Genomic DNA, 56,884 nt, shown 5'->3' with positions numbered 1-56,884 from the left:
TCCATCAGCCTTTCCAGCTACGGCGCCGAGCTGGTACGTCAGCAGGGCCAGCTTAGTTTCGTCGAGGTCCTCGCCGCCGCTGGCGCCCAGTGCATCGAATGGCGCGAAGAGCTTTTGACGGACGAACAGCCCACCGAACTGGCCCAGGCAGCAGCGCAACAGGATTTGAAGTCGGTGTTCTCATCGCCTTTGGAACTGTGGGTCGCCGGCCGCGCCCAAGCGAATGCCGAACTCGCGGCCACCCTGGATCGGGCGCAGGCGTTTGGCTCACGCTGGCTGAAAGTCTCCCTCGGCTACTTCACCGACACCAACGACCTGGAAAGCCTGCACGCCCTGCTCAACCGCCACCCGGTCCGCCTGTTGGTAGAGAACGACCAGACCCTGCACGGTGGCCGCATCGAACCCATGCAGCGCTTTTTCACCGAAGTGGAACGCCTGGGCCTGCCGGTTAAGATGACCTTCGACATCGGCAACTGGCAGTGGCAAGACCAATCCGCCCTCACCGCCGCGCGCCTGCTGGGCCGCCATGTGGATTACCTGCACTGCAAGGCGGTGGCGCGGCGTGCCGACGGCAAGCTGGTCGCCCTGCCGCCTGGCGCCACCGACCTGCATCTGTGGGAACAACTGCTCAAGCACATGACTCCAGGTATTAGCCGGGCCGTGGAATTCCCGCTGCAAGGCGATGACCTGGTCGCGGTCACTGCGCAGCAGGTCGCCACCCTCACCCTGCTGGGCCAACCTCGTTCGGAGCATGCGCATGTCTGAGATCGATATCCTCTCGTTTGGTGAAACCATGGCAATGTTTGTCGCCGAACAGACCGGCGATTTGGCCCAGGTGGCTCAGTTCCATAAACGCATCGCGGGTGCCGACAGCAATGTCGCCATCGGCCTGTCGCGCCTGGGTTTCAACGTCGCCTGGCTGAGCCGAGTGGGCAATGATTCGCTCGGGCGCTTTGTGGTCGACACCTTGACCCAGGAGGGCCTGGATTGCCGGCATGTGGCGGTCGATCCGGCACACCCCACCGGTTTTCAATTCAAGTCTCGTGAAGAAGCGGGCGATGATCCCCAGGTGGAGTACTTCCGCAAGGGTTCGGCGGCCAGTCAGTTGTCTATCGCCGCCATCAGCCCTGCCCTGCTGCAAGCTCGCCATCTGCATACCACCGGCATTCCGCCCGCATTGTCCGAGGCGACGCGCGAGTTGTCCGTCGAGCTGATGACGCAGATGCGCAAGGCCGGGCGCAGCGTGTCGTTCGACCCCAACCTGCGCCCGTCGTTGTGGGCCAGCCAACAAACGATGATCCGTGAAATCAACACGCTCGCGGGACTGGCCGACTGGGTCTTGCCGGGCCTGGGCGAAGGCCGCCTGCTCACCGGTTTCGATGACCCGGCCGACATCGCCGCGTTCTACCTCGACCAGGGCGCCGAAGCCGTGGCGATCAAGCTCGGCCCGGATGGCGCCTACTACCGCACCCAGATGGACCAGGGCTTTGTCGCCGCCGTGCGGGTGGAAAAAGTCGTGGATACGGTCGGTGCCGGCGACGGTTTTGCAGTGGGCATGATCAGCGCCCTGCTGGAAAACCTCAGCTTTCCCGAGGCGGTACAGCGCGGCAACTGGATCGGCAGTCGCGCCGTGCAAAGCCGTGGCGATATGGAGGGCCTGCCCGCCCGTTCAGAGTTACCAATCCGATCCGTTGCCTAACCCACTACCTGTTGCCACAACTACAACAAGCTCAGGAGCAACCCCATGGAAACCGTGAAACTCGCCACCCGCCGTTGGTGGTACATCATGCCCATCGTTTTTATTACCTACAGCCTGGCCTACCTGGACCGCGCCAACTATGGCTTTGCCGCCGCCTCCGGGATGGCCGAGGACCTGATGATCACGCCCGGCATGTCGTCATTGCTGGGCGCGCTGTTTTTCCTTGGCTACTTTTTCTTCCAGGTGCCGGGAGCGATCTACGCGCAGAAACGCAGCGTCAAGAAGCTGATCTTCGTCAGCCTGATCCTGTGGGGCGGCCTGGCCACCCTCACCGGCGTGGTGTCCAACGCCTACATGCTGATCGTGATTCGCTTCATGCTCGGCGTGGTCGAAGCCGCCGTGATGCCGGCGATGCTGGTGTACCTGTGCCACTGGTTTACCCGTGCAGAACGCTCGCGCGCCAATACCTTCCTGATCCTAGGCAACCCGGTGACCATGCTGTGGATGTCGGTGGTGTCGGGCTATCTGGTGCAGCATTTCAGCTGGCGCTGGATGTTTATCATCGAAGGCCTGCCGGCCGTGCTGTGGGCGTTTATCTGGTGGAAGCTGGCCGATGAGCGTCCAAAGGATGCCAAGTGGCTGAGCGACTCTGAGAAACAGGACCTGGAAACCGCGCTGGCCGCCGAGCAAGTCGGGATCAAGGCGGTGAAGAACTACGCTGAGGCGTTCCGTTCGCCCAAAGTGATCATCCTGGCCCTGCAATTTTTCTGCTGGAGCATTGGCGTGTACGGCTTTGTGCTGTGGCTGCCGTCGATCCTCAAGCAAGGTTTGCAGATGGACATGGTCGAGGCCGGCTGGTTGTCGGCGCTGCCTTATTTGGCGGCGGTAATTGGCATGCTGGTGGTGTCGTGGGGCTCGGACAAGCTGCAAAAGCGCAAGCGTTTCGTATGGCCGCCGCTGCTGATTGCCTCGATTGCTTTCTACGCGTCCTACGTGCTCGGCGCCGAACACTTCTGGTGGTCCTACACCTTGCTGGTGATTGCCGGGGCCTGCATGTACGCGCCGTACGGCCCGTTTTTCGCGATTGTCCCGGAGATCCTGCCGGCCAATGTCGCCGGGGGCGCCATGGCGCTGATCAACAGCATGGGGGCCCTGGGTTCATTCGGCGGCTCGTACCTGGTGGGCTATCTCAATAGCAGCACCGGTTCGCCCGGCGCTTCGTACCTGCTGATGAGCGGCGCGTTATTGCTGTCGGTGGTACTGACGATTTTTCTCAAGCCCGGCGCGAGTGACCGCACGCCGGCGCCCAATCTGGAATTGAAGGTAAAGACCGCATGAAAAAGTCTGTCGTGTTGTACAAGAAACTCTCCGCGCCACTGATGGCCCGCCTGCATGAACAGGCCGAGGTGACGCTGATCGAAGCGCTGGATGACACCGGCCTGGCCAAGCTGCGCGACGCCCTGCCCGGCGCCCACGGTCTGCTGGGCGCCAGCCTGCGTCTGGATGCCAAGCTGCTTGATCTGGCGCCGCAGCTGGAGGCCGTGGCCAGCGTTTCGGTCGGCGTCGACAACTACGACATCGACTACCTGACTGGGCGCGGCATCCTGCTCAGCAACACCCCCGACGTGCTCACCGAAACCACCGCCGACACCGGTTTTGCGCTGATCCTCGCTACCGCCCGGCGTGTGGTCGAGCTGGCCGACATGGTGCGCGCCGGTCAATGGAACAAAAACATCGGCCCGGCGCATTTCGGCAGCGATGTGCATGGCAAGACCCTGGGCATCATCGGCATGGGCCGCATCGGTGAAGCCTTGGCCCAGCGTGGGCATTTTGGTTTTGGTATGCCGGTGATCTACCACAGCCATTCGCCCAAGCCGGCGGTGGAGGCACGTTTCGGCGCGCAGTACCGCAGCTTGAATGACTTGCTGCAACAGGCCGACTTTGTTTGCCTGACCTTGCCACTTACCGCCGAAACCGAGAAGTTGATTGGCGCAGAACAGTTCGCGCTGATGGGTCCGGAGACGATCTTCATCAATATTTCGCGGGGCAAGGTGGTGGATGAGGCGGCGCTGGTGGAAGCGTTGCAGCAGCGCACCATTCGGGCGGCGGGGTTGGATGTGTTTGAAAAGGAGCCGCTGGATCACAGCTCGCCGTTGTTGCGCTTGAACAATGTGGTGGCAACACCGCATATCGGCTCGGCCACCCATGAAACGCGGGAGGCCATGGCCAAATGTGCGGTGGATAATCTGTTGCAGGCGTTGGCCGGTAAGCGACCAAAAAACCTGGTGAATGCAGCAGTGTGGAAAAACTGATTTTACTGTGGTGAGCGAGCTTGCCTCGCGCGGGGCAAGCCCGCTCACCACAAAAAGCAGGTTCCTGACGCATTCAGATTACAAAACGCGCCACCATCCCATTCAAATCCACCGCCAGGCGCGACAGTTCGTGGCTGGCCGCACTGGTCTGGTTGGCACCGGCCGCCGACTGGGTCGCCAGGTCACGGATGTTCACCAGGTTGCGGTCCACTTCGCGGGACACCTGAGCCTGCTCTTCCGACGCGCTGGCGATCACCAGGTTGCGTTCGTTGATCAGGCTGATGGATTGGGTGATCTGCTCCAGGGCCACACCGGCGGCGCGGGCCATTTCCAGGGTGTCCTGGGTGCGCTGGTTGCTTTGCTGCATCGATTGCACGGCTTCACCGGTGCCGTTCTGGATGCCGGCGACCATTTTCTCGATTTCCTGGGTCGACTGCGCGGTGCGATGGGCCAGCGCACGCACTTCGTCTGCCACCACGGCAAAGCCACGCCCGGCTTCACCAGCACGGGCCGCTTCAATGGCGGCGTTCAGCGCCAGCAGGTTGGTCTGCTCGGCAATCGCGCGGATCACGTCCAGCACTTTGCCGATGTCGCGGCCTTGGGTGGCCAGGCCTTCAATCATCGCAGCGGTGTTTTGTACGTCTTGGGTCATGGTCTGGATCGCGCCAACGGTTTCCACCACGCGGTCGCGCCCTTCACGGGCAGCCTGGTTGGACTGGCTGGACGCTTCGGAGGTGGACACTGCGTTGCGCGCCACTTCTTCCACCGCCGCCGTCATCTCGTTGACAGCCGTGGCCGCCTGATCGATTTCGTTGTTCTGTTGCTGCAAGCCTTTGGAGGCTTCTTCAGTGACCGCGCTCAACTCTTCCGCTGCCGAGGCAAGCTGAGTGGCCGAGCCGGCGATCTGCTGGATGGTCTGGCGCAGGTTGGCCTGCATGGCCGCCAAGGCGCCGAGCAAGCGCGCCGGTTCGTCCTTGCCGTCATCTTCGATGGCTTTACTCAGGTTGCCACCGGCGATGGTTTCGGCAACCTCCACGGCTTTGCGCAGCGGCGTGACAATGCTGCGGGTCAACAGCCACGCCAGCAGCACGGTGAGCAATGCGGCAGCCACGGAAACTGCAATGACGCCGGTGATGGCGCCGTCGTAACTCTGCCCGGCTTCAGCGTCAGCGGTCTTGGCATCGGCCGCGTTGATGGCGATGAGCTTGTTCAGTTGCTCGCCCATCTGGTCGGTGCCGTCCTTGATGCGGCTGTTGATCAGTGCGCGCATCTCATCCACTTTGCCCTGCCTGGACAGCGCGAGCATGTCGGCCTGTGCCTTGAAGTAGTTGTCCAGCGTGACCACGAAGGTTTTGTACAGCGCGGCTTCTTCCGGGCCGGCAGGTAGAGCTGCGTAGCTGGCTTGGGCCGTCTTGACCTTGTCGGCGAGCACGCCCATGCGGGTTTCAGCCTCTTGCAGGCTGGCCGGCTCGCGGTTGACCAGCACGCGGAACGACAGGATGCGCAGGCGTAGTACGTTCTCGGTGATGATGCCCAGCGAGGTCACGCTGGGCAGTTGGGTCGCGGTCATTTCCACTGAGGATTGGCGAATCTGTGCCATGCGGTTGACCGCAAACACCCCCAGTAAAACCACTAACAACGCAATGAATGCAAAACCGAGGAACGCTCGAGGGGCAATGTTCAACTGGCGCAGGGACATAGGGAGTGCTCTCAGAAGGAGTGTTTGCGAGCGTCCCTGCCGCGAAACGATCAGTCGGCGTCAACGCGCCGTTCCGACCTGTGGTCACCACTGTTGTCGTTGGTATGTGGGCCTATCCTCGATATCGGCAGGGCCTGGGGTTTCCCGCAGGTCATTCATAAATATTTTTTTACACTTCTGACGACCGGCGCTTTCTGGCATCCTGCGCCTCCATTTTCTGACCCGAGCCCGTATTTTGTCTGACGCTCAAGCCCCCCGCCCGCGCTATAAATCCGACCTGATCTACGGCCTGGAAGACCGCCCGCACTTCACTGCGGCGATTTTTGCCGCGTTGCAGCACGTGCTGGCGAGTTTCGTCGGGATCATCACCCCCACGCTGATCGTCGGTGGCGTGCTGGGCCTGGAAAGCGAAGTGCCGTACCTGGTGAGCATGGCGCTGTTCGTGTCGGGGCTCGGCACCTTTGTGCAGGCGCGCAAGTTTGGCCCGATCGGTTCCGGGCTGTTGTGCCTTCAGGGCACCAGCTTTTCCTTTATCAGCGTAATTCTCAGCGCGGGCTTCATGGTCAAGGCGCGGGGCGGCGGCACCGATGAGATTCTCTCGACGATCTTTGGCATTTGCTTTTTCGCCGCGTTTATCGAGGTGGTGCTGAGCCAGTTCATCGGCAAGCTGCGCAAACTGATCACCCCGGTGGTCACTGGCACCATCATTACCTTGATGGGTTTGTCGCTGATCAAAGTGGCGGTTACCGACATGGCCGGCGGTTTCGGCGCCAGCGACCTCGGTGCCGCCAGCAACATGGGCCTGGCGGCGCTGGTACTGCTGACCATCGTGGTGCTCAACCGCTTCAACAACCCGTTCCTGCGCCTGGGCTCCATCGTGATCGGCCTGACCCTGGGCTTTGTCGTGGCCTGGCTGATGGGGCGCGTGGACATGGCCGCATTACCCCAGGTGCCCTTGATCAGCGTGCCGGTGCCGTTCAAATACGGTTTCTCGTTCGACTGGGTGGCGTTTATCCCGGTGGCGGTGATCTTCCTGATTTCGCCCCTGGAAGCGGCCGGTGACCTGACCGCCAACTCCATGATTTCCCAGCAGCCGGTCAAGGGCCCGCTGTACATCAAGCGCATCAAGTCGGGCCTGTTGGCCGACGGCCTCAACTCGGCGATGGCAGCCACCTTCAACAGCCTGCCGATGGTGACTTTCGCCCAAAACAACGGGGTGATTCAGTTGACCGGCGTGGCCAGCCGCTATGTGGCGTACTTCATCGCCGGCCTGCTGGTGCTGCTGGGGCTGTTCCCGATGATCGGCGCGGTGTTGCAACTGATGCCCAAGCCGGTACTGGGCGGTGCGACCCTGATCATGTTCGGCACCGTGGCCGTGGCGGGCATCAAGATCCTCGCCGAAGCCGGGCTGCACCGCCGCAATGTGCTGATCGTGGCGATTTCCCTGGGCATGGGCCTGGGCGTGGCCGCCGTGCCGGAAGTATTGCGCGACCTGCCCAAGGCGCTGCACAACATCTTCGAGTCGCCGATCACCGTGGGGGCTTTCTGTGCAATCCTGCTGAACATTTTCCTGCCGGAAGAGTTCATAGAGCTGGAAGAAGATGAATTTGATCCAGAGTCCTCGACCCTCAAAGTGATGCAGGACCCGGACGTCACGAAATAGGAGCACTTTTATATGCGCAAGCTCATGGTTCTATCGCTGTTGCTGCTGACCCTGAGCGCCTGCGCGCTGTTCCCCAACCGTGACCCGGTGAACATCAACGTGGTGGGCATCGAGCCCCTGCAGAGCCAGGACCTGGAAGTGCGCTTCGCCGTGAAGCTGCGGGTGCAGAACCCCAATGAAACCGCGATCGACTACAACGGCGTGGCCCTGGACCTTGAGGTCAATGGCCGGCCGCTGGCGTCAGGGGTGAGTGATCAACGCGGCTCCATCCCACGCTTTTCCGAGACCGTGCTCATGGTGCCGGTAAGTGTTTCGGCGTTTTCGGTGTTGCGCCAAACCCTGGGCCTGAGCCAAACGCAGAGTTTGAACAACCTGCCTTATGTGCTGCGGGGCAAACTGGCGGGTGGGCTGTTTGGCACGATGCGCTTTGTTGACCGTGGCACACTGGACCTGCCGAATACGGCCACCTGGTAAACGCCATGCAACCGACTGCATTGGAACAGACGCTATCGCCGGCAAGCCGGCGCCTACAGGGGCTATCGTGTTTTAGTCGGTGATGTAGCGCACGCCTGGCTTGGCGCGCTCATCCACCACCAGTTCGAATACATCCGGCCGGGCGTAGTGGCCCACCACGTCATAGTCATACCGCGCGCGCACCAATTCATCGGTATTGATTTGCGCCGTCAACAGCCCGGCTTCTCCCAGCAACGGTCCCGCCAGAATGTCGCCCATGGGCCCGACAATCACGCTGCCCCCCGCAATCAACGGGCGTTCGGCAGGCCAATTGGCGACCTCAATCCCCAGCGCTGCCGGTGACGCCTGTACCTGGCACGCGCTCACCACAAAGCAGCGCCCTTCATGGGCCACATGGCGCATGCTCACCTGCCACATCTCGCGCTCATCTACCGTCGGCGCACACCAGACCTCAACGCCCTTGGCATACATCGCCGTACGCAGCAACGGCATCATGTTTTCCCAGCACACCGCGCCGCCCACACGCCCCACTGCCGTATCGATCACCGGCAGGGTCGAGCCGTCGCCCTTGCCCCAGATCAGCCGTTCTGTACCAGTGGGCATAAGCTTGCGATGCTTGGCCACCAGCCCACCCGCCGGCTCGAAATACAGCACGGTGCAATACAGCGTGCTACCGCTGCGCTCGATCACACCGAGAACAAGGCTAGCGCCCGTGCGCGCCGACAGTCCGGCCAGCGCCTGCGTTTCAGGGCCCGGCACATCGATAGCATTGGCAAAGTAGCGCGCGAAGGCTTCGCGCCCCTCCGGCAGGCGATACCCCAACTGCGTACCAAATGCCTCACCTTTGGGATAGCCACCCAGCAACGCCTCGGGCATTACCACCAGTTGCGCACCGCTGCGCAGGATCTCGTCTTCATAACTGAGGATCTGCGCCAGGGTTTCGCCCTTGCCATCAGGCAGGGAACCGATTTGCAGGGCCGCCACAGTAGAAACAGGCATCGTGTTCACTCCAGGTAATGGGGGTTGCCCATTCTCCCGCCAGCCTCGATCATGAATAAAGCCCACCTCAGTGCTGAATGATATGAGCCAAATCAATATCGCCCAGGTCGATCTCAACCTGCTGAAAACCTTTGAAGCCCTGCATGACGAATCCAGCGCCAGCCGCGCGGCCTTGCGCCTGGGCGTGACGCAGTCGGCCATCAGCGCGGGGTTGCGGCGCTTGCGCGAGGTGTATGGCGATCAATTGTTTGTGCGCACCGGGCGTGGCCTGGCGCCGACCCTGAGGGCCAACCAGTTGAAACCGCTGATCAGTGAAGCACTGGATCGCTGTCGGCAGAGCCTGGCCATGGTCGACCCGCACAATCAGCAGTATCAGGGGCGCTCCGTAGTGCTGGGGCTGTCGGATGATTTCGAGATTGCCTACGGCCGCAGGCTGATGTATGAGATCGCCCGGCGCGCACCGAAACTACGGGTGATTTTCCGCCAGACCCATAGCCAGATCGTCGCAGGCGCCCTGCTCGACCGCACCTTGGATCTTGCGATCACAGCCGGTGGCTTTGCCCATGGCCGGTTAAGTCGCCAAGTATTGGGAGAAGGCGATTACCGTTGCCTGGTGGATTCGGATCAGGCCAGCATCAGCCTGGACGAGTTCGTCACTCGCGAGCACGTACTGGTGTCGTCAGGCGGATTCATAGGGATTACCGATGAGGGTTTAGCGGCGCAAGGGCTGAGCCGACAAGTGTGTGCGTCCACCAGCCACTTCGCGGCGCTGCCTTTTCTGCTCAAGGGCAGCCAGGCGGTGGCGACCATTCCCGGTCACGCCGCCGAGGCCATCGGCGCGATGACCGGGTTGCGGGTGCTGGCTTGCCCACTGGCCCTGCCGCGCTACCCGGTGGAGTTGGGCTGGCGCACCCAAGCGCAGCTCGATCCGCTGCTGCTGAAAGTGCGTGAAGCGATTGTGGCGAGCTTTACTTAGCCGCCGCCATCAACTTGTTGACCTCACTGCGTACCATGTTGGAAAACTCCGGCGGCGACATGCCGTCGAGTTCGGCGCGCACCCACTCGGCCCACTTGCCCTTGCGCTTGGCGCGCTCACCGAACAAGCGGGCCGCTTCGCCCTTGGCCTTGCCCAGGTTGGTTTGCCACAGGTCATAGAGGCGGGACTTTTCATCTTCCAGCTCGGCACGTTCGGCGAGGGTCTTGTTGGCCAGATTGAAGCTCATGTTGATTTACCTGCTGCACAAATAGGCGACATCTTACACTGTAGGTCGAATTTTCCTGATCCGGATTTTGCTCGAAACGGCCGGCCGGCAAAAAAACTGCAACTTTTGCCAACGCCCGATACTCCATTGTTCACTGTCACATTCACTCGCAAGGAGTCACACAATGGCCCGCAAAACTGCTGCCCAAGCCGTCGAAGACCAAATCAAGGACCAAGCCTTCAGCGAACTCACCGCGCTGATCGAAGAATCGGACAAACTGCTCAAAAGCAGCGCCTCCCTGATCGGCGAGGAAGGTGAAACCCTGCGCGAGCAGGTCGCCATCAAACTCAAGCAAGCGTTGGACTCGGTGTCCAATGTGCGCGAGCGCAGCAAACCGGTGGTCGATGCCACCGAAACCTACATCGGTGGCCACCCATGGCAGACCGTGGCGATTTCTGCCGGTTTCGGCCTGGTCGTAGGCCTACTGCTCGGCCGTCGCAACTGAAACAATCGGGGCTGCGCAACAGGCGCAGCCCCGTTTAACCTTCCGCCAGTGCCTGCAACTGCCTAAGTTCTTTCGTGTCCATTTCAATACCTGTCTGCAGGGACTTCGCGCGCGTGCGATGACGTCGATCCCCCGGCAACCGCCGCAACCCCGCTGCATGCATCTGCCGCACCAGTTCCTGGCTGCGCTCGGCGAAGCTTTGCCCGGCGGTTTTGCTCGGGTCGATCACAATCACCAACTGGCCGGTCCAGGGCGTACGTGCCCCCGGATGCTCCGACCAATTGAACTCGAACGAAAAGTTACCGCCCGTCAACGCCGCCGCCAGCAACTCGACCATCATCGACAGCGCCGAGCCCTTGTGCCCGCCAAACGGCAATAGCGCCCCGCCTTCAAGAATGGCCTTGGGGTCCTGGGTCGGCTGACCCAGGCTGTCGACGCCCATGCCCGGTGGCAGGCGCTCGCCTTTGCGTGCGGCAATCTGCACGTCGCCGTGGGCGATGGCGCTGGTGGCGAGGTCAAACACAATGGGAGGGCCGTCCGCCCGTGGCGCAGCGAACGCAATCGGGTTGGTGCCGAACAACGGCCGGTCGGCGCCATGGGGCACCACACAGGTCATGCTATTGACCACGCTCAACGCCACCAGGCCTTCTTCGGCAAAGGGCTCGACGTCCGGCCACAACGCGGCGAAGTGATGGGAGTTATGAATCGCCAGCAGCGCAATGCCGGCACTGCGGGCCTTGTCGACCAGCAGTGAGCGGGCTGCAGCCAGCGCCGGTTGGGCAAAACCATTCGCCGCATCCACCCGAACAAAGCCACTGGCAACGTCTTCAACGATGGGCACTGCCTTGCCGTTGACCCAACCACTGTTCAACGTCGACACATAGCCAGGCACGCGAAACACCCCGTGACTATGGGCCCCGTCACGCTCGGCGCTGGCGCAGTTCTCGGCCAGTACCTGAGCCACCGATTCAGACGCGCCGTGCCGCAGAAGGATGCGCTGCAACAGTAGCGTCAATGTCTCGTAGCTCAGGTGCGTGGTTGAAACGTCGTGATCCAAAGGCGATGCAGACATCGGTAGCTCCCGTTTAATTATTGGAAGGGGCACTGCGTACGAACAATCGGCAGTGACGATTAAACAGTGTTTCGCGCGTGACTGTCGACCACGACAAGCGGCCCGGCGTGTCAGACATATCTAATGCCGCCCCCTGGGCCGACGACTCTAGGCTCACGACTTCTAGGGCGGGCTATGCGCACCGCCTCAACGCCTTTGAGGGTCCACCCAATGAGTCAGGTACAACCACCCTATTTTTTTCCTGAGGTGCTGCGTTCAGCCTGGAAGGAGCGCGATCGCGAACGACACTTCGGAATCAGCGCCAACGATAGGAAGTTTCTGCACAGTTTGCCTTTGAGCAGCGATGAGGAGCGACGCAAGCAGGTTCCCCCCATGATCGCCCAGACGCTTTGGCTGAATACAAACAGCCCCGCGGAGTTGGAACTGGTGGGCAGTTTCATAATGAGTTCAACAGGCACCTACACCAACGCCTTTCTCTACACGCCGTATGGCGGGCTGGAAAAGTTTGAAAGTCGAGCGCTATTACTCAGTGAGCTGACTGAACGCTTCAAAACGCCGGCCAAGGCCGATGAACTCTTGCAGTTCATTGCTCTGGGCACACGTTCAGGATTAAGGCTGCCACGCACCCTGCTGCTGACGCCTGTGGATATTGAGGGCGATGTATTTGACGAACAGAAAGCCGCGATCGATCACCAGCAAACGCTCAACCTGCAAGCCGCGCTCGCCGAGCTGGTGAAATTGCCCAGCCTCGACACGATGCTCCAGGCGCTGCTCACATCCGTGTTTCACTCACTCTTCCCCAAGCTTGACCCCAATCGGGCCCGAGTCAATTTCTTCAAATTGCCGCCCACGGAAGGGGAACCCCGGCAATGGGTCAGTTCGCTGTCGATCAGCGCGGCGCTCTTGATGATTTACCGTCAGCAAACCTGGCCGGTGGGGCAAACCCGCGAGTTCTTTCATCCCCAGTCCATCACCACCTCCAACGACGCAACCCGCTGGGAAGACGGCCTGAAACAGGCATCAGAACAATTATCGTCGTTCTTGCAAAATGCCCTTGAGACGTTTTGGAACACAGAATCGCCAAACGGTACCTCACGTCGCGAACTCCTGGCGCACACCATGGAGCACAAGGCCCGAGTTGATCTATTGCTCAAGCGCCAGAGTGAAATCATTACGCCTGAACAAGCCGATCAACTGGCCGCGCTCTATCGACCAAACGGCGGGCCACGCTCCCTGGACAGTGCCGGATTACGCTTTGAGACGGTGCGGTTCTGGGAGCACGCCTCTCATTTCGTCGAGCTGAGCAGTTCGGTGATGATCGCCAACGCGCATACCTGGTTTTACTCGCCGCCCAAGGGGTTGCAGGTATTGGCCGATCACGACGGCCTGATTCAGTTCTTAAAGGCAATGGTCAAGGCGCCCGCCTACGAAGACGATGCCTACAACTTCCTGTCCCTGGAGGAGCGCCTGTTATTTATCGGTTTTACCGAACCATCAGTCAGCGGCAACCTGATTGACGGAAACGTATTTGAACACCTGATGGAGGGCATCATCGACAAACAGCAGCAAAACCTGATCTACGTTCTCGGACAGTTCCGACGTGAACGGGGCGACATCAACCTGTCGGCACTGCTGGATCACGCCACGGACGTGCGCTTCATGGTCGATGACAAGCTCTTGACGCTGGACACTGCACACCGCTGGACCACCCACTCAGTGTTGGCTGACCCTCTCCGGCCCATTTCGGTCGCCGCTAAACGAGCGGAGCAGCTGCATAAACAGCTAATTGATATCCCACACGCGCTGGAGAATCTGATCAAACCATTGCCGTCCATCATGACCCCGCTGGCCGATGCCTTGGCAAGCCACGAACGACAGGCACTCGACCCGGCACGGGTGTTCATCAACCGCTACACCGAAGAGGCGGCCCCCTACCCTATCGTGGCACCACTGGAAAGCCAAAGCCTGGAGGATCACTTCGTCGAGCGTCTGGCCGAAGGGGTTGGCCCGGTGCCTGAAACCCGGCATTACGGAGTTTACAAGCCAGACCACACCGCCTATGGGCAAGAACTGTCTCACGTGGACGTCAAAACGCTCAATCGGATCGTCAATCAAGTGTTGGCTCATTACAAAGAGCATGATATCTGCGACATCCCCCGCAAACACCTCCAGGACCTGCTGCCGCAGATGGGGACCATGATGTCCAACGCGATGCGCAATCAGGCCTATCTGCGACGTCTCAACAAGACACTGAATGCCAGGGACGACGCCATCATTCAAGCCGTGTTTGACCCCTTCAACCCTGACCGTCGTCGGCGGGAGGACCTGGAAGGGTTTATCCCGGATATCTATCACATCACCGTCCAACGCGATGAAGAAACACTGCGCCACAGACTGGCCAATTGCTTGATGATCACCGAGCGCGGCGGGCTGGATCACCACCATTCGGGCCACGCGATTCTCTGGACGCCGGCCTGGGGCCTGGAAACCTTCGTGTCTCCAGCCGTGGCAGAACAGCAACTTGAGGAGCGCCTGAAAGACCCCACCGCATGCTTGGCACTGTTGGAAAATCTTGATCCGCGTCTACGCCAGCTGCATGCCAACTACTCCCTGGGGGCATTCTGGCTGATCACCGAACCGATCAGCGAAAATCGCCAGCAGTCCTGGATCGACCACTACATCGCCCAACGGGCCCATTGGCTGGCACAGAAACCAACCGGCAAAGCACTATTGAAGCTTATGGCGGTGCCGCCTACCCCTGTCCTTGGAGGGGCTGCACAGCTCGCCCATTATTTTGTCGCACAACGCTCGCTACCGGCCTGGCTGGGCATGGCAAACCCTGCTGAACAGCAGCACCATGCTGAGCTACTGGAGCAATATCGGCTCAATACCCAGGATGAAAAAGACTATCTGTATGAGTTTTTATCGCTACACCAGCAGGTTCACGACAAACTGAACGATATGCTAGTGGACTATTCCGTTGACCCGGAAGACGTCTTTATCACGCCACGTCTCGCCTTGGACGGTCAACGACAGAACCTTACCGACTACGCCCTGGCTCACATCAGCGAGCAGGCGAGTTCCTTTACCGTGGAGTCAAGCGCAACGCAACTGACCGAATCGACGGTCCGGCAACTCCTGCTCAAATTGAACATCGCCCAGGTCGCTCACGACTACCTGAAAGAGAAACTGGCACCCGACCAACCATGCGCAGTGGAGCGTGAGCTGCGTTTTATCCGGCAATTACCGTGGCAGCTGTTGCAACACGCCCATGCGCTAAAACTGCAAGAGCGGCTATCGGAGACTGGCTACAACCTGATTCGGCAGGTCGTCGACATGCCAGACGCCATCGCACGGGCCACGATCGCAGGTGCCAATGCGACCATTCGTCCCCTTGAGATGATCGCCACACCAGGCGCGAGCATCGTCAAGGCGCTTGGGCTTTACGTGATCAGCGCAGGCGCCACTGAGCCGTTGATTCTCTACGCGCCTTACTACCCAGGCCAGTGCTTCATAGAATTTGAAAACCTTGCGCAGTTTCTCAGCCATCTGAATGTACCTGGCAAACTGCAAGACTGGATCACTGCCCATCTACCGGCCGCTGACAAGGCGAAGTATAAAAATCTACTGGCCAGCACCGCAGGTACCACCTCCGAAATCACCTTGGCCAATCATCCGATCAAAGGCCACGCCTTCAAGCAGTTTTATCACGACAACCAGGTGGTGATGGGGCAAATGCTTAAAGCTCAGCAAGACCCCGAAGAACAGAGCCGCTGGAACACGATCAAAAGTCTCTTGAGCAGCGGGGTGCAGATCGCCGCGCAATTCTTGCCGGGGAAACTGCGGATACCGGTTCTGATCTGGCAGAGCTATAGACTGTTCAAAGACTCTGCCGAGGCCCTGCAACAGCATCATTGGCGGGATGCATTGCGTTCGTTCATTTTCGGTATTGCGAGGATGGCGGAGATGGGGCAACTGATGCGCGAGCCAGTGCCCAAGGCACCTCCCCCAGCCTACGAGGAAGTTAACGCGAGCGCCCCTGGCACCGCCAACACCGCCGTTGCACCGACCGTCAAGGACATCGACGTGACCGACCCCAGGCGCACACGTCTGCAAGACTTCGAGACCAGTCAGGTGGCGTTGCAAGACTTGCAAAAGCAAGCGGGATCGGGCCTCTACGCGACCGCAGACGGCAAGACGCTCTATGGTGCCGTGGAGGGCAAGGTCTACACGATCAAGAAAACCCCACAACTGCGGATAACCGACCTGCCCGCCAGCAGCGAAGGCCCGCTGCTATCCAGTACCCCTCAGCACCAACTGGTGCTTGATCCGGATCATCACCCACTGCGATACGGCCAAGTCATCACGCGGCTGGGTAACGATTTTGTGAGCCGCTTTAGCGCCGGGTTGGGCATGAATATCGAAGCCAGTGGCATGAAAGAGATTCGCCGGCTCTACCCGACCAGGGCCTGGCAAATTATCGAGGCACTGGATATCGCAAGAACTTATGCATTTCGTGCAATGCATAACATGGCCCAACTCCAAAAACGGACTAAAGGCACACGCCTAGAGGGAATCCTGAAGAGAGTGTTTGATGTCGGACATATTGACATTGGCATCCGAAAAAAAGTGTACGACGCCATCACCCCTCTGTGCAAAGCGTTGCAAGACCCCGACCTTGACGGATGGGAAATGTCACGTTTCGTGGTTGGCGCGAGAAGACAGACGTCGCAAGAGGTGGTCGCATTCGTCGTCGTTGGCGACAAAAAGGAACGGGTTTTTTTTACCGATCTGTTCTTTGATCAACGAATGCTGCAACACGAGTACGCAAATCTGTTGACCGCACCATTCAACATTGCAGGCCATGCGCGAGCGTCCGCCTTGATCCACGAGTTCTCCCACCTCTACTCGCGTACCGAAGATATCTGCTACACCGATGTCCGCCGGCCGTTCCTGGACCTGATCGATACCAGCACTAAAAGAGGGAGGGACGAATACGCTTTGTTGAAGGACTATCAGGACAACGTTCTGTCACTGCGCACACCGTTTGGTCAGCTGTTCTCGCGATGGTTCCCTAGCTCCGGTAGCTCCGGTAGTTCCAGTGATTCCGGTGGTTCCGGTGGTTCCGGTGGTTCCGGTGGTTCCGGTGGTTCCGGTAATTGGGTGAGTATGGACTCTACCAACTCGCATGACCTGGCCGCCAAGGCCATCATGGAAGCCACAGCCACCACAAGTATCAATGACGCCCGTATAGCATTTCTGAATACCGCATCAGCCGACAAACGCATTGATACAATCCTGCGCAACGCCGACTCCGTTACCCAGCTTATTTGTGAAATGGGGCGTGAGCTCGACCCTTGATAAGTCAACCCATTGGATCCAGGAGCCCTAGAGGGCTCCCGGCAGGCAGCGTCAGTCTTTCTGATCGCGCAGGATATTGCCCGATGCGCCATCAATGCGCGCTTCATAGACCGTGCCATCGGACTTGCGCCCTTTGACTTCCCAATAGCCATTGTCGTCGGCTTCGGCAGCGTAGACCTCCACGTAGCCCGCCTTGGTCTTGGCGACTTCGATGGCCTTTTCAATGGTAATCCAGCCCGCCCCCGGTTTATCAGCCAGGGCGGCGCCAGCACTGAGCAGAGCGGTGGTTGCACACAACGCGACTAAGGTTTTCTTCAGCATTTTCGTTCTCCATGGTGGGAATGTCCTGAATTTTTTAGGCGCTCTCAAACGAGAATAAGTTCCAATTGATGTGCAATCGCCATGACGGCTGTTCTCGCCGCCCGCGTGCGGAGGTTAGAATGTGGGAAATCAGGATGAGTCAATGACCGAAAAGTCCCTTTCAGAAGCCGAATACGACGCCATCACCGACGCTGCCGCGCATTGGTGCATGCGCCTGCACGCGGGTGATTGCACCACGGGTGAACGTCAGGCTTTTGCACAATGGCACGATTCCCACCCGCTGCATGCCTTTGAATACGCGGCGATGCTGGAGATCTGGGACGTTGCCGACCACCTCCCCCGCAACGAACCCACGCCGGTCGTGGTGCCGTTCAAACCCCGCAGCCGCTTGCGCACCTACGCCGTGGCGGCGGCGATCTGCCTGGCCGTCCTACCCTTGGCAGCCTTTACCGGTTGGGAAGCCGGCTGGCTGCCCAGTTCTTATGAACGCTACGATGCCGCCAATGGTCTGCGCCAGATCACCTTGGGTGACGGCAGCCAGGTGGAGCTGAACCTGGGCACCGAACTGGTCTACAGCAACTACAAGGACCAGCGCCGTATCACGCTGAAAAAAGGTGAAGCGTTCTTCAAAGTCAGCCATGACAGCGCCCACCCCTTTATCGTGCACGCTGGCGAAGGCCAGGTGCGGGTGACGGGCACTCAGTTCAACGTGTGGAAGTATGAAGACCAGGTGCGCGTGATGCTGCTCGAAGGCTCGGTGCAGATATCCAGCGACAAGGTGCATGGCAGCGTGCCGCTCACCCCCGGCATGCAGGCCAACTACCAACAAGGCGATGCCACGCCGCGCGTAAGGGCGATCACCCCGAACGACACCGCGCTGGCCTGGCGCCAGGGCAAGCTGATCCTCGACAACCTGGCCCTGGCCGACGCGTTGCCGCTGATCAACCGCTACCTGAGCAAACCGGTGATGCTGGCCGACGCCAACACCGGCACGATTCGCATCGGCGGCATCTACAACATCAACGAGGTCAACAACCTCGTGCCCTCCCTGCCCAAGGTTTTGCCGGTCTACCTGACCCAGAACCAGGACGGCAACCCCGTACTCAACGCCATCCCCCGTAAAACGCCGAAAGGCTGAGCCTCTGCCCACAGCTGTGGGCTTCGCCACGCCTGAAGTGTCCGTTTTTTTAACACCCCCCTGCCCTGAAGCGCCCATGCGTAGCGGATTCATCGTTTCGTCATCGGTGGTGTTACAGCGCTGATACAACCGAGTGAAGCGTTTGCGCAGTGGCTGGAGAGGTGCGAATGGCGGGGGGTGCTGTTTCATGCCTGAAACAGGGCTGCCATAACTTTGCCCAGCAATATCTTCAACACCTTGAATAACAACACAAAATAAAAAGCGGCACGGCTTCTGCTCTATCCCTTACAGCGCTGTTTAGGGTCAGCGCGAAGAATAAGGAATGCCGCCGTGATCACACTCACTCAAGGTTCGATGCAGGTACTGCTAATCAGCTGTGTACTCAGCGCCAGCCTCAGTGTTCCAGCCCTGGCGGGTGACGGCGTGATCGTGACAGGCCGAGACGTACAAGGCCACATGTATGGCCGAGCCTCCTTTGGCCCCGACCCTTATCCCCAGACCGCCAATGCCAATCCCAGCCGAGAAATCATTGGCGCCCTGTCGGGCGAGTTGAGTGACCGTGACTTCGGAAACATCAACAGCGGCTTGGGCATCACTCGGGCCATGCAGCCCAACGGCAACCTCACCGGCTTGAGTGCCACACAAAACAGTATGTCCACCCTGGGTGCTGGCGCAGCCGCCAGCCGCTCGGGTGGCAGCGGCAGCATGGGCGGTCAGATCAGCGACTCGATCCAGCGTGGCCTGGCGCCCCTCAACAACATCGGCAGCATGATGGGGGGCAAATAATGAACCGTTCCCTGCTCCTGCTGGCCCTGCTGGGCAGCACCGCGGTAATGGCGGACAACACCGCAGTGATCAACAACAGCGGTAAAGACTACCGCGGCAACCTGATGGTCAACCAGGCCGCGGGCAATCAGCAGCAAACCGCCAACAACCGAGCCGTCGCGCTCGGCGGCCAGGCCACCACCAGCAATATCCAAAGGATGGACGGCAAGGTCGACCCTTCCCTGAACGCCAAGGCGGCGATCGAGGGCACTTCTTTCAGCAATGGCAACGGCATGTTGGGCATCAACCAGTCCGCCGGGGCCAACAACCAATTAGTCAATGCCGTGCGGATCAGCGTCAACCCTGGCCCGCAAAGCATCGACGACAGCGTCCTGTTGCAACAGAACACGACGACGCTGGCAACCGACTCAGGGCTCACCCCCACCACTGGCAGCCGCCAGGTCGTGACAAGCGACCAGGCCTTCACCGGCAGCCGAGGAGTGATTCAGGTGAACCAGAGTGCCGGGGTGGGGAACCGAGTGGCTAACACCCTGGGCATCACTATCAAGTAAACGCTTGGTAGCACTAGTTAGACCGTACCAACACTTAACCAACTAATTAGAAGCAAGGAGAAACACCATGAAACCTCAAATGGCCCTGAAACCAATGGTTTTCGCTCTCGCCGCACTCATGGCTGCTGCTGCTCAAGCAGGTGGTTGGCACCCTGCGCCTCAACCAACCGGTGTGGTTGCCTCCGTGGTGACAGATGTGCAGAACAGCGCCGGCAACAAATTCGACGATACCAAAACCGAAAATAACAGCTCATCTGATAACTCGGTCAACAGCAACAGCGGTAACGTCGGCGTAAACATTCAATCCGGCAGTGGTAACCAGGCGGACAACTCTGGCGCCATCTCCAGCGCTAAAGGCGACTTCTTGACCGTGTTTGCCGTAGTCGATGTGAATCAAAACAGCGGTCTGAACAACTTCGTCAACAAAGGCACGCAAAACAACGCCTCCCTGGATAACTCCGTTAATCGTAACTCCGGCAACGTGGGTTATAACGGCCAGGCCGGTCAAGGCAACCAAGGCAAAAACAACTTGGCAATCACCACCGCTGATGGCAAAAACATCGCAGCGGCTGCCAACACCGAGCAAAACTCGCTCGCCAACAACTACCTCAACACCGCTGCCACCGGGTACGGCCATCATGGCGGCAAACCTCAATACGTTTCGAACAACGCCAGTGCTGACAACTCGATCAACAACAACTCCGGCAACATCGGTGTGAACCTGCAATCTGGTGCAGGCAACCAAGCCAGCAACAGCCTCTCGGTAGGCCAAGGTTGCAGCGTCTGCAGCAGCGGCGTGCGCTTCTGATCCAACGGGGCCTTGGCAACAAGGCCCTTTTTATTTCAGTGTCCATCAGGTCAGACGATCATGCGCCTCGCGACCCTCACCCTCTTGATGCTGCTCGCCGGCCCGACCTGGGCAGGCACCATGGCGATCTCCGCCATGCCTGGCGGTGCAGTCATCTTCAAGAAGGTCGAGAGTATCCGTGAACGCCGGTTCGCCAACCTGGTGGAACAGAAAACCGATTTCAGCTGCGGTGCTGCGGCACTCGCCACCATTCTGCGCCAGGGCTACTGGCTGGACGTCGACGAAGACCACGTCATCAAAGGCATGCTGGTCAATGCAGACCAGGACCTGGTACGTACCCAGGGTTTCTCCATGCTGGACATGAAGCGCTACCTCGAAAGCATCGGCATGCGTGCCCGGGGCTACAAGATCGGGCCAGACACGCTGGCTACCGTGAAGATCCCTGTGGTGGTGTTGCTGGAGATTCGTGGCTACAAGCATTTCGTGGTACTTCAGCGCGCGGACAAGGATTGGGTCTATATCGGCGACCCAGTACTGGGCCACAAGCGCTACTCACATGACGACTTCATCAAAGGTTGGAATGGCATCGTCTTCGCCGTGCTGGGTGAAGGTTACGACAAGGCCAACGCCCTGCTCGACCCTCCCATGCCGCTGACCGCCAAGAACCAGTTGAATGAGTTCAGGCCCGTAGGCGATGCCGAGCTGATGGACTTCGGTTTCATCCAGAGCGACTTCTTCTAAGAAGCGCAATAAGGGGCAGGACGCTCCAGGAGCAAAAGATGAACACTTTCCGTTGGCTGACGGTCTTGTGTCTGGCAGCCTCAATGCCCGCTTATGCTTCATCGGCATTCAAGCCGATCGAACTCAAGGACTCGGAAATGGCCGAGCTGCGCGGTCGTTATGTGATGCCGGGGCGGATTATCAGCTTCGGTATTGTCATGAGCAGCACCTGGACCAATGCCGTGGGTGACACCATTACTGGCAAGGCCAGCATGCAAGTCGACTCCTCCACCATCACCCCTCAATTTTACGTGCAGACCACCGGTTCGACAGGTACGGGCCCCCATCCGAACACTGGCACCGGTAACGTCAGCGGAGGCGCCGGCCTGGGCACCGGCACAGGCGTGACCCAAAGCGTGCGCGCTGCCGGCGACGGCAACACCGCCTACAACAATGTCGGCATTAACGTCACCGAGAACGGCTTCGCGCCCTCCAACACTGTGCAATCCGGAAAAGTACTGGTTGCCGGCGGCACCGTCACCGGTGACAGCGCCGCAGGCCGGGTGAGTGTTTCGGCCAACAATGGCGGCTTGCAGATGGCGATCCAGGGCAACCACAACCAAGGCAATAGCCTCCAGCAGATTGGCGGCGGGCAGGTGCTGCAAGGCACCGTATTGACGGGTGACAGAAACTTCGTCAGCAACATGACGCAACTCAATGTGGTGATGAATAACGGGCTGAACAACCCGGCATTGAATTGCAATCTGGATCAACTCAAAGGCCTACGCACTCTCGGTTATTGAACTACGCTGACCCTCGACACTTACGCATTAGAAAAGGACGGCTTATTTCATGCATCGATCGTTATCGCTACGTGCGGTGGTCTGTTTAAGTACGCTCTTGCCCGCATCCTTTCTGTATGCCGCGCCGGACGCCGATCTCGAGACTCTCAAACAGGAGCTTCTGGAACTCAAGCAGCGGTACGAAGTGCAGCAAAAAGCCTTGGCAGTATTGGAGCAACGGGTGCGTCAGGTGGAAGATCAACCGGCGGCCCCACCACCGAAACGCCTGGCCAAATCCCCAGCGGACTTCCAGAAAGCCAGCGGCGCCACCGTCGCCGGTACTGGCGCGGCAGCGGCATCCGGTGGTGCGGGCGGCGGCGGCAGTTCTTACGGCCAGTCGCTCAAGGATGATTCGGCGCCGGCGCAGAGCGTGAGCAACCTCTACAACGAAGCCAGCGGTTTCTTTGGCAACGGCAAGTTCAGCTTTGAAACCGGTATTACCTACGCGCGCTACGATGCACGCCAGCTCACGCTCAACGGTTTCCTGGCGCTGGACTCGATCTTCCTCGGCAATATCAACCTGGATCGAATCAAGGCTGATAACTGGACGCTTGACCTGACCGGTCGCTATAACGTCGACAACCGCTGGCAGTTCGACGTGAACGTGCCGGTGGTGTACCGCGAATCGACTTACCAGTCCGGCGGTGCGGGTAACAACGCCAACGCCACCTCGGAAGAGTCGGTGAGCCGCGACCCGACCATCGGCGACGTCAACTTCGGTGTGGCCTACAAGTTCCTCGACGAAACCCCCACCCTGCCGGATGCTGTGGTGTCGGTGCGCGTCAAAGCGCCGACGGGTAAAGAACCGTTCGGCATCAAGCTGGTGCGCTCAACCGCCAACGACAACCTATACGTGCCTGAAAACCTGCCGACGGGTAATGGAGTCTGGTCGATCACGCCGGGGATCTCGCTGGTCAAGACCTTCGACCCCGCCGTGCTGTTTGGCTCGTTCTCCTACACCCACAACTTCGAAGAGTCGTTCGACGACATCAGCAGTGACGTCAACCAGAAAGTCGGCGGCAAAGTCAGCCTGGGTGACAGCTTCCAACTGGGTGTCGGCGTGGCCTTTGCGCTGAACGAGAAGATGAGTATGTCGTTTTCGGTCTCCGACCTGATCCAGCGTAAAAGCAAGCTCAAGCCCAATGGCGGGGACTGGCAGTCGGTGGTGTCCAGCGATGCCAACGCCGGTTACTTCAACGTGGGCATGACGATTGCGGCGTCGGATAATCTGACGATTGTGCCGAACCTGGCGATCGGGATGACGGATGATGCGCCGGACTTTACGTTTAGTCTGAAATTCCCGTACTACTTCTAGTGGTGTGTTTGAGGGCCCCATCGCCGGCAGCCAAAAGGAAAAGCCCCGCAACGATAAGGGTCGTTGCGGGGCTTTTCGGTTTACCCGCCCTAGCGGATCTGGTGTTTGTGCAGCAACCGGTAGAACGTGGGCCGGGAAACCCCGAGGACACGCGCGGCAACACTCAGGTTGTCGCTGTGCCGGTTGAGCACGTCGCACAGCGCCTGGCGCTCGGCGCGGTGTTTATAGTCTTCCAGTGTAGCCATCGGCGGTGAAATTGCCTGTTGGCCGTGCAATCCCAGATCAACGGCTTCTATCTGCCGCCCTTCGGCCAGTACCAGGCCGCGACGTACGCGGTTGGCCAGCTCGCGGACGTTACCCGGCCAGGCGTGTTCACCCATTGCCACCAGCGCATCGTCGCTGAAGCTGCGCGGGCGACGGCCAGTCTCCTGGCTGTAGAACCGTGAAAAGTGATTGGCCAGCATCGCGACGTCGCCATGGCGATCACGCAACGGCGCCGTGACCACTTGCAGGACATTGAGGCGGTAGTACAGATCTTCGCGAAAGGTGCCCTTCTCTACCGCTGCCTCCAGGTCGACGTGAGTGGCCGCCAATACCCGCACATCCACGGGAATCGGTTGGCTGCCGCCGACGCGTTCAATTTGTTTCTCCTGCAGAAACCGCAGCAGATTGGCCTGCAACTCCATCGGTAAATCGCCGATTTCATCGAGGAACAACGTGCCACCGTTGGCGGCTTCGATACGCCCGACCTTACGCTGATGGGCGCCGGTAAATGCGCCCTTTTCATGCCCGAACAATTCGGATTGGATCAAGTGTTCAGGAATCGCCCCGCAATTGATCGCCACAAACGGCTTGGCGTGACGCTGGGATTGACGATGCAGGGTCTTGGCCACCAGTTCTTTGCCGGTGCCGCTGTCGCCGCGGATCAACACCGGAGATTCAGTGGGTGCGAGCTTGGACAATAACTTGCGCAGTTCGCGGATCGGTCGACTGTCCCCCAGCAACTCGTGCTCGGGCTCATCCACCGGCATATGGCCCTTGCCCCGCAGGCGTGCCATGCCGAACGCGCGGCCCAGGGTGACCTGCACACGGGCCACATCGAAGGGCAAGGTATGGAAATCGAAAAACCATTCGCAGACGAAGTCACCCACGTTCTGCAGGCGGAGCACGTCCTGGCTGAGTACGGCGATCCACTCAGTACCGCTGCGGCCGATCAGTTCCTTGACCGCTTCCGGACGCTCCAGGTGGTAGGGCTGCAGGCGCAGCAGCCCGACATCGCAGGATCGGTCGCCCACGGCCTCCAGCGTACAGCTGTCCACCTCCCACCCGGCGGTGCGCAAACCAGGCAATAGCCCATGGCAGTCGCCACAGGGGTCGACCACGAGCAAGCGGCGCTGCACAGGTGTAACGACCATGACTATTCCTTGGCGTCAAAATTGTTAAAGTTATTTAGAAACAACGGTTTGTGACGTCTGGCGCTAACACTAGCAAGGTCTTGACGCCGTCCTTGTACCGTTTCGCTATAAACCTCGGCAAAAAGCCATTTGTGCGTGTTTACGCAAAAAAAGTTACGCGACACCGAAACTTTCATTCAGCTTTCAAAACAGCCGCTTACATGACATTAATCACTAAACATCGAAAATAGTTGCTCTAACATGTGACCCGTACCCCGCCATCGTGCATCAGTACAAGTAACCCGCCGCACGGTCAGCCCAACCGCCGGCACTCACTTGAATGGGCAATGAGAGAGAACCCCACATGAACGCCCCGCTCCGCATCAACGAAGCTCTTTTGATCGCAGACCGTGCCTTCCAGCCCTTTCAGTGCGTGGCCTGGCATGACGGCAATGGCGCCCTCAGCCTGAGCGTCATCGACCGCACCAACAACCGTATCGGCAGCAAACAACTGTCTTCGAGCGCTTATACCGACCCGGCACAACTGGAAGACCTGCTGTTGCAGGCCCGCGCCGAACTCGATAAAAGTGGCTACCAGTTGCAATCCTGGGCGATGCCGAAGTAATCCGGCACTGTAACTTGCGCTTATCGGTTTAGATAAGCGCAAGTTCAGTGTTAGTCCGCGTAACGCTTATTGAGCGGCCAGAATAAACCGCTCGATTGCTTCTGCCGCGCCGTCATCGACATTACTGCCCGTTACCACGCTGGCCTGGCGCTTGACGGTTTCTTCCGCCTGGCCCATGGCAATCGACAACCCGGCGACATGAAACATGGCCGGGTCATTGCCGCCATCACCGATAGCCGCCGTCTGCTCCATCGGAACGCCAAGGTGCGCCGCCAAGGTCTGCAAGGCCTCGCCCTTGTTGGCCAGCATCGCCGTCACGTCCAGGTAAACCGGTTGCGAACGCGATACCTGAGCCAGCCCCTGCACCTTGGGCTGCAGCTGCGCTTCCAGCTCCACCAGCAATTGCGTGTTGTTGCTGGCCGCGACGATTTTGTCCACACGGTCCAGGTAGGGTTCGAAACTCTCTACCACAATCGGCCCATAGCCCAAGCCGTCGGCTTCGCGCTGCATCATCGGCCCTGGCGGGTCGCGGCGCAGCCAGTCACCGTCGGCAAACACCCAGACTTCCACATCCGGCTCTGCTGAAAACAGCGCCAGCGTGACCAGCGCCGCGTCAGCCGGCAGATGGTGGGCAACCAGAATGCTGCCATCCGGGTTGATCAAGGTGCCGCCATTAAAGCCTGCCACCGGGACATCAATACCGAATGTCTCGATCAGATGCAGCATGGCCTTGGGCGGCCGCCCACTGGCCAGGCTGAAAAACACCCCCGCCTCACGCAATGCACGAACAGCATCGATGGTGCGCTGGCTAAGCCTGTGATCCGGATGCAGCAAGGTGCCGTCCACATCACTGAGGATAAAACGGACGGGATGAATCGCCGCGTCACTCATCCGAGGCTATGCCAGGTACGGCCGTCACGGGCCAGCAAGGCGTCGGCGGCAGCTGGACCATCTTCACCGGCCTTGTAGGCCTGGATCCCGGCGTCTTCCTTCCATGCATCCAGGAATGGCTGCACCGCACGCCAGCCGTTCTCGATGTTGTCCGCACGCTGGAACAAGGTCTGGTCGCCGGTCATGCAGTCGTAGATCAGGGTTTCGTACCCCGTCGATGGCTGCATTTCGAAGAAGTCCTTGTAGGCAAAACCCAACTGGATATTGGCCATGTCCAGGGTCGGCCCAGGCTTTTTCGCCAACAGGTCAAACCACATGCCTTCATTAGGCTGGATCTGGATTTTCAGGTAGGTGGGCTTTAGCTCATCCACTTCGGTATCGCGAAATTGCGCGTAAGGGGCAGGCTTGAAGCAGATGACGATTTCGGTGTCACGCACACTCATGCGCTTGCCGGTGCGCAGGTAGAACGGCACACCGACCCAGCGCCAGTTGTCGATCATCACCTTGAGGGCGACGAAGGTTTCGGTGCTGCTGTCGGGCGCTACGTTGGCTTCTTCGCGGTAACCCGGCAGTTGCTTGCCACCGATTTCGCCGGCGGTGTACTGCCCGCGTACCGAGTTGGCCCGCGCATCTTCGAGGGACCAGGGGCGCACCGCGCCAATCACCTTGGCCTTTTCACCGCGTACGGCATCGGCGCCAAAGGCAGCGGGCGGCTCCATCGCCACCATCGCCAGCAACTGGAACAGGTGATTGGGCACCATGTCGCGCAGGGTGCCGGTCTTCTCGAAGAAGTTGCCACGGGTTTCAACGCCGACGGTTTCAGCGGCGGTGATTTGCACGTGGTCGATGTAATGATTGTTCCAGAACGCTTCGAACAGCACATTGGAGAAACGGCTGATCAGGATGTTCTGTACCGTTTCCTTGCCCAGGTAATGGTCGATGCGATAGATCTGCTTCTCGCTCATCACCTTGAGCAGGCTGGCATTCAGCGCCTCGGCGGTAGCCAGGTCTGAGCCGAAGGGCTTCTCGATGACCACGCGACGGAAGCTGTCGTCGGTTTCCGTCAGCAGGCCGGCACTGCCCAGGCGCTGTACTACGTCACTGAAGAAGCGCGGTGCAGTGGCCAGGTAGAACACGGCGTTGCCGGTGCCGCTGTCGGCGATTTTCTTGCCGATGTCCGCATAGGTGCTGTCGTCGAGGAAGTCGCCCTCGACGTAACTGATGCCTTTGGCCAATTGCGCCCACAACTGCGGGTCCAGGGCGTTTTCGCCATTGCCCTTGACCTTGCTCGCCGCTTCGGTGCGGATGAAGTCTTCGAGTTTCTTGGCGAAGTCGGCATCACTGATGGCGTTGTGATCAACGCCGACAATGCGCAGGCCATCGCCCAGAAGGCCATCCCGGCTGAGGTTGTACAGCGCCGGCATGAGCAGGCGCTTGACAAGATCACCATGGGCACCAAACAGAAACAGTGTGGTGGGCGGAGCAGGTTCGGCCTTGGGTTTCTTGCCGTTGGCGGTCATTTTTTGGAAGTCTCCACGTGGCCGCCGAAGCCGAAGCGCATGGCCGAGAGCATTTTGTCACCGTAGGTGCTTTGCTGGCGCGAGCGGAAGCGTGCGAACAGCGAGGTAGACAGTACTGGCACCGGCACGGCTTGTTCCATGGCGGCTTCGATGGTCCAGCGGCCTTCGCCACTGTCGGCCACGGAACCCGAGTAACCATCGAGTTTCGGATCGGTCGCCAGGGCATCCGCGGTCAGGTCGAGCAGCCAGGACGAAACCACGCTGCCACGGCGCCAGACTTCTGCGATATCGGCCACATTCAGGTCGAAGCGCTGGTCTTCCGGCAGGTTCTCCGAGTTCTTGGTCTTGAGGATGTCAAAACCTTCGGCAAACGCCTGCATCATCCCGTACTCGATGCCATTGTGGATCATCTTGACGAAGTGCCCGGAACCCGCAGGACCGGCATGGATATAGCCCTGCTCGGCGCGCGGGTCAGCGCTGTCTGAACGGTCCTTGGTACGCGGAATGTTGCCCAGGCCCGGGGCCAGGCTCTTGAAGATCGGGTCGAGGCGCTGCACGGTCTCGGCGTCGCCACCGATCATCATGCAGTAGCCACGCTCCAAGCCCCAGACACCGCCGGAGGTGCCGACATCGACATAGTGCAGGCCTTTTTCCGCCAGGGCCTTGGCCCGGCGGACGTCGTCCTTATAGTTGGTGTTGCCGCCGTCGATGATTGCGTCACCGTCTTCCAGCAGCGTGCTCAATTCATTGATGGTGTCTTCGGTCGGTGCGCCGGCTGGCAGCATCACCCACACGGTGCGCGGCTTTTGCAGCCCGGCCACCAGGGCCTTGAGGTCGGCAACGCCGGTGGCGCCCTCTTCGCTCAGGCCTTTTACAAAGGCTTCGTTACGGTCGTAAACAACGGTGGTATGCCCATTGAGCATCAGGCGCCGTGCAATATTCCCGCCCATGCGGCCTAGTCCGATAATCCCCAGTTGCATGTGCTGATGCTCCTAACTACTAAAAAAATGTGTGCATAGTTTATAGCGCAATGAGGCTAATGAGGGTTAGTCCAGAGCGGATCCCTGTAGTTTCATGACAAAAAAGTAGCCATCAATTGAGCATCACGGTACAAAAAGTCACACGACCATCAAAAATAAAAAAGTTCCATTGCTCGCAAAAAGAATTCAGAATTAGCCTGACTGCTGCCGAGAACCTCGACTCAAGCGTTCTGGCACACCGCGACACACCGGCTATTTGCGAGGTAAGCAATGAGCACTGCACAGATGACCCGTCCTCCACAGACCCTCTACGTCTCCATCCGACGCGACGAGTTGCGCCAGTTGAAAGACGAACGCGAACAGTTGCAGCAGGAAGTCCTGCGCCTGCGTTCGCATATCATCCAGGCTCAGTTGGACCAGCCTTCCAGCGCCCAGCCTGCCCTCTGCTAAGCCCGGTCATCACTTTGTAAGATAACGGCTACGAAAATCTCACAAAGTTTTCACATGCACCTCCCGATACTCCCGCCCGAAGGGCCGCCCCATGCAAGGGCGGCCTCTGTTGCGTGCACCTCTGCGCGTCAACTGAAAAATTATCGGGTTGGAGCGCTGGATGGCGATGTTCAAACGCAGCACTACGTCTGCGAAAGGCTTTGATTGGGCCGGTCTTGGTTGGCTTTTTCTGTTCTTCTGGTACTTCTCGGGTATTACCCAACTGCTGATCCAACTGACCGGGACCTCCGGTTTCAGTGGCTTTCGCCAAGCCTTCTTCATGAGCGCCCTGTGGCTGGCGCCCATGTTGCTGTTCCCGCGACGTACACGCCTGCTCGCCGCGCTGATCGGCGTCGTGTTGTGGGCGTGTTCCATGGCCAGCCTGGGTTATTTCTTCATCTACCAGCAGGAATTTTCCCAAAGCGTCATCTTCATCATGTTCGAGTCGAACATCTCGGAAGCCGGTGAATACGCCACCCAGTATTTTGCCTGGTGGATCGTGCTGGCGTTCATCGCTCACACCGCCTTCGCTGTATTCCTCTGGACCCGTTTGCGCCCGGTCTATCTGCCTCGCGGTCAGTCGATGCTGGCTGCAGCGGCCATTGTGCTGGCTGTGGTGGGTTATCCGCTGGTCAAGCAGATCGCCACCAGCGACAACATGGAACAGGCCATCGATCGTTTCGAAACCCGCATCGAGCCTGCTGTGCCATGGCAGATGATTGTTGCCTATCGCCGCTACACCGAACAACTGGACAACATGCAAGGCATGCTGACCAGTGCCAGCCAGATCCCGCCCCTGAACAACCTCAAGGACAGCATGGCCGGCCAGCCATCTACATTGGTCTTGGTGATCGGCGAATCCACCAACCGCCAGCGTATGAGCCTCTACGGCTACCCGCGCAACACCACGCCGGAACTGGACAAGCTGCGCGACCAACTGGCTGTGTTCGACAATGTCATCACTCCGCGCCCCTACACCATCGAAGCGTTGCAACAGGTGCTGACCTTCGCCGACGAAGAAAATCCGGATCTGTACCTCAAGACCCCGTCGATTGTCAGCGTGATGAAGCAGGCCGGCTACAAGACCTACTGGATCACCAACCAGCAGACCATGACCAAACGCAACACCATGCTCACGACCTTTTCCGAACAGGCCGACGAGCAGGTGTACCTGAACAACAACCGCAACCAGAACGCACGCCAGTACGACGGTGACGTACTCGCCCCCTTCTCCAAGGCGCTGGCTGACCCCACCGAACGCAAGTTCATCGTGGTGCACCTCTTGGGCACTCACATGAGCTACCAGTACCGCTATCCGCCGACCTTCGACAAATTCACTGATCGCCAAGGCGTACCTGAAGGCGTCAGCGATGCGCAGTTGCCGACCTACAACAGCTACGACAATGCGGTGCTGTACAACGACTTTGTGGTGTCTAGCCTGATCAAGGACTACGCCAAGACCGACCCCAATGGTTTCCTGTTGTACCTGTCGGACCATGGCGAAGACGTCTTCGACTCCGCCGGCCACAGCACCTTGGGACGCAACGAAGGCAAGCCGACGGCGCCGATGTACACCATCCCGTTCATGGCCTACGCCTCCCCCAAATGGCGCGAAACCCACGATTGGAGTTTTGCCGGCGACCTGCAGCGCCCGTACAGCAGCTCCCAACTGATCCACACCTGGGCCGACCTGGCGGGCCTGAGTTTTGATGAGTGGGACCGTAGCAAGAGCCTGGTCAGCGACAGCTTCAAGCCTCGCCCCTTGATGATCGGCAACCCCTACGAGCGTCAACAGAAAGGCCTGATCGACTTCAGCCTGATCAAACCGAAAAAGAACACCACCGAAGTGGTACTTCAAGAGCCCTTGTAACAGAAAGATAACAATCATTCTCGTTTAGCCCTAAAGTTCCTCGCCTCCTTTCGTCTTTGAGCCAAGGCCTTCTCTTACTGAGAAGGCTGCAAAGACGACAAGGAGTCTTCCGCGATGTTCGCGCCCTTCACCCGTTCCATGACGTTCACCCTCGGCCTCTTCAGCGTGGTCGTAAGCCCGGATCTTCTGGCTGAAACCGACCCCGAAAACAAAGCCCTCGAACTCGGCGCCACCAGCATCACCGCCGAAGGCCTGGGTGCCACCACCGAGCACACCGGGGCCTACACCACCAGCTCCATGAGCACCGCCACCCGGCTGAACCTGTCGGTCAAAGACACCCCGCAATCGATCTCGGTGATCACTCGCCAGCAGATGGATGATTTCAATCTCAATACACTCACCGATGCTCTGCGCCAGACCACCGGGGTGACGGTCCAACACCTGGATTCGGACCGCGCCGGCTACTCGTCGCGCGGCTACTCCATCAACAATTTCCAGGTGGATGGCATGCTCAATACCTTTGGGCGCATGAAGTCCGACTCCGACACCATCATCTACGACCGTATCGAAGTAGTACGCGGTGCGACCGGCCTGACCACGGGTGCGGGCGATCCCTCGGCCACGGTCAACATGATCCGCAAGCGCCCGACGTCACAGTGGCAAGCCAAGGCCGGCGTGAGCGGTGCCAGCCATGACAACTACTACAGCTATCTGGATGTGGGCGGCCCGCTGGCATTTGACGGACGCCTGCGCGGACGCACGGTGATGGCTTACCGCGACAGCCAATCCTTTCGCGATAATTACGCCCTGCAAAGGGAAGTCGGCTACGGCATTCTCGAGGCCGATCTGACAGACGATACCGTGGTAGCCGTGGGCTTCGATTATCAGAACAAACATGTGCAGGGCACCTCATGGGGCACACTGCCCTATTGGAACAGCGATGGCGGCAAGGCTCGCTTGTCGCGCTCCGCCAATATGGCCACCGACTGGAGTTCCTGGCCGCTCAAGGACAAGACCACCTTTGCCTCCCTTGACCACAAACTGTCCGAGAACTGGCGCCTGAAAGCAGCCTATACACACCGGCAGAGCGACACCGACGGCAAGGTCTATTACGGCGGCGCGGGCTTCCCGAATCCGGACGGCAGCGGCATGACCGCCTGGACCAACCAGATGGTCGGCACATCAAAGATGGATGCCGTGGACTTCAACCTCGCTGGCGCCTACACACTGCTGGGCCGCGAGCATGAATTGATGGTCGGGTATGGGGAGTCGGAGCAGAGGGATTCATCGCCCTACCAGCGTTACAGCACACCCGAAGGCTACGAAACCATCCCTGACTGGCAACACATGGGCGGTATCGTCAAGTTCCCGGACCGGACCACCGGGCTCAAGGGTCCACACTCAAGCAAACAACAAAAAGCCGGGTACCTGGCCACTCGACTGAGCCTGACCGACAAGCTGCACGCGATATTGGGCAGCCGGTATGGCAGCTGGGAAATCGAAAGTACCCCTGTTGACTACGACGCCAATTACCAGCGCATCCCCCAACCCAAAACCCGCCAGACCCACAACGACATGTTGACGCCCTACGCCGGGCTACTCTACGACCTGACGCCGCAATACACGGTGTACGCCAGCTACACCGATATTTTCAACCCGCAGGACGAACGCGACGCCAGCAAGAAATACCTGGAACCGGTGGTGGGCAGCAACTATGAAATCGGCCTCAAGGGCAGCCTGCTGAACGAGCGATTGAACCTGGCCGCCGCGTACTTCTGGAGCACCCAGGATAACGTCGCCGAACTCGACAACGCCGCCCCGCCCGACCCGGTCACCCGCGAGCAGTTCTACAAATCCGGTGGCAAAGGCAACAAGGTGCAGGGCTTTGAGGTCGAGGTGTCAGGCGAAGTGATGCCCGACTGGAACCTTACCGCAGGCTACACCTACACCCACTCGCTCAACGGCGATAAGCAACGAAACAACACCGACCAGCCGATGAACCTGCTGAAGATGTCGACAGCCTATCGCTTGCCCGGTGAGTGGCGTGGGTTGACGGTGGGAGGCGCAGTCAATTGGCAAAGCGAGTTCTACGCATTCGCCGGGCGTCCAACGGGTGGCCGTAATCAGGACGGTGACCTCATCACCACTCCGACCAAGATCACCCAGCAGGCCTACACCGTGGTCAACCTGATGTCGCGCTACCAGTTCGACGAATATGTTTCGGCATCACTTAACGTCAACAATCTATTTGATAAAAAATATTACGAACGCGTCGGTTTCTATAATGGCGTGTATTGGGGCGACCCGCGTTCGATCACGCTGGCATTGGACTGGAAGCTGTAAGGCTTTTTAACCCGAAGTTAACGAAATTGTTAACTTCGGGATTTTTTCGCGTTAATTCCTACTTAATAAACTCACGCCAAACTCGCCCCATGAATCTGATCAAGGACAGAGCGGATACCGATCACTCTTAATGGGAATATTGCCATGAAACTCTCCACTCTGGTGCTTGCCAGCCTGATGACCCTGACCTCCGCCGCAGCCTTTGCCGAAGGCGGTTCCGAGCGTTCGAAGGAGTTCTACAACAACTTCACGTTCATGCAGCAAAAGACTCACGGCACGGCTGAACAAACCGCGCAGGCTGACGGGAAGAACGTGAAGAAAGAGGCGGCCGGTCAATCCACCGCCGAGCAACAACCGAACACTTGATTCAACTGATTTAACCGCACTGCCCTTTACCATCCTGCTCCTATGGCTAAGGTGAACTTGGCGCCATTTAATTAATGGCGCCCTTTTTTTGCCTGTTATTTATTAAAGCGATTTGCTCCAGAACAACATGCGTCCGTGGGCTGGATCAAATATCGAATCATCAAAACCGAACTTGCGATAGGCCGACTGAGCCACCGCATTGCCTTCCAGCACCTCCAGGGTGATTTTGCAGCAGCCGCGCTGACGGGCAATCTCCTCGACTTTCTGCAACATTTTCTGGCTGAGCCCCAGCCCCCGAAACGTATCCTTCACCACCACGTCGTGGACGTTGACCAGCGGACGGCAGGCAAATGTGGAAAATCCTTCAAAACAATTCACCAGCCCGGCCGGCTCTCCGTTCACAAACGCCAATACGCTGAACGCATGCGCACGCTTGGCCAATTCTGCTGGCAACTGCGCCAGCAAATCCGGGTCCAGGCTGTGCCCGCCCCCCATGGGATCCTTGGCGTAATGATTGAGTAACAGCGCAATGGCTTCGGCATGCACGGCATTGGTGTAGCTGGCTTGCAGCACCAGGATGTCAGGGGTGTCCATTTCCTTCCTCGATAACGGCAACAAGGGATTCGGTTCCCTCTAAGGGCATGATTGTAAGCGTGGAAGCACCGCCAACTGAAGGAGATTAACTACCAATAGGCGTTTGAAAACGCTGAAATCATGCCGCTAAAAAAGGCGGAACGGCCCATTCCAGGGGGTTCGTCGCACACGCCTCAGGAAAAACGCTGCAATTGCATTTCTTGCAGGCGGCTCAAAGTACGACGGAAGGGGAACTCCAGGTAACCCTCGGTATAGAGGCATTCGAGCGGAACCTGCGCCTCGATGAACAGCGGCACCTTACGGTCGTAGCACTCGTCCACCAGCGCGATAAACCGCCGCACGCTGTCATCGTGCACCGACAATTGGGGCAATTCGCGATCACCCGCCGCCACGCGCTGTGCGCCGTCTTCGGTGCCCCGGGCAATCCGGCCGGGGCGCTTTTGTGCGCTGAGGTTAGGCACTTCGCCCAGCAGGATCGCCTTGAAGCGATCGCAGATCAGCATGAAATCCATGGCTGCCAAGGGTTGCTCGCACAGATCCGCATAACGACACCACAGCACGGTATCACTGGATTGCACCGCGACAATGGAGCGATGCCCCACTGCGACAGGCCCACTGCGGACCGGCTGGCCTTCGGCCAATTGCTTGAACACACCGGCCAACGCAGAGGGCTGATTGACCCAATAGCGTTGGATACCGATACCCGGATGCAAACGGTGGTCCTCTCCCCCATCCACCGCAATCACTTGCATATGCTGTTGTATCGCCGCAATCCCCGGTAGGAACCGCTCGCGGTTGAAACCCTCGGCATACAGCTGGTCTGGCGGTTGGTTGGAGGTGCAGACCATCACCACGCCTTCCTCGAACATCACCTGAAACAAACGCCCCAGGATGATTGCGTCACCAATGTCATTGACGAATAGCTCGTCAAAGCACAGCACCCGCACGTCACGGCTCAATTCCCGAGCAAGCGCCTGCAAAGGATCCTGCGTGCCGGTCAGTTGAAACAGGCGTTGATGCACCCAGCCCATGAAGTGATGAAAATGCTGGCGGCGCGCAGGCACTTGCAGGCTTTGATAGAACTGATCCATCAGCCAGGTTTTGCCACGACCCACCGGCCCCCACAGATAGACGCCCATGCTGGGCGCACAACCTTGGTGCAAGGCTTCATGGCAGGCTTGCAACGCTTCCACCGCGCGGCGCTGGGCGTCGTCGGCCACGAAGCCTTGATGAGCGATGGCGTGTTGGTAGGCAGCGAGGGGCGAGTCGAAAGTCATGCTCGCCAGTATGACCTACAGGGAAATATCCAGCCGTGAAATCTTGCCCTGCTCGTTCAAGCGAAAGGTGTAGCGCAACTCCAAGGGGCTTCCGGGAAAATTGCCGGACACCACATTGCTGACCAGCACCTTACCCGTGCGGTGTTGCACCTTGAGCACTTCGACCCGCGGCTGGTAGCGGCGCGCGGTGTCTTCCATCCAGCGCGCGATGGCGGCGGTACCGACTTGATGCTGCCCCTCGTCGAACACATTGGCGTCATCGGCAAAACAGTGGGCGACAGCCGAAGTGTCACGGGCATTGGCGGCTTCGAGATAGGCCACGATGGCCGGCGCCAACTCAGGAATAGACATGGCACAGCTCCTTTCTTGGTGATTTATGACGCCATGCTAAGCCAGGGTTGTGTCAGTTTTTGTCAGGAGTGAATGGCCCGGACTCATTCTGCTCCATCAGCTTGCGCCAGCCGCGCAGCCAGTCACTGCGCCGCCCCGGATAACGCTCGCCATGGGCCTCGGCACTCGCCACGCGGTCGGTACGAAAGGTGCGATACGCGCCACGCAGCTCACACCAAGCGACGATCACCCGCACTTCATTCAGGAACCCCAGGGCCAGGGGCCAGATCAGGCGTTCGCTCTGGGTCTGGCTGGCGTCCGCGTACTCGATATGCAACTTGGCCTGGTTACGAATGGCCTCGCGAAACACGTTCAACGGCACACGGTTCTCCGGGTAACCGAAACCCGGCGGACCGGGCAGCAACGTAGGGTTGCGCAGGGCTTCCTGAGCGGCTGGGTCGAGCACGTCGGCGATTTTTGCCAGGGCGTTGGCGGCGGCGCGACTGAGCACGTCATCACCGCGCTGATCCACGTAGCGCAAGCCAAGCACAATGGCTTCGGTTTCCTCGGCGTTCAGCATCAAGGGCGGCAGAAACAACCCGCTGCGCAACACATACCCAACCCCGGCCTCGCCGAAAATCGGCGCACCTAATGCAGTCAGTTCGGCGATATCGCGGTAAAGCGTGCGCTCGGACACCTCCAACTGTGCTGCCAGCACGGCAGCAGTCACCGGGCGTTTCTTGCCCCGCAAGGCCTGGAGCAACGTCAATAGACGAGTGGTACGCGACACGGGAAGCCCCGCCAAAAAAGGAAAAGTGCCGCAGCTTAGCAGAGCCCCCTGTCAGAAAACGTCAGCAGTAAAAAAGGCCCTTGACCGAATAAATTATCGCGATCATATTAAATACATGTTTCTAAACATGTAAGAAAATCACTGCCTCAGGAGTCTTTGTATGCGCAATAAAGTCTTTGGCCGCCGCAGCGGCCTGCAGGTATCTGAACTGGCGTTGGGTACTGCCAATTTCGGCACAGGCTGGGGCCATGGTGCCGAGCGTGATGAGTCCAAACAGATTTTCGATGGTTACCTCCAAGCCGGTGGCAATTTCCTGGATACCGCCAACGGCTACCAGTTCGGCCAGTCGGAAAAGCTGCTGGGGGAATTCATCGCCTCCGAGCGCGACAACCTGGTAGTCGCCAGCAAATACACACTGCGCAGCCAACCGTCCGATGAAGGCACGATCCGGCTCGGCAACAACCGCAAGAATCTGGTCCGCTCAGTGGAAGAAAGCCTCAAGCGCTTGAACACCGACCGCATCGACCTGCTCTGGGCGCACATGAGCGACAACGTCACGCCCATGGAAGAGATCCTGCGCGGCCTCGATGACTTGGTTCGCGCTGGTAAGATCCACTACGCCGGCCTTTCCAACTTCCCCGCCTGGCGCATCGCCCGTGCCGACCTGCTGGCTGAAGTGCGCAACTTCGCGCCGATCATCGGCATCCAGGTGGAATACAGCCTGGTCGAGCGCACCGCCGACCGTGAACTGCTGCCGATGGCCGAAGCCCTGGGCCTGGCTGCCACACTGTGGTCGCCCCTCGGCGGTGGCTTTCTGACCGGCAAGTACCGCAACACCCAGGAGGACAACCGTGCCAACAAGCTCGGTATCCTGGTGCACGCCGAGCACAGCGCCCGCGAAACCGCCGTGCTGGACACTCTGCTGGCGGTCGCCGCCGAAGTGGACGCCTCCCCAACCCACGTTGCCATCGCCTGGCTACGGGAAAAGGCTCGCCGCTCCACCACCGCACTGATCCCGATCCTGGGTTCGCGTACACGCGCCCAACTGGACAGCACCTTAGGCGCATTGAATGTGCAGTTGTCAGCCGAGCAAGTCACCCGTCTCGACAACGCCAGCGCTATACCATTGGGTGTCCCGCACGGCATCATCGCCGAGCGTTTCCCCATCGATATCGGCCTGGACACCCCCCGCCCGCCAGTTATCTGAGGCGAAAAAAAACGGCCTGTCGAACAGGCCGTTTTTTATTCAGCGATCCCGCTTAAGCCAGGCTCTTGCTGACCACCTCGAACACATCGCTCGACAGCTCACCCGACGCCCGAATGCGCTCCAGCTCCGCCTTCATCAGTGCCTGGCGCGCGCTGTCGTATTTGCGCCAGCGGGTCAACGGCGCCAATTGGCGCGAAGCGATCTGTGGGTTGAAGCCATTCAGCTCGATCACCAGATCCGCCAGGAAACGATAGCCCGAACCGTCCGCCGCGTGGAAGTTGATCAAGTTCTGTCCGGCAAAGGCGCCAATCAACGCACGCACCTTGTTCGGGTTCTTCATCGTGAACGCCGGGTGCTCCATCAACGCCTTCACGCGCTCCAGCCCGCCCGGCAAGGTGCTGCCAGCCTGTACGCTGAACCACTGGTCCATGACCAGCGGGTTGTCCTTGAAGTTCTCGGCAAACACCGCCAGGGCCTTGGCCTTTTCGGCGTCGAACGGCGAACTCACCAGCACCGCCAGCGCGGTCAGGCGCTCGGTCATGTTGTCGGCGGTGTCGAACTGTTCGATGGTCGCCGCCAGCACTTCCGGCTTGCCACTGAGCATCAGGTACGAAAGTGCGATGTTCTGCAACGCGCGACGGGCAAAGTGCTCGGCCGCAGCCACATAAGGCGTCTGCTTGGACAGCTCGCGATTGGCCTGGTAGCGCAACCACAGTGCTTCGTGCAGATTCTCCGACAGTTGTTTGCGAGCAAACTCACGGGCAGCGTGGATGGCATCCACATCCGCAACCTCGCTGATTTCCGTAAGATAGGCTTCACCCGGCAACGACAGCATCTCCGCCACCATCGCCTGGTCCAGGCGTTCGTCGCTCAACACGCTGCGCAGCGCGGTGATCAAACGCTGATCCATGTGCAACGCCTGGCCCTGCTGATGCTGGGCGATGAGTTCCTGCAACACCTGCACCGACAACTGCTGACCGGCATCCCAGCGATTGAAACCATCGCTGTCGTGCTGCATCAGGAACATCAGTTGATCGCGGTTGTACGGGAAGCTCAATTTCACCGGTGCCGAGAAACCGCGCAGCAGCGAAGGCAGTGGCTGCTCAGGGATATCAATGAAGGTAAAGGTCTGCTCGGCTTCAGTCACCGAGATCACGCGGGACGTGGCACCAACAGCCGCTTCCCCGGCGAGGCGCAAGGCGATAGCGGCGCCCTTCCCGTCCAGCAAGCCCAGTTCCACCGGGATCACGAACGGCAGTTTTTCCACCTTGTCCGGGGTTTCCGGGCAGCTCTGGCGGAAGGTCAGGCTGTAGGTTTTCGCCGTCGCGTCGTAGGACTCGCTCACCGCCAGACGGGGCGTACCGGCCTGGCTGTACCAGCGCTTGAACTGCGTCAGATCAGCGCCGTTCGCGTCTTCCATGGCCTTGATGAAGTCATCACAGGTCACGGCCTGGCCGTCGTGGCGTTCGAAGTACAGGTCACTGCCTTTGCGGAAGCCTTCGGCACCGAGCAACGTGTGAATCATGCCCACGACTTCCGAGCCCTTTTCGTACACGGTCAGGGTGTAGAAGTTGGAAATCTCGATAAAGCTGTCCGGACGCACTGCGTGGGCCATCGGGCCGGCATCTTCGGCGAACTGGTGGGTACGCAGGTACGCCACGTCCTGGATGCGCTTGACCGTGGCCGAGTTCATGTCGGCGGAGAATTGCGAGTCACGGTAAACGGTGAAGCCTTCCTTGAGCGACAGCTGGAACCAGTCGCGGCAGGTCACGCGGTTGCCCGACCAGTTGTGGAAGTATTCGTGAGCGACGATCGCCTCAACCCGCTGGTGCGCGGCGTCGGTAGCAGTTTCGGCGCGGGCCAGCACGGCACTGGAGTTGAAGATGTTGAGGCCCTTGTTTTCCATGGCCCCCATGTTGAAGTCGTTCACCGCCACGATCATGAAGATGTCGAGGTCGTACTCGCGACCGTAGGTTTCTTCGTCCCAGCGCATGGATTTTTTCAGGCTGGTCATGGCGTGCTGGCACTTGTCGATGTTTTCCGGCTCGACGTAGATGCGCAGCGCGACCTCGCGGTTGGTCATGGTGGTGAAGGTGTCTTCGACACACCACAAATCACCCGCCACCAGGGCAAACAGGTACGCCGGCTTCTTGAACGGGTCTTCCCAGGTCGCCCAGTGGCGACCGTCTTCACCGGGGCCGCTGGCAATCGGGTTGCCGTTGGACAGCAGGATCGGGTAGCGATGCTGCTCGGCGATCACCGTGGTGGTGAAGGTGCTCATCACGTCCGGGCGGTCGAGGTAATAGGTGATCTTGCGGAAGCCTTCAGCTTCGCACTGGGTGCAGAACATGCTGCCGGACTTGTACAGGCCTTCCAGGGCGGTGTTGGTTTCCGGGTGGATTTTTACCGTGGTATCCAGGGTAAAGGTCGCACTCTTGGGCTGTACCGTCAGGTGGCTGTCGGTCAGTTGGTAGTCCTCTGCCGTCAATTCCTGATCGGCAAGGTTCACGCTCAGCAGCTCCAGTTGCTGGCCGTCCAGCACCAATGGCGGCAAGCCGGCGCCGCGCTCAGGGTTGCGGCGCATCACCAGTTGCGCGTGGACCAGGCTGTGGTCCTCGAACAACTCGAAGGTCAGGTGCGTTTCTTCGATCAGGTAGTCCGGCGCCTGATAGTCGTTCAGGTAGATCATCTTCGGTTGTTCGGTGCGCATGGGTGGCATCCTTCTACTGATGCACGGCGAGCTGGTAGGCCGTGTACTTACGAATGTTGATAACGCCGGTGTCGAAGATCAGGTATTGGCCTTTGATCCCCAGCAGCGTGCCTTCGGCAATCGGGTTCTTGTCCAGGTTGAAGCTGACGATCTTGGCCGGATACTGCTCGACCGGGTAGCGGATTTCGATCGGTTCGATGTCGGTTACCGGTTGGATGGCCTGCAGGCCAAAGCGTTCCTGCAAACCGAGCAAGCCTTCGGCGCAGGAGGCGAACAGCTCATCGCGCACCTGCTTGAGGTCGACGGCTTGGGCGTCGCCTTTGAGCAGCGCGCGCCAGTTGGTTTTATCGGCTACCTGACTGCGGAACAGGTCTTCGACGAAACCAGACTGCTGGCGGGTCGCCACGCGCATGATCGGCAGCGCCTGACTCGCGCCCTGGTCCAGCCAGCGCGTCGGCAACTGGGTGGCGCGGGTGATGCCGACCTTGATCCCCGACGAATTCGCCAGGTACACCACGTGATCGGTCATACAGAATTTTTCACCCCAGCCCGGATCGCGGCAGGTGCCGGCGTCGTAATGGCAACGCTCGGGGCTCATGATGCACAGGTCACACTGGGCCAGCTTGGTCATGCACGGGTAGCAGTAACCCTGGCTGAAGCTGGTCTTGGTCTTGCGGCCGCAATGGCTGCAATGGATGGCACCGAGGTACTCCAGGCGTACGTGTGTACCAATCAACGGGTTGACCGGCACCTCGATATCACCCAGTCGAAACGCGTATTGAACGGTCGGCTCACCGAGTTGCGCCGACATCTTGCTGACTGCACCGCGACCAATTTCAATCAATGGATCGCATCCGACTTGAACAGAATATTCGGTACTGGCGCGGACTTCGAGGCGCATTCCTGCGGGCCCATGTAACCGGTGCGCTGGTCTTCCGGCAGGTTCTGGATTTCCCAGGCGATCACCGCTTGCAGGGACAGCTCGCGCTGTTCGGCAGTGAGCTTGCGGCCATCGGACCACTTGCCGATTTCCACGGCGAGCTTGAGGCTCTCGTAGATGTCCGGGGTGATGTTTTCGATCATTTCAGCAAAAGAGGACATAAGGCTCTTCCTTATCAAAGAGAGACTTTGCGGCGGCTGTACAGCCCACCCAGCAAACCCGTCAGGCAACCGATAACCAGGCCGCCGACGTGGGCAGCATTGGCGATTTCGCCGAAACCGATCATCGAGACCAGCCCCGACAAGCAGAGCAGCAGCCACACCAGCATCATCACCAGCACCCCACGGGGCAGGCGATAGGCCGGATTAGGCGACAGTAATTGAAAAATCCAGCAATGCCCGAGCAGGCCGTACAGCACACCGGACAACCCACCGAACAGGCCAGGGCCGCCAAAAACGTATTGAGCGTAGTTCGACACCAGGCTGAACAACAGCGTCAGACCCAGCAAGTTGATGCTGCCCTGGCGCGCTTCGATGCGCCGGCCCAGTTCCCAGTACCACATGCCGTTCATGGCCAGGTGCAGGATACCGAAGTGGATCAGCATCGGCGTGACCAGGCGCCACCACTGCCCCGCCGCCAGGCTGTCGGCCAGCGGTGTGAACTGGATGTATTCGCCGACGATGCGGAACTGCAGGAACGTCAGCCAGCTCATGGCTTGCAGGTTTTCACCGAGCAAGGTCACGGCGCCCACAATGATACTTGCCAGCAGCACCAACGCGGTTAACGGGCTGTGCCGCAGTTGCTGGAGAAACCCAGGGCGCTTGATCGGCGCCTGCTCGGGAATATCCAGTTGCTGGTCCGGGTCACCCGCAGGAAAGCGTTGATACAGCACACGCACGTCGTCGCTGATGGTTTCCGGCACCCACAACACCTGCTCACCCGCCTCTTCGCTGACACGATGGGGCACTTGCATGCGTTGCAGCAACTGGACAAAGCCGCCCAGGTCGACGCTCAAGGGCAGGCGTAATACCGCCACAGCATTCATTTGATAACCTCGGGGCGCTCTACGTCGACCCATACGAATTTACTCGGATCCAGGCGGGTTTCCTGATCCAGGCGATAAGCCACCAGCTTGCCGTACAGCACGGCGCTGTAGTCCAGGCACGCCAGATTTTCGCGGATCGGCGCCGGTTTGCCGCTGCGCCAGTAATGGCCGACGAACAACAAAGGTTCGTCGACGCCGTAGCGCAGCAGGGAATTCTTTTCGGTGGAAGACAAGGGCGTACGCGCCACTGGCTCCGGCAAGGCGTCGGGCTGGAACACGATGTCGCCGTAGGTCTTGGGATCGTCCTCCCAGAACTTGGTGCGGAAGAACGAGCGCGTCAGGCCATCGCCACCGGTCAGCGTGAGGCCATCCGGCAGGCGCATATCAGTGCCGCGCAACAGTCGGTCGAAGGCGTTGCAGGCAAAACTGCCCGGCACGGCGGCGGCCTGCAGGAAATGCTGGTCGATGCAGCCGTCCGGGAAAGTGGCGCGCAGCGGATCGATAAAGCCGTCATCCCAGCAGGCATGCACTACGCGAAAGCGCCCGGCGTCGACAAACAGCGGCATGTCATAGAACCAACCGAGGAAGTCGTGCCAGTCGGCCGGGTGGTGTTCGAATTGCGCCAGGGTCTCGTGGATCAACCGCGCATGCCGTGGGTTGTGCTCGCGCACAAACTGTTTGCCACTGCCGGGCGGCGCGGGCGTGGTCCAGCCCAGTGCGTTGAACTCATGGTTACCCATGATACACAGCGCCTGGCCGGCTTCGGTCATGTCGTGGACGATGTGCAACGCCTCGCGGATGCGTGGGCCACGGTCGATGATATCGCCGAGGAACACCGCCATGCGCGATGGGTGCCGCCAAACACCGCCGATCTTGTGATAGCCCAACTGGTCGAGCAAGTGCTCAAGGGTATGAGCGCAACCGTGCACGTCACCAATCAGGTCGTAGCTACGCGCGGGATCGAGCATCAGTCGCCTCCACCCCCCAAGCGGCTGCCCCAGCCCAGCTTGGTGCGGCACACTTCGTAGTAGTTGTGGTCCAGCGGGTGGATCAACCGCAACTTCTGTGCCTTTTTGCTCACGGTGATGGTGTCACCGGGGGCGCAGGTGAAATGGTTCTGCCCGTCACACGACACCTGCGGGTAGATTTGCATGTCTTTGGACACCACGATTTTCAGCTCACTGTTGCCGTCGACCACAATCGGCCTGCTCGACAACATATGGGGGTACATCGGCACGATCACAATGGCATCCAGCTTGGGATGCATGATCGGGCCACCCGCCGACAACGCATAGGCGGTGGAGCCGGTGGGCGTGGCTACAATCAGGCCGTCAGCCTTCTGGCTGCACACGAACTGGCCGTCTATATAGAGTTCGAACTCGATCATCCGCGTGGACTTGCCAGGGTGCAGCACCACGTCATTCAGGGCGTCACCCTGTCCGATGGCTTCGCCGTGGCGGCGCACTTCGGCTTGCAGCAGGAAGCGGTTCTCCACCAGGTAATGGCCGTCGAGCACCTTGGCCACTTCGACTTCCAGCTCATCCGGGCGGATATCAGTGAGAAAACCCAGGCTGCCACGGTTGATCCCCAGCACCGGCACGTTATGCCGTGCCAAGGCTCGAGCTGCGCCGAGCAGGCTGCCGTCGCCGCCGACCACAATCACCATGTCACACACTTCACCGAGCATCTTGCGTGATGAGGTCTGCAGGCCGTGGCCAGGAAGGATTTCGGCGATGGTGTCTTCGAGGATCACATGCAGGTGGCGGTCCAGCAGGAATTTTTTCAGCCGGCGGACGGTGTCCAACACCTGGGTACTGCCCAGGCGACCGATAATGCCGATATTGCGAAATTGCTCCATGGGGCTCCTGCGGGATGTGGGGTGTGGCAAAAAGAAGGATTATGGGCGAAAGGCCGCCCCAGGCAAAATCCTTTGTCGCGGTGAAGCCTTGATGACAATGGTTCTCAGCCACCTGCCCGGCACTTAAAAGGCTATGCTCGGACCATGACTGTGTTCCCGGATCTGCACAACCTGCCCCGCCAGCTGCGCCACCCCGAAGTGCGCGATCTCGCGTGGGTGATGCTCGCCCCGCCGATGCTCGCGCAAACGCCGTGGCCGCAACGCCATCCGCTGACCGGCAGCGATTGGGTGCAAGCGCCTCATCTGCTGGAGCACTGGCTGCGCCAGCTCGATCAGGACAGCAGCGCCTTGCAGCAGTGGCTGAACCAGTCACGCACCCGGCGCCTGGGCCTGTATTACGAGCGCCTGTGGCAGTTCGCCGTACAGCATGCGCCGGGCGTGGAACTGTTGGCGGCCAATCTGCCAATCCGCCGCGCCGGGCATACCCTCGGCGAGCTGGACATGCTGCTGCGCGACCGTGACGGCGTGCATCATCTGGAACTGGCGATCAAACTCTATCTCGGCCCGCAGGACGGCAATGGCCAGGACACGGATCAATGGTTGGGGCCGGGCTGCCACGACCGGCTGGACCGCAAGCTGGCGCATCTGGCCCAGCATCAACTGCCGATTTCTAAGCGGGCGGAAAGCCGAGAGGCGCTGGCGGCGCTGGATATCCAGCATTTCGATGCGCATTTGTGGCTGGGCGGCTATCTGTTGTACCCCTGGCCTGGCGAGGCCCAAGCCCCCATTGGTGCCCATCCACAGCATTTACGTGGGCGCTGGTTGCATCAGCGTGATTGGCAAGCGTTTGTCAGCCAAAGTCCGCCCGGTCGCTGGCAGCCCCTACCCAGGCATGCGTGGTTGGCGCCGGCGCATTACCCGGCGGATGAAGTCTGGAGTGAAGAACAGATGAGGGGCTGGCTGGCGGAGCTGGATCCCATGGCGCCTGCACAATTGCTGGTGCGGATGGTTCAAGTCGATCAGGATTGGGAGGAAGCCGAGCGGCTGTTCCTGGTGGCGGATCTTTGGCCCAACGTGCCGGGCAATAGCTAATCGTCAATATGCCGATAGTCCAGATGCAACCCAACCGCCAACTCCTGCGCCCTACCTATCCTGATCGGCCCGCGCTCGATATCCACCAACAGCCCCGGACACTCCAGCAGCGGCAACCCGGCGATGTCCTTGAGTCGCCCGTCAGTGATGACCAGTAACTGCTGTCGCTCAGCCGGATAACGCTTGCGTCGCAGCGTCAACCACGCCCCGGCCTCGGTCAACGCCGCGAGCAACGGCGTACCACCGCCCGCGCCCAATTGATCCAGCCAATCCGCCAAGCCCTTCGCCGCCTTCAACCCCTGGACCTGCCATTTGGGCGAGTGCCCGCTGGCCGTCAACAACGCCATCCGCGCCCGCTGGCGGTAGGCGTCATCAAACAATTGCGCCAACAAACCCTTGGCATCGGTGAGCGCACGGTGCCGCCGGGTGGACGCCGACGCATCGACAATCACCAGCCACAGCTCATGGGCCGAACGGCTGCGCAGGTGATAGAGCAAATCTTCACGGGTTTGCGGGCGACCACCGAGCAAGGTGCCCGGCCAATTGATCGAGCCTTGTTTCGCGCTGCGCGCCTTACCGTACCTGCCGCTGTCCAGTCGCCCTGCCTTGGGGCGGGCATCCGCCCCCGTGTCAGGTCGGGGGCGAATGCCTAGGGCTTTTTTGGCCAGGTGGGGACTTCCCGGCGCGCCCCCGTGGGCAGGGCCGGAGCGGGCATGTCGCCCCACTGGCCTTGGCCTGGCGAAGCGTCGGAAGATTTGGGCGACTGCCCTTCACTTGGCGGGTTGGACGATGGGGCTTGTTCCTGGCGACGATGGCGCAGGGCAAACTCGGCCACCGCTTCGATATCTTCCTCGGCGATCGCACTGGCGCCACGCCAGGCGGCATGGGCCCGAGCGCCGCGCAACCACACCAAGTCCGCACGCAAACCGTCGACGCCCGCCGCGAAGCACCGTTCGGTGATCGTTGCCAGCGCCTCGTCGTCCAGCGCGATAGTGTCCAGCTGTGCCCGCGCCTGAGTGCAGCGTTCGCGCAAGGCCGCCTGCGACGCTTCCCATTGCGCGCAGAACGCCGCCGGGTCGCTGTCGAAATCCAGGCGCCGACGAATAATCTGCCCACGCTCGGCCGGCAAGGTCTGCCCGCTCAACGCCACGTTGAAACCGAAACGGTCGAGCAGTTGCGGACGCAACTCACCCTCCTCCGGGTTCATGGTGCCGATCAGCACGAACCGCGCGGAATGGCGATGGGAAATGCCGTCGCGCTCGATCAGATTGGTGCCGCTGGCGGCCACGTCCAGCAGCAAATCCACCAAATGATCGGGCAGCAGGTTGACTTCATCGACATACAGCACGCCGCCATCCGCCTTGGCCAATACGCCGGGCGAAAACTGCGCCCGGCCCTCGCCCAATGCAGCATCCAGGTCCAGCGTGCCGACAAGGCGCTCTTCAGTCGCGCCCAGGGGCAAAGTCACGAATTGACCACTGGCCAGCAGGTCCGCCAAACCACGCGCCAAGGTCGACTTGGCCATGCCGCGCGGGCCTTCGATCAGCACACCGCCGATCTTCGGGTCGATGGCGGTCAGACACAGCGCCAGTTTCAGGTCATCGGCGCCGACTACGGCGGACAGCGGGAAATGGGGAATATCGGTCATACGATCCCTCTTCAAATTCTGCGACACAAGCAACCTCACTGTAGTGAGCGGGCTTGCCCCGCGCTGGGCTGCGTAGCAGCCCCAATAAAGCTAAACGGATTCTTCCTGGCAAAATGCGGTGTCCGGTTTTGGGGCCGCTTCGCAGCCCAGCGCGGGGCAAGCCCGCTCACCACAACAAGCTTGCCTTCAGCCATCCTCTTCGATATCCAGCAACAGGTTTTCCAACGCCTCGCGGTACGCCCCCGGTTCCTGCCACATGCCACGCTGCTGCGCTTCGAGCATGCGCTCAGTCATGTCACGCAGCGCATCGGGGTTGTGCTGCTGCACAAAGGCGCGGGTGTCGGGGTCGAGCAAATAAGCGTCGGCCAACAGGGCATATTGGTGATCGTCAATCAGCGCCGTGGTGGCGTCGAAGGCGAACAGGTTGTCCACGGTCGCCGCCATCTCGAAGGCACCTTTATAGCCATGGCGCTTCACGCCTTCGATCCACTTGGGGTTGGCGGCGCGGGAACGGATCACCCGGTTCAGCTCTTCCTTCAGGGTGCGGATCTTCGGCAGGTCGGGCTGGCTGTGGTCACCATGATAGCTGGCCGCCTTGTCGCCGCTCAGGGTTTCCACGGCGGCGAGCATGCCGCCGTGGAATTGGTAGTAATCGTTGGAGTCAAGCAAGTCGTGCTCGCGGTTGTCCTGGTTCTGCAACACCGCCTGCACCTGGCTCAAACGCTGGGCAAACTGCGCGCGGGCGGCGGTGCCTTCGTCGGAACCGCCATAGGCGTAGCCGCCCCAGTTCAAGTAAACCTCGGCCAGGTCTTCACGACTTTGCCACAGGCGACCGTCGACCGCGCCCTGCACGCCCGCGCCATAGGCGCCGGGCTTGGCGCCGAAGATGCGCCAACCGGCTTGTTTCGCCGCCGCCTCTTCGTCCAGGCCCGACGTGAGCAGTGCCTCACGCTCACTACGCACCTTGGCGGCCAGTGGGTTCATGTCGTCCGGCTCATCCAGCGCCGCCACGGCCTGCACCGCAGCGTCGAACAGGCGGATCAAATTGGCGAAGGCATCGCGGAAAAAGCCCGACACACGCAAGGTCACGTCTACGCGCGGGCGATCCAACAGGCTGATCGGCAGGATCTCGAAATCATCCACTCGCTGGCTGCCGGTCGCCCACACCGGGCGCACGCCCATCAGTGCCATGGCCTGGGCGATATCGTCGCCGCCGGTGCGCATGGTGGCAGTGCCCCACACCGACAGGCCGAGCTGGCGCAGGTGGTCACCGTGGTCCTGTAAATGCCGCTCAAGAATCAGGTTGGCGGATTGGAAGCCGATGCGCCAGGCCGTGGTGGTCGGCAGGTTGCGCACGTCGACGGTGAAGAAGTTGCGCCCCGTTGGCAACACATCCAAACGCCCGCGACTCGGTGCACCACTCGGACCCGCCGGTACAAACCGGCCGTTGAGGGCATCCAGCAATCCGCGCATTTCCGCGGGACCACAGGCGTCAAGGCGCGGCGCTACCACGATGCGCAGGCTTTCGATAACCGCCTTCACCTCTTCCCAGCCGGCCTCTTCCAACTGTTCAAGCGGGCCTTCGAGCGCCTGCTCGATCAGCCGTGCGGCATACAGCTCCAGGCGTTCGCGGGTATCGCCAGCGGTGCGCCACAATTGCGCGTCGATCTTCTGCAATACCAGAGGTCGACGCCCCGTCCAAGGTTCGGCCAGGGCACAGTCCAACGGATCGAAGCCCAAGTCGAAAGCCTTGGCCAACACGCGCAACAGGCTCGATTGCGGGCCACGCCCATCGCCACGCGGGATACGCAACAAGGCCAGCAACGTGTCGATACGCAAGCGGCCTGCGGGCGACTCACCAAAGATGTGCAGGCCATCGCGGATCTGCGACTCCTTCAAGTCGCACAGGTAAGTGTCCAGGCGCGGCAACCACACGGCAGCGTCGGCGTCGCTCTCCAGCTCAAGTTCTTGGTCGATGCGGGTTTCGCGCACCAGTTTGAGGATGTCTTTCTGCAACTCCAGGGCGCGGCGCGGATCGAGCAGTTGCGCTTCGTAATACTCGTCCGCCAGCAGCTCAAGGTTACGCAGCGGGCCGTAGGTTTCAGCACGGGTCAGCGGCGGCATCAGGTGATCGATGATCACCGCCTGGGTACGTCGCTTGGCCTGGGCGCCCTCGCCCGGATCGTTGACGATAAACGGGTAGATATTCGGCAGCGGCCCCAACAGCGCATCGGGCCAGCAGCTTTCCGACAGGCCGACACCCTTGCCCGGCAACCATTCAAGGTTGCCGTGCTTGCCCACATGAATCACGCCATGGGCGCCATAGGTGTGGCGCAGCCAGAAATAGAACGCCAGGTAGCCGTGGGGCGGCACCAGGTCCGGATCATGGTAAACCGCGCTGGCGTCCACCTGATAACCCCGCGCCGGTTGGATACCGACAAAGGTCAGGCCCAGGCGCAGGCCGGCGATCATCATGCGGCCATCGCGGAACATCGGATCGTTATGGGGCGTGCCCCAGCGCTCCAGCACCGCCTGGCGATTGGCCTCGGGCAAGCGGCTGAACATCGCCTCGTAGTCATCCAGGCCAAGGCTTTGATGACAGGGGCGAAGGTCGAGGCTGTCCAGGTCGTTAGTGACGCCGCCGAGCAAATCGTGGATCAGTGCCGTGCCGCTTTCCGGCAGTGCATCCGGCACCGGATAGCCTTCGACGTGCAACGCACGCAGGATATTCAGCGCCGCCGCCGGCGTATCCAGGCCGACACCATTGCCGATACGCCCATCGCGGGTCGGGTAGTTGGCAAGGATCAGCGCAATGCGTTTGTCGGCATTCGGCACCCGCGCCAACTCGACCCAGCGCCGCGCCAATTCAGCGACAAAATCCATGCGTTCCGGCGCCGCTCGATAGCACACCACATCCGACTGGCTGCGCTCGCTGCGCCAGGCCAGGTCCTTGAAGCTGATCGGCCGGCTGATGATGCGTCCGTCCAACTCTGGCAGGGCAATGTGCATCGCCAGGTCCCGGGGGCCGAGGCCTTGCTCGCTGGCTTCCCAGCCGGGCTGGTTGTCCTGGGCACAGATCGCCTGGATCACCGGGATATTGCGGCGAAACGGGCGCAAATGCGGCGCTTCCGGGCTGGATTGGGCGAAGCCGGTGGTGTTGAGGATCACCGCCGCGCCCACCTCGTCCAGCAGGTCCTCGACCACCGCCAGGCAGCCGGGCTCTTTTAAACTGGCCACCGCCATCGGCAACGGGTTGAGACCCGCCGCTTGCAAGCGCTGGCAGAACACATCGATAAAACCGGTATTGGCCGCCTGCAAATGGGAGCGGTAGAACAGCACCGCCGCCACCGGCCACTCGGCATTCCAGTCGGCCTGCCAATCATTCAGGCGGGCGTTAGCGTGGCGCGGATGATAAATCGCCGTGCGCGGCAGGGTCTGCGGCTCGGCCCAGGCGTAGTCACGGCCCAGGTAGGCAGTGGCCAAGCAGCGATAAAAATCCAGCGCATTGCCCAGGCCGCCCTGGCGCAGGAAGTGCCAGAGGCGATCCCGCGCTTCGGCGCCGACGGTGCTCAACCCGCTGAGTTCCGGGTCCGGGCGATCATCCCCCGGCACCAGGATCAGCTGCACGCCCCTTTCGGCCAACTCCACCAGACGCTCGATGCCGTAACGCCAATAACCGATACCGCCATGCAGCGAGATCAGGATGACCTTGGCGTGGCGCAGCACTTCATCGACGTACAGGTCGACCGAGGCGTGGTTCTGCACCTGCATCGGGTTGGCCAGGCGAAAGCTGGGGTAATCGTCGGGTAACTGCTGCGCCGCTTCGGCCAGCAGCGCCAGGCTGGAATCGCCGCTGCACAGGATCACCAGGTCAGCGGGGGTTTGGCCAAGGTCGGCAATATTGTCGTCCGAGACGAAACCACCGGGCTGGGTCCTGAGCAGGTGCATGGGTTAAACGCTGAGGGCGGCGCGCAGTTGCGCTTCAAGGCCGGCCGCATCGAGGTCCTGACCGATCAGCACCAGGCGCGTAATACGCGGCTCGTCAGCGCTCCAGGCACGGTCGAAGTGCTTGTCGAAACGCGTGCCCACGCCCTGGATCAGCAGGCGCATCGGCTTGTTCGGGATTGCGGCAAAGCCTTTTACACGCAGGATGCCGTGTTGCACCACCAACTGGGTCAGAGCGTCGAGCAGCAGCGCTTCGTCGGCTTGCGGCAGGTCGATGGAGATGGAATCGAAGGCGTCGTGATCGTGATCGTCTTCACCTTCGTGGTGATGATCGTGATGACTGTGGCGGCCGTCGATGTGCTCTTCGGAGCCGGCACCCAGGCCGATCAGCACGTCCAGCGGCAGGCGACCGCTGCTGGCCTCGATGATCTTCACCGCGGGTGGCAGTTCTTCAGCGACTTCAAGGCGCACGCGGGCCAGGTCTTCAGGGCTGATCAGGTCGGTCTTGTTGAGGATTACCAGGTCAGCGCTGGCCAGTTGGTCGGCGAACAGCTCGTGCAGGGGTGATTCGTGGTCCAGGTTCGGGTCGAGCTTGCGCTGGGCATCCACTTGGTCCGGGAAGGCGGCGAAGGTGCCGGCGGCCACAGCCGGGCTGTCGACCACGGTGATCACCGCGTCAACGGTGCAGGCGCTGCGGATTTCCGGCCATTGGAAGGCTTGGACCAGCGGTTTTGGCAGGGCCAGGCCGGAGGTTTCGATGAGAATGTGGTCGAGGTCGCCGCGGCGGGCCACCAATTCGCGCATCACCGGGAAGAACTCTTCCTGCACGGTGCAGCACAGGCAGCCGTTGGCCAGCTCGTAGACGCGGCCGTTGGCTTCTTCTTCGGTGCAGCCGATGGAGCACTGCTTGAGGATTTCACCGTCGATACCCAGCTCGCCGAACTCGTTGACGATCACGGCAATGCGACGGCCCTGGGCGTTGTCGAGCATGTGGCGCAGCAAGGTGGTTTTGCCCGAGCCGAGGAAGCCGGTGACGATGGTGACGGGGAGTTTGGCCAGTGTTTTCATCGGATGCCCTTGGGGGCGGGCATACGGGACGATAGGCCCTGCGACGGTGCGCAGCAGCGGATTTCGTCACCGGATCACCCCGCCCGGTTGAAGTAGAAAATCGGTTGCGAGGCAGGTCTCCTGGCTTGGGGCTTGCGGGTCTTGCGACCGGCGCTGGCTGCGCCTTCCCGCCTTTCGGCAGTGGCGTGGCAGTCAGCTGAACCCTTTACAGTTGCGGGGGCAGCCGCGGCTTGGACCGCGTTCCCTTCTTAGCTTCGGCGTGGGCCGAAGAACCTCGAGGGTGCAAGGCTACGCAGTGCTTGGGGGATGGTCAATGATGGGGTTTGGGTTGGGTACATATCCGTTTCTGCGGTAACGGCTGAAATTGGTTCCGCCCTTACGGCGGGTCACTTTGCAAAAGCGGCAAAGTAACCAAAGCGCTCTTGCCCCAACACTCGGTACCTCGCCTAGGCTCGGTATGCCCGTAATCCGAGAGTGATTTGGGGGGCCGCCTAAGATCAAGATCACGATCAAAAGCAAAGCGCGGCGGCCTAGTAGCCGACCGAATCGTTGAAGCCTGCGCATTTCCCTGTGGGAGCCGGGCTTGCCCGCGATGGTCGTCAACGATGATGCAAAAAAACGGGATACACACCAACGTATCTACGATGCGAAGCGAGTCGCTCTTGATCTTGATCTGAGGCGCCCCGTTAAACACGCTGGCCGAACGCAGGCTTGAATCCGTGGGTAACCCGGCAGGACGCCGGGTTAGCCGCGCTGGGCCAAGGATGGCCCATCGCGGCGGCCCACGGATTCAAGCCGGAGTGAGGGCACACCGAGCCTAGGCGAGGTGCCGAGTGTTGGGGCAAGAGCGCTTTGGTTACTTTCGCGCTTTTCGAAAGTGACCCGCTGTAAGAGCGGAACCATAAGCCGCCGTTACCTAAACAACGGATATGCCCCCCACAACCCAATTGACTCCCCCCCAACCCCCATGCTCTCCTACACATCTTGTTTCGGGTGCCCCTCACAGGGTGAAACGGGAAACCGGTGCGTCATAGCGATATGACCAGTCCGGTGCTGCCCCCGCAACGGTAAGCGAGCGAAGTGTCAGATCCACTGTGCCTCCAAGGCATGGGAAGGCGATGCTTAATAGGCGCAATGCCCCTCGCAAGCCCGGAGACCGGCCCGAAAAAATCAGATAACAAACCCGCGGTGGGCGGGCGCTGTTTAAACCCTGCGTGCCCGGCTCGCGGGGTTTTCATGCGCTCGTTTCACCCTGACACCTGAAAGGGACGCGCCATGTCGATCATCAGCAGCACCTCGCACTCCGCCAGCAGCACCTCGACCCTGAGCCAACGCTTGACCGCCGCCATCGGCGCGTCGATCCTCGGCGCGTGCCTAGTGTATTTCGCCGGTTTCTCGCACATCGAGGCCGTACACAACGCTGCCCACGATACCCGCCACAGCGCCGCGTTCCCGTGCCACTGAGACCTGCCGACATGATCAAGCGTATTGCGCAAACCGCAGGTTTCACCGGTCTGTTGGCCGCCCTGCTGCTGACTCTGCTGCAAAGCTTTTGGGTCGCCCCGCTGATTCTGCAGGCGGAAACCTTTGAAAAAGCGCCGGCGGCTACCGAAGTGGCCCACGAACATGCCGAAGGTGCTGCCGCCCATACCCATGACGCCGAAGCTTGGGAGCCGGAAGACGGCTGGCAGCGCGTGCTGTCCACCACGGGCGGCAACCTGGTGGTCGCCGTCGGTTTTGCGCTGATGCTGGCCGGTCTCTACACGCTGCGTGCGCCAACCCGCACCGCCCAAGGGCTGCTGTGGGGCTTGGCCGGTTACGCAACCTTCGTGCTGGCACCGACGATGGGCCTGCCGCCTGAGCTGCCGGGGACTGCCGCCGCCGACCTGGCGCTGCGCCAGACTTGGTGGATCGGCACTGCGGCGTCAACCGCTGCCGGCATCGCCTTGATCGTGTTTGGTCGCAACTGGCTGCTGAAAGTACTGGGTGTAGCGATCCTCGCCGTACCGCACATGATCGGCGCACCACAGCCGGAAGTGCATTCGATGCTGGCCCCAGAGGCCCTGGAAGCGCAGTTCAAGATTGCTTCGCAGTTGACCAATGTCGCCTTCTGGCTGGCCTTGGGGCTGATCAGCGCCTGGTTGTTCCGCCGCAACCGTGATGATCAATACTCGGCATGATCCTGGTGGTCGGCCTGGGGTGCCAGCGGGGTTGTGACGTTCATACCCTGCTGGGCCTGTTTAATACTGCCCTCGCCGAGGGCAGTATCGAGCGCGATAAGATTACTGCGCTGGCCAGTATTGATTTGAAAAAAGACGAGCCGGGAATACTCGCCTTGGCTGAAACGCTGAACCTGCCATTGCACTGTTTCAGCGCCGAGCAACTGACGACCTTTGAAGATCGCCTGAGCCACAAATCCGAGATCGCCTTCGCCCACACCGGCTGCTATGGCATCGCGGAAAGCGCCGCCTTGGCCCTTGCCGAGCACCTCGCCGGCGGCCCTGGCCGCCTGTTGATCACCCGCAAAAAAACCGCCCAGGCCACCTTTGCATTGGCGTGCGCAGGCTGAAAACCCGATAATCGCCCCTTCCGATCATGAGCATTCTTCATGCTCGCCCGTTTTTCATCAGGATTTCCCCATGACCGTCTACTTCATCGGCGCAGGCCCCGGCGACCCGGAATTAATCACCATTAAAGGCCAGCGGCTGATCCGCAGTTGCCCGGTGATTATTTATGCGGGCTCGTTGGTGCCGGCGGCGGTATTGGAAGGTCATCAGGCGGAAACCGTGGCCAACAGCGCCGAATTGCACCTGGAGCAGATCATTGATCTGATCAAAGCCGCCCATGAGAAGGGCCAGGACGTGGCGCGCGTCCATTCCGGCGACCCAAGCCTGTATGGCGCCATTGGTGAACAGATCCGCCACCTGCGGGAGTTGGGCATTCCCTTCCAGATCATCCCCGGCGTCACCGCCGTGGCTGCCTGCGCAGCCTTGCTGGAGACGGAGCTGACCCTGCCTGACATCGCCCAGAGCGTGATCCTGACCCGCTATGCCGACAAGACCAGCATGCCGGCCGGCGAGGACTTCGACAGCCTGGCCCGGCATGGCACCACCATGGCGATTCACCTGGGGGTCAATCACTTGGAGAAGATCGTCGCTGAACTGCTGCCACACTACGGCGCGGATTGCCCGATTGCCGTGGTGCACCGGGCTACCTGGCCGGATCAGGATTGGGCGGTAGGAACGCTGAGCGACATTGCCGAGAAAGTGGCGGCCAAGGGCTTTCGGCGCACGGCGCTGATTGTGGTGGGCCGGGTGCTGGCCAGTGACAGTTTCAGTGAGTCATCGCTGTACCGGGCAGCCCATGCGCACCTTTATCGCCCATAACAAACCAAATTAACTTAATAACATAACCCACTGTTTTAACTGAATAAATAGGGTTAAACATGTGAGAGCGGGCAAGCCCGGCTCCACCGTTAATCTTCTTTGACAGATAGCTATCACAAACCACTGATTTTAAAGAATAAAAAAAACGGCGCTCACGGGGCGCCGTTTTTTTTGTTCGCAGTGAACGCCTTACTCAGTAGTAGGCGTTTTCTTTCTGCGTGTGATCGGTCACGTCACGCACGCCCTTGAGCTCTGGAATACGCTCCAGCAAGGTGCGCTCGATGCCTTCGCGCAGGGTCACGTCCGCTTGGCCGCAGCCTTGGCAGCCGCCACCGAACTTGAGCACCGCAATGCCGTCATCGACTACGTCGATCAGGCTGACCTGGCCGCCGTGGCTGGCCAGGCCTGGGTTGATTTCGGTCTGCAGGTAGTAGTTGATACGCTCGTTCACCGGGCTGTCGGCGTTGACGTTGGGCACCTTGGCGTTTGGCGCTTTGATGGTCAACTGGCCGCCCATGCGGTCGGTGGCGTAGTCGACCACGGCGTCGTCGAGGAAGGCTTCGCTGAAGGCGTCGATGTAGGCGGTGAAGCTTTTCAGCCCCAGGGCGGTGTCTTCAGGTTTCTCTTCACCAGGCTTGCAGTAGGCGATGCAAGTTTCGGCGTATTGGGTGCCGGGCTGGGTGATAAAGACGCGAATGCCGATACCCGGGGTGTTCTGCTTGGACAGCAGGTCAGCCAGGTAATCGTGGGCGGCGTCGGTAATGGTTATGGCAGTCATGGAAACTCCTCACAGGCTTGCCGGGAGTTTACGCCAAATTATTACGCAGGTACAAAGTCCTAGTGTTTTTGTCGGGATAGGTTTGTTTACGGTGGGGGGGGTGTACATATCCGTTATTTGGGTAACGGCCGCTTATGGTTCCGCCCTTACGGCGGGTCACTTTCGAAAAGCGCGAAAGTAACCAAAGCGCTCTTGCCCCAACACTCGGCACCTCGCCTAGGCTCGGTGTGCCCGTAATCCGACAGTGATTTGGGGGGCCGCCTAAGATCAA

General features: G+C 60.2%; 51 protein-coding genes and 2 riboswitches (1 of these 53 cut by a window edge). Of the genes, 27 read left to right on the top strand and 24 right to left on the bottom strand.

The features are described 5' to 3' along the window. The 4 genes in view from EJ576_RS27070 to EJ576_RS27055 are tightly spaced (at most 45 nt apart) and all read left to right on the top strand, a layout consistent with a single transcriptional unit that may run on beyond the window. Positions 1-765, top strand: the 3' portion of a protein-coding gene (locus EJ576_RS27070) for a sugar phosphate isomerase/epimerase (RefSeq protein WP_122726167.1). The gene continues 18 nt to the left of window position 1, outside the view; the window shows 765 of its 783 coding nt (coding positions 19-783); its start codon lies off the left edge, out of view; it ends in the stop codon at positions 763-765. Then, the gene (locus tag EJ576_RS27065; RefSeq protein ID WP_126571544.1) at positions 758-1,699 is read left to right on the top strand and encodes a sugar kinase; all 942 of its coding nucleotides are present in this window, start codon (positions 758-760) and stop codon (positions 1,697-1,699) included. The genes EJ576_RS27070 and EJ576_RS27065 overlap by 8 nt, the downstream gene beginning before the upstream one ends. 45 nt (positions 1,700-1,744) lie before the next feature. Then, positions 1,745-3,037 (top strand): MFS transporter, encoded by a 1,293-nt coding sequence (locus EJ576_RS27060; RefSeq protein ID WP_122726163.1) that lies wholly within the window; start codon positions 1,745-1,747, stop codon positions 3,035-3,037. After that, positions 3,034-4,011, top strand: coding sequence for a D-glycerate dehydrogenase (locus EJ576_RS27055; protein WP_126571543.1), 978 nt, complete (start codon positions 3,034-3,036; stop codon positions 4,009-4,011). The genes EJ576_RS27060 and EJ576_RS27055 overlap by 4 nt, the downstream gene beginning before the upstream one ends. 73 nt (positions 4,012-4,084) lie before the next feature. On the opposite strand, the gene EJ576_RS27050 is transcribed toward EJ576_RS27055, so the two are convergent. Continuing rightward, positions 4,085-5,710, bottom strand: a complete 1,626-nt coding sequence (locus tag EJ576_RS27050) for a methyl-accepting chemotaxis protein (RefSeq protein ID WP_122726159.1) — start codon at positions 5,708-5,710, stop codon at positions 4,085-4,087. A gap of 235 nt (positions 5,711-5,945) precedes the next feature. Between EJ576_RS27050 and EJ576_RS27045 the strand changes: the two genes are divergently transcribed. After that, a complete protein-coding gene (locus tag EJ576_RS27045; RefSeq protein WP_028615910.1) occupies positions 5,946-7,373 on the top strand; it encodes a nucleobase:cation symporter-2 family protein in 1,428 nt (475 codons plus the stop codon). 12 nt (positions 7,374-7,385) lie between these two features. Next, positions 7,386-7,847 (top strand): LEA type 2 family protein, encoded by a 462-nt coding sequence (locus EJ576_RS27040; RefSeq protein WP_016979398.1) that lies wholly within the window; start codon positions 7,386-7,388, stop codon positions 7,845-7,847. A gap of 72 nt (positions 7,848-7,919) precedes the next feature. On the opposite strand, the gene EJ576_RS27035 is transcribed toward EJ576_RS27040, so the two are convergent. Next, a complete protein-coding gene (locus EJ576_RS27035; protein ID WP_122726157.1) occupies positions 7,920-8,846 on the bottom strand; it encodes a carbon-nitrogen hydrolase family protein in 927 nt (308 codons plus the stop codon). A gap of 82 nt (positions 8,847-8,928) precedes the next feature. On the opposite strand from EJ576_RS27035, the gene EJ576_RS27030 reads away from it, so the two are divergent. Further along, positions 8,929-9,822, top strand: a complete 894-nt coding sequence (locus EJ576_RS27030; RefSeq protein WP_126571542.1) for a LysR family transcriptional regulator — start codon at positions 8,929-8,931, stop codon at positions 9,820-9,822. Here the strand turns inward: EJ576_RS27030 and EJ576_RS27025 are convergent. Further along, on the bottom strand, positions 9,815-10,069 hold the full coding sequence (locus tag EJ576_RS27025) for a hypothetical protein (RefSeq protein WP_003190904.1): 255 nt from the start codon (positions 10,067-10,069) through the stop codon (positions 9,815-9,817). The genes EJ576_RS27030 and EJ576_RS27025 overlap by 8 nt on opposite strands. Positions 10,070-10,232: 163 nt before the next feature. Here EJ576_RS27025 and EJ576_RS27020 point away from each other — a divergent pair, with 163 nt between their 5' ends. Then, positions 10,233-10,553, top strand: coding sequence for a YqjD family protein (locus EJ576_RS27020; protein WP_064452711.1), 321 nt, complete (start codon positions 10,233-10,235; stop codon positions 10,551-10,553). Positions 10,554-10,587: 34 nt separating this feature from the next. Here EJ576_RS27020 and EJ576_RS27015 read toward each other — a convergent pair whose 3' ends face one another. Beyond that, positions 10,588-11,625 (bottom strand): Ldh family oxidoreductase, encoded by a 1,038-nt coding sequence (locus EJ576_RS27015; protein WP_126571541.1) that lies wholly within the window; start codon positions 11,623-11,625, stop codon positions 10,588-10,590. Positions 11,626-11,835: 210 nt separating this feature from the next. Here EJ576_RS27015 and EJ576_RS27010 point away from each other — a divergent pair, with 210 nt between their 5' ends. Continuing rightward, complete coding sequence (locus EJ576_RS27010) at positions 11,836-16,986, top strand: dermonecrotic toxin domain-containing protein (RefSeq protein WP_126571540.1); 5,151 nt, start codon at positions 11,836-11,838, stop codon at positions 16,984-16,986. 51 nt (positions 16,987-17,037) lie between these two features. Here the strand turns inward: EJ576_RS27010 and EJ576_RS27005 are convergent, their stop codons facing one another. Continuing rightward, positions 17,038-17,307: a PepSY domain-containing protein gene (locus tag EJ576_RS27005; RefSeq protein WP_016979404.1), complete on the bottom strand. Its 270-nt coding sequence runs from the start codon at positions 17,305-17,307 to the stop codon at positions 17,038-17,040. A 142-nt stretch (positions 17,308-17,449) separates the two neighbouring features. Here EJ576_RS27005 and EJ576_RS27000 point away from each other — a divergent pair, with 142 nt between their 5' ends. The 7 genes from EJ576_RS27000 to EJ576_RS26970 all read left to right on the top strand — a co-directional run bounded on the left by EJ576_RS27000 (position 17,450) and on the right by EJ576_RS26970 (position 23,467). Further along, a complete protein-coding gene (locus EJ576_RS27000) occupies positions 17,450-18,445 on the top strand; it encodes a FecR family protein (RefSeq protein WP_122726151.1) in 996 nt (331 codons plus the stop codon). Between the two features lie 330 nt (positions 18,446-18,775). Continuing rightward, positions 18,776-19,231: a hypothetical protein gene (locus EJ576_RS26995; protein WP_122726149.1), complete on the top strand. Its 456-nt coding sequence runs from the start codon at positions 18,776-18,778 to the stop codon at positions 19,229-19,231. After that, positions 19,231-19,782: an adhesin gene (locus EJ576_RS26990; protein WP_122726147.1), complete on the top strand. Its 552-nt coding sequence runs from the start codon at positions 19,231-19,233 to the stop codon at positions 19,780-19,782. Before EJ576_RS26995 ends, EJ576_RS26990 begins: the two co-directional genes overlap by 1 nt. A 67-nt stretch (positions 19,783-19,849) precedes the next feature. Then, positions 19,850-20,590, top strand: coding sequence for a hypothetical protein (locus EJ576_RS26985; RefSeq protein WP_122726145.1), 741 nt, complete (start codon positions 19,850-19,852; stop codon positions 20,588-20,590). A gap of 60 nt (positions 20,591-20,650) precedes the next feature. After that, positions 20,651-21,331 (top strand): C39 family peptidase, encoded by a 681-nt coding sequence (locus tag EJ576_RS26980; RefSeq protein ID WP_126571539.1) that lies wholly within the window; start codon positions 20,651-20,653, stop codon positions 21,329-21,331. Positions 21,332-21,369: 38 nt separating this feature from the next. Then, on the top strand, positions 21,370-22,113 hold the full coding sequence (locus tag EJ576_RS26975; RefSeq protein WP_122726143.1) for a hypothetical protein: 744 nt from the start codon (positions 21,370-21,372) through the stop codon (positions 22,111-22,113). Positions 22,114-22,162: 49 nt separating this feature from the next. Further along, positions 22,163-23,467 (top strand): hypothetical protein, encoded by a 1,305-nt coding sequence (locus EJ576_RS26970; RefSeq protein ID WP_122726141.1) that lies wholly within the window; start codon positions 22,163-22,165, stop codon positions 23,465-23,467. A gap of 89 nt (positions 23,468-23,556) precedes the next feature. On the opposite strand, the gene EJ576_RS26965 is transcribed toward EJ576_RS26970, so the two are convergent. Beyond that, positions 23,557-24,882, bottom strand: coding sequence for a sigma-54 dependent transcriptional regulator (locus EJ576_RS26965; RefSeq protein ID WP_122726139.1), 1,326 nt, complete (start codon positions 24,880-24,882; stop codon positions 23,557-23,559). Positions 24,883-25,225: 343 nt separating this feature from the next. Here EJ576_RS26965 and EJ576_RS26960 point away from each other — a divergent pair, with 343 nt between their 5' ends. After that, positions 25,226-25,486 (top strand): hypothetical protein, encoded by a 261-nt coding sequence (locus EJ576_RS26960; protein ID WP_033897462.1) that lies wholly within the window; start codon positions 25,226-25,228, stop codon positions 25,484-25,486. Between the two features lie 66 nt (positions 25,487-25,552). On the opposite strand, the gene EJ576_RS26955 is transcribed toward EJ576_RS26960, so the two are convergent. From EJ576_RS26955 to gnd, 3 genes are read right to left on the bottom strand one after another with little or no spacing between them, the layout of a single operon-like run. Next, positions 25,553-26,377, bottom strand: coding sequence for an HAD family hydrolase (locus EJ576_RS26955; RefSeq protein ID WP_126571538.1), 825 nt, complete (start codon positions 26,375-26,377; stop codon positions 25,553-25,555). After that, on the bottom strand, positions 26,374-27,897 hold the full coding sequence (gene zwf, locus EJ576_RS26950) for a glucose-6-phosphate dehydrogenase (RefSeq protein ID WP_122726135.1): 1,524 nt from the start codon (positions 27,895-27,897) through the stop codon (positions 26,374-26,376). Before zwf ends, EJ576_RS26955 begins: the two co-directional genes overlap by 4 nt. Further along, positions 27,894-28,877, bottom strand: coding sequence for a phosphogluconate dehydrogenase (NAD(+)-dependent, decarboxylating) (gnd, locus tag EJ576_RS26945; RefSeq protein ID WP_021491799.1), 984 nt, complete (start codon positions 28,875-28,877; stop codon positions 27,894-27,896). Before gnd ends, zwf begins: the two co-directional genes overlap by 4 nt. Before the next feature lie 270 nt (positions 28,878-29,147). Here gnd and EJ576_RS29840 point away from each other — a divergent pair, with 270 nt between their 5' ends. From EJ576_RS29840 to EJ576_RS26930, 4 genes are all read left to right on the top strand, one after another. After that, positions 29,148-29,327: a DUF6026 family protein gene (locus tag EJ576_RS29840; RefSeq protein WP_205032473.1), complete on the top strand. Its 180-nt coding sequence runs from the start codon at positions 29,148-29,150 to the stop codon at positions 29,325-29,327. Between the two features lie 160 nt (positions 29,328-29,487). Next, positions 29,488-31,236, top strand: coding sequence for a phosphoethanolamine transferase CptA (locus EJ576_RS26940; RefSeq protein ID WP_122726133.1), 1,749 nt, complete (start codon positions 29,488-29,490; stop codon positions 31,234-31,236). Positions 31,237-31,350: 114 nt separating this feature from the next. After that, the gene (locus EJ576_RS26935) at positions 31,351-33,579 is read left to right on the top strand and encodes a TonB-dependent siderophore receptor (RefSeq protein WP_126571537.1); all 2,229 of its coding nucleotides are present in this window, start codon (positions 31,351-31,353) and stop codon (positions 33,577-33,579) included. A 144-nt stretch (positions 33,580-33,723) separates the two neighbouring features. Further along, positions 33,724-33,945 carry a hypothetical protein gene (locus EJ576_RS26930; RefSeq protein WP_095015915.1) on the top strand — a complete coding sequence of 74 codons (222 nt, stop codon included), beginning with the start codon at positions 33,724-33,726 and terminating at the stop codon, positions 33,943-33,945. Between the two features lie 102 nt (positions 33,946-34,047). Here the strand turns inward: EJ576_RS26930 and EJ576_RS26925 are convergent, their stop codons facing one another. The 4 genes from EJ576_RS26925 to EJ576_RS26910 all read right to left on the bottom strand — a co-directional run bounded on the left by EJ576_RS26925 (position 34,048) and on the right by EJ576_RS26910 (position 36,936). After that, entirely contained in the window at positions 34,048-34,539 is a 492-nt protein-coding gene (locus tag EJ576_RS26925) for a GNAT family N-acetyltransferase (protein WP_122726129.1), read from the bottom strand. Positions 34,540-34,712: 173 nt separating this feature from the next. Further along, positions 34,713-35,816, bottom strand: a complete 1,104-nt coding sequence (gene zapE, locus EJ576_RS26920; RefSeq protein WP_126571536.1) for a cell division protein ZapE — start codon at positions 35,814-35,816, stop codon at positions 34,713-34,715. A gap of 15 nt (positions 35,817-35,831) precedes the next feature. Continuing rightward, positions 35,832-36,167, bottom strand: a complete 336-nt coding sequence (locus tag EJ576_RS26915) for a nuclear transport factor 2 family protein (RefSeq protein WP_016979423.1) — start codon at positions 36,165-36,167, stop codon at positions 35,832-35,834. A gap of 52 nt (positions 36,168-36,219) precedes the next feature. Next, on the bottom strand, positions 36,220-36,936 hold the full coding sequence (locus EJ576_RS26910) for a YafY family protein (protein WP_123477093.1): 717 nt from the start codon (positions 36,934-36,936) through the stop codon (positions 36,220-36,222). A 160-nt stretch (positions 36,937-37,096) separates the two neighbouring features. Here EJ576_RS26910 and EJ576_RS26905 point away from each other — a divergent pair, with 160 nt between their 5' ends. After that, the gene (locus EJ576_RS26905) at positions 37,097-38,143 is read left to right on the top strand and encodes an aldo/keto reductase (RefSeq protein ID WP_123477091.1); all 1,047 of its coding nucleotides are present in this window, start codon (positions 37,097-37,099) and stop codon (positions 38,141-38,143) included. Between the two features lie 52 nt (positions 38,144-38,195). On the opposite strand, the gene pepN is transcribed toward EJ576_RS26905, so the two are convergent. The 6 genes from pepN to EJ576_RS26875 are packed head-to-tail and all read right to left on the bottom strand — an operon-like array spanning position 38,196 to position 44,696. Then, positions 38,196-40,853, bottom strand: a complete 2,658-nt coding sequence (pepN, locus tag EJ576_RS26900) for an aminopeptidase N (RefSeq protein ID WP_126571535.1) — start codon at positions 40,851-40,853, stop codon at positions 38,196-38,198. 13 nt (positions 40,854-40,866) lie between these two features. Then, complete coding sequence (locus EJ576_RS26895) at positions 40,867-41,697, bottom strand: DUF2797 domain-containing protein (RefSeq protein WP_126571534.1); 831 nt, start codon at positions 41,695-41,697, stop codon at positions 40,867-40,869. Next, positions 41,694-41,954, bottom strand: a complete 261-nt coding sequence (locus EJ576_RS26890) for a YeaC family protein (RefSeq protein WP_016972751.1) — start codon at positions 41,952-41,954, stop codon at positions 41,694-41,696. Before EJ576_RS26890 ends, EJ576_RS26895 begins: the two co-directional genes overlap by 4 nt. Before the next feature lie 14 nt (positions 41,955-41,968). Continuing rightward, positions 41,969-42,838: a rhomboid family intramembrane serine protease gene (locus tag EJ576_RS26885; RefSeq protein ID WP_126571533.1), complete on the bottom strand. Its 870-nt coding sequence runs from the start codon at positions 42,836-42,838 to the stop codon at positions 41,969-41,971. Then, positions 42,835-43,809 (bottom strand): metallophosphoesterase, encoded by a 975-nt coding sequence (locus tag EJ576_RS26880; protein WP_370468651.1) that lies wholly within the window; start codon positions 43,807-43,809, stop codon positions 42,835-42,837. Before EJ576_RS26880 ends, EJ576_RS26885 begins: the two co-directional genes overlap by 4 nt. After that, positions 43,806-44,696 carry an NAD(+) kinase gene (locus EJ576_RS26875; RefSeq protein ID WP_038845279.1) on the bottom strand — a complete coding sequence of 297 codons (891 nt, stop codon included), beginning with the start codon at positions 44,694-44,696 and terminating at the stop codon, positions 43,806-43,808. Before EJ576_RS26875 ends, EJ576_RS26880 begins: the two co-directional genes overlap by 4 nt. Positions 44,697-44,840: 144 nt before the next feature. On the opposite strand from EJ576_RS26875, the gene EJ576_RS26870 reads away from it, so the two are divergent. Next, positions 44,841-45,788 carry a DUF1853 family protein gene (locus EJ576_RS26870; RefSeq protein WP_122726112.1) on the top strand — a complete coding sequence of 316 codons (948 nt, stop codon included), beginning with the start codon at positions 44,841-44,843 and terminating at the stop codon, positions 45,786-45,788. On the opposite strand, the gene EJ576_RS26865 is transcribed toward EJ576_RS26870, so the two are convergent. From EJ576_RS26865 to cobW, 4 genes are all read right to left on the bottom strand, one after another. Next, the gene (locus EJ576_RS26865; RefSeq protein ID WP_122726194.1) at positions 45,785-46,384 is read right to left on the bottom strand and encodes a VWA domain-containing protein; all 600 of its coding nucleotides are present in this window, start codon (positions 46,382-46,384) and stop codon (positions 45,785-45,787) included. The genes EJ576_RS26870 and EJ576_RS26865 overlap by 4 nt on opposite strands. A 53-nt stretch (positions 46,385-46,437) precedes the next feature. After that, on the bottom strand, positions 46,438-47,436 hold the full coding sequence (locus EJ576_RS26860; protein ID WP_126571532.1) for an ATP-binding protein: 999 nt from the start codon (positions 47,434-47,436) through the stop codon (positions 46,438-46,440). Between the two features lie 186 nt (positions 47,437-47,622). After that, positions 47,623-51,384, bottom strand: a complete 3,762-nt coding sequence (cobN, locus tag EJ576_RS26855) for a cobaltochelatase subunit CobN (RefSeq protein ID WP_126571531.1) — start codon at positions 51,382-51,384, stop codon at positions 47,623-47,625. 3 nt (positions 51,385-51,387) lie between these two features. Beyond that, entirely contained in the window at positions 51,388-52,449 is a 1,062-nt protein-coding gene (cobW, locus tag EJ576_RS26850; protein ID WP_028615878.1) for a cobalamin biosynthesis protein CobW, read from the bottom strand. 92 nt (positions 52,450-52,541) lie between these two features. After that, a riboswitch (cobalamin riboswitch) is annotated at positions 52,542-52,741 on the bottom strand. A 682-nt stretch (positions 52,742-53,423) separates the two neighbouring features. Next, a riboswitch (cobalamin riboswitch) is annotated at positions 53,424-53,629 on the top strand. A 95-nt stretch (positions 53,630-53,724) separates the two neighbouring features. Between cobW and EJ576_RS26845 the strand changes: the two genes are divergently transcribed. The 4 genes from EJ576_RS26845 to cobM all read left to right on the top strand — a co-directional run bounded on the left by EJ576_RS26845 (position 53,725) and on the right by cobM (position 55,835). Next, positions 53,725-53,913: a CbtB-domain containing protein gene (locus EJ576_RS26845; protein WP_012723860.1), complete on the top strand. Its 189-nt coding sequence runs from the start codon at positions 53,725-53,727 to the stop codon at positions 53,911-53,913. Positions 53,914-53,924: 11 nt separating this feature from the next. After that, positions 53,925-54,629: a CbtA family protein gene (locus tag EJ576_RS26840; RefSeq protein ID WP_122726210.1), complete on the top strand. Its 705-nt coding sequence runs from the start codon at positions 53,925-53,927 to the stop codon at positions 54,627-54,629. Next, a complete protein-coding gene (locus EJ576_RS26835; protein ID WP_126571530.1) occupies positions 54,626-55,018 on the top strand; it encodes a cobalamin biosynthesis protein in 393 nt (130 codons plus the stop codon). The genes EJ576_RS26840 and EJ576_RS26835 overlap by 4 nt, the downstream gene beginning before the upstream one ends. 70 nt (positions 55,019-55,088) lie before the next feature. Next, a complete protein-coding gene (cobM, locus tag EJ576_RS26830; protein ID WP_122726212.1) occupies positions 55,089-55,835 on the top strand; it encodes a precorrin-4 C(11)-methyltransferase in 747 nt (248 codons plus the stop codon). 193 nt (positions 55,836-56,028) lie between these two features. Here the strand turns inward: cobM and nfuA are convergent, their stop codons facing one another. Next, positions 56,029-56,613: a Fe-S biogenesis protein NfuA gene (gene nfuA / locus EJ576_RS26825; RefSeq protein ID WP_003190728.1), complete on the bottom strand. Its 585-nt coding sequence runs from the start codon at positions 56,611-56,613 to the stop codon at positions 56,029-56,031. Positions 56,614-56,884 lie beyond the last annotated feature (271 nt).

This window comes from Pseudomonas sp. C 49-2, from assembly GCF_003970195.1.
Classification (GTDB): Bacteria; Pseudomonadota; Gammaproteobacteria; order Pseudomonadales; family Pseudomonadaceae; genus Aquipseudomonas; species Aquipseudomonas canadensis.
This window is presented reverse-complemented; position numbering and strand designations above follow the sequence as displayed.

What these genes read in the sequence shown, in the direction of transcription:
- EJ576_RS27065 (WP_126571544.1), top strand. Translation starts at nt 758, where the DNA reads ATGTCTGAGATCGATATCCTCTCGTTTGGTGAAACCATGGCAATGTTT.
- EJ576_RS27060 (WP_122726163.1), top strand. Translation starts at nt 1,745, where the DNA reads ATGGAAACCGTGAAACTCGCCACCCGCCGTTGGTGGTACATCATGCCC.
- EJ576_RS27055 (WP_126571543.1), top strand. Translation starts at nt 3,034, where the DNA reads ATGAAAAAGTCTGTCGTGTTGTACAAGAAACTCTCCGCGCCACTGATG.
- EJ576_RS27050 (WP_122726159.1), bottom strand. Translation starts at nt 5,710, where the DNA reads ATGTCCCTGCGCCAGTTGAACATTGCCCCTCGAGCGTTCCTCGGTTTT.
- EJ576_RS27040 (WP_016979398.1), top strand. Translation starts at nt 7,386, where the DNA reads ATGCGCAAGCTCATGGTTCTATCGCTGTTGCTGCTGACCCTGAGCGCC.
- EJ576_RS27035 (WP_122726157.1), bottom strand. Translation starts at nt 8,846, where the DNA reads ATGCCTGTTTCTACTGTGGCGGCCCTGCAAATCGGTTCCCTGCCTGAT.
- EJ576_RS27030 (WP_126571542.1), top strand. Translation starts at nt 8,929, where the DNA reads ATGAGCCAAATCAATATCGCCCAGGTCGATCTCAACCTGCTGAAAACC.
- EJ576_RS27025 (WP_003190904.1), bottom strand. Translation starts at nt 10,069, where the DNA reads ATGAGCTTCAATCTGGCCAACAAGACCCTCGCCGAACGTGCCGAGCTG.
- EJ576_RS27020 (WP_064452711.1), top strand. Translation starts at nt 10,233, where the DNA reads ATGGCCCGCAAAACTGCTGCCCAAGCCGTCGAAGACCAAATCAAGGAC.
- EJ576_RS27015 (WP_126571541.1), bottom strand. Translation starts at nt 11,625, where the DNA reads ATGTCTGCATCGCCTTTGGATCACGACGTTTCAACCACGCACCTGAGC.
- EJ576_RS27010 (WP_126571540.1), top strand. Translation starts at nt 11,836, where the DNA reads ATGAGTCAGGTACAACCACCCTATTTTTTTCCTGAGGTGCTGCGTTCA.
- EJ576_RS27005 (WP_016979404.1), bottom strand. Translation starts at nt 17,307, where the DNA reads ATGCTGAAGAAAACCTTAGTCGCGTTGTGTGCAACCACCGCTCTGCTC.
- EJ576_RS27000 (WP_122726151.1), top strand. Translation starts at nt 17,450, where the DNA reads ATGACCGAAAAGTCCCTTTCAGAAGCCGAATACGACGCCATCACCGAC.
- EJ576_RS26990 (WP_122726147.1), top strand. Translation starts at nt 19,231, where the DNA reads ATGAACCGTTCCCTGCTCCTGCTGGCCCTGCTGGGCAGCACCGCGGTA.
- EJ576_RS26985 (WP_122726145.1), top strand. Translation starts at nt 19,850, where the DNA reads ATGAAACCTCAAATGGCCCTGAAACCAATGGTTTTCGCTCTCGCCGCA.
- EJ576_RS26980 (WP_126571539.1), top strand. Translation starts at nt 20,651, where the DNA reads ATGCGCCTCGCGACCCTCACCCTCTTGATGCTGCTCGCCGGCCCGACC.
- EJ576_RS26975 (WP_122726143.1), top strand. Translation starts at nt 21,370, where the DNA reads ATGAACACTTTCCGTTGGCTGACGGTCTTGTGTCTGGCAGCCTCAATG.
- EJ576_RS26970 (WP_122726141.1), top strand. Translation starts at nt 22,163, where the DNA reads ATGCATCGATCGTTATCGCTACGTGCGGTGGTCTGTTTAAGTACGCTC.
- EJ576_RS26965 (WP_122726139.1), bottom strand. Translation starts at nt 24,882, where the DNA reads ATGGTCGTTACACCTGTGCAGCGCCGCTTGCTCGTGGTCGACCCCTGT.
- EJ576_RS26960 (WP_033897462.1), top strand. Translation starts at nt 25,226, where the DNA reads ATGAACGCCCCGCTCCGCATCAACGAAGCTCTTTTGATCGCAGACCGT.
- EJ576_RS26955 (WP_126571538.1), bottom strand. Translation starts at nt 26,377, where the DNA reads ATGAGTGACGCGGCGATTCATCCCGTCCGTTTTATCCTCAGTGATGTG.
- zwf (WP_122726135.1), bottom strand. Translation starts at nt 27,897, where the DNA reads ATGACCGCCAACGGCAAGAAACCCAAGGCCGAACCTGCTCCGCCCACC.
- gnd (WP_021491799.1), bottom strand. Translation starts at nt 28,877, where the DNA reads ATGCAACTGGGGATTATCGGACTAGGCCGCATGGGCGGGAATATTGCA.
- EJ576_RS29840 (WP_205032473.1), top strand. Translation starts at nt 29,148, where the DNA reads ATGAGCACTGCACAGATGACCCGTCCTCCACAGACCCTCTACGTCTCC.
- EJ576_RS26940 (WP_122726133.1), top strand. Translation starts at nt 29,488, where the DNA reads ATGGCGATGTTCAAACGCAGCACTACGTCTGCGAAAGGCTTTGATTGG.
- EJ576_RS26935 (WP_126571537.1), top strand. Translation starts at nt 31,351, where the DNA reads ATGTTCGCGCCCTTCACCCGTTCCATGACGTTCACCCTCGGCCTCTTC.
- EJ576_RS26930 (WP_095015915.1), top strand. Translation starts at nt 33,724, where the DNA reads ATGAAACTCTCCACTCTGGTGCTTGCCAGCCTGATGACCCTGACCTCC.
- EJ576_RS26925 (WP_122726129.1), bottom strand. Translation starts at nt 34,539, where the DNA reads ATGGACACCCCTGACATCCTGGTGCTGCAAGCCAGCTACACCAATGCC.
- zapE (WP_126571536.1), bottom strand. Translation starts at nt 35,816, where the DNA reads ATGACTTTCGACTCGCCCCTCGCTGCCTACCAACACGCCATCGCTCAT.
- EJ576_RS26915 (WP_016979423.1), bottom strand. Translation starts at nt 36,167, where the DNA reads ATGTCTATTCCTGAGTTGGCGCCGGCCATCGTGGCCTATCTCGAAGCC.
- EJ576_RS26905 (WP_123477091.1), top strand. Translation starts at nt 37,097, where the DNA reads ATGCGCAATAAAGTCTTTGGCCGCCGCAGCGGCCTGCAGGTATCTGAA.
- pepN (WP_126571535.1), bottom strand. Translation starts at nt 40,853, where the DNA reads ATGCGCACCGAACAACCGAAGATGATCTACCTGAACGACTATCAGGCG.
- EJ576_RS26890 (WP_016972751.1), bottom strand. Translation starts at nt 41,954, where the DNA reads ATGTCCTCTTTTGCTGAAATGATCGAAAACATCACCCCGGACATCTAC.
- EJ576_RS26885 (WP_126571533.1), bottom strand. Translation starts at nt 42,838, where the DNA reads ATGAATGCTGTGGCGGTATTACGCCTGCCCTTGAGCGTCGACCTGGGC.
- EJ576_RS26875 (WP_038845279.1), bottom strand. Translation starts at nt 44,696, where the DNA reads ATGGAGCAATTTCGCAATATCGGCATTATCGGTCGCCTGGGCAGTACC.
- EJ576_RS26870 (WP_122726112.1), top strand. Translation starts at nt 44,841, where the DNA reads ATGACTGTGTTCCCGGATCTGCACAACCTGCCCCGCCAGCTGCGCCAC.
- EJ576_RS26860 (WP_126571532.1), bottom strand. Translation starts at nt 47,436, where the DNA reads ATGACCGATATTCCCCATTTCCCGCTGTCCGCCGTAGTCGGCGCCGAT.
- cobN (WP_126571531.1), bottom strand. Translation starts at nt 51,384, where the DNA reads ATGCACCTGCTCAGGACCCAGCCCGGTGGTTTCGTCTCGGACGACAAT.
- cobW (WP_028615878.1), bottom strand. Translation starts at nt 52,449, where the DNA reads ATGAAAACACTGGCCAAACTCCCCGTCACCATCGTCACCGGCTTCCTC.
- EJ576_RS26845 (WP_012723860.1), top strand. Translation starts at nt 53,725, where the DNA reads ATGTCGATCATCAGCAGCACCTCGCACTCCGCCAGCAGCACCTCGACC.
- EJ576_RS26840 (WP_122726210.1), top strand. Translation starts at nt 53,925, where the DNA reads ATGATCAAGCGTATTGCGCAAACCGCAGGTTTCACCGGTCTGTTGGCC.
- EJ576_RS26835 (WP_126571530.1), top strand. Translation starts at nt 54,626, where the DNA reads ATGATCCTGGTGGTCGGCCTGGGGTGCCAGCGGGGTTGTGACGTTCAT.
- cobM (WP_122726212.1), top strand. Translation starts at nt 55,089, where the DNA reads ATGACCGTCTACTTCATCGGCGCAGGCCCCGGCGACCCGGAATTAATC.
- nfuA (WP_003190728.1), bottom strand. Translation starts at nt 56,613, where the DNA reads ATGACTGCCATAACCATTACCGACGCCGCCCACGATTACCTGGCTGAC.